Source organism: Candidatus Limnocylindria bacterium (assembly GCA_036523395.1).
GTDB lineage: Bacteria > Chloroflexota > Limnocylindria > P2-11E > P2-11E > CF-39.
Map to the genome: position 1 here is coordinate 1 of DATDEH010000074.1, position 53,799 is coordinate 53,799.

General features: G+C 68.2%; 56 protein-coding genes and 3 tRNA genes. 14 read left to right on the forward strand and 45 right to left on the reverse strand.

All coding sequences use genetic code 11. The features are described from left to right. Positions 1-416: 416 nt before the first annotated feature. Positions 417-677: a DUF4332 domain-containing protein gene (locus tag VI056_09880; GenBank protein HEY6203343.1), complete on the reverse strand. Its 261-nt coding sequence runs from the start codon at positions 675-677 to the stop codon at positions 417-419. Positions 678-1,200: 523 nt separating this feature from the next. On the opposite strand from VI056_09880, the gene VI056_09885 reads away from it, so the two are divergent. From VI056_09885 to VI056_09895, 3 genes are read left to right on the forward strand one after another with little or no spacing between them, the layout of a single operon-like run. After that, positions 1,201-2,073 carry an SMP-30/gluconolactonase/LRE family protein gene (locus VI056_09885; GenBank protein HEY6203344.1) on the forward strand — a complete coding sequence of 291 codons (873 nt, stop codon included), beginning with the start codon at positions 1,201-1,203 and terminating at the stop codon, positions 2,071-2,073. 58 nt (positions 2,074-2,131) lie between these two features. Beyond that, positions 2,132-3,880 carry a long-chain fatty acid--CoA ligase gene (locus tag VI056_09890; GenBank protein ID HEY6203345.1) on the forward strand — a complete coding sequence of 583 codons (1,749 nt, stop codon included), beginning with the start codon at positions 2,132-2,134 and terminating at the stop codon, positions 3,878-3,880. Further along, entirely contained in the window at positions 3,877-4,743 is an 867-nt protein-coding gene (locus tag VI056_09895) for a 3-hydroxyacyl-CoA dehydrogenase family protein (protein HEY6203346.1), read from the forward strand. Before VI056_09890 ends, VI056_09895 begins: the two co-directional genes overlap by 4 nt. A 7-nt stretch (positions 4,744-4,750) precedes the next feature. Here VI056_09895 and VI056_09900 read toward each other — a convergent pair whose 3' ends face one another. The 3 genes from VI056_09900 to VI056_09910 are packed head-to-tail and all read right to left on the reverse strand — an operon-like array spanning position 4,751 to position 6,931. Beyond that, positions 4,751-5,137, reverse strand: coding sequence for a DUF6285 domain-containing protein (locus tag VI056_09900; GenBank protein ID HEY6203347.1), 387 nt, complete (start codon positions 5,135-5,137; stop codon positions 4,751-4,753). Beyond that, positions 5,137-6,132 (reverse strand): phosphotransferase family protein, encoded by a 996-nt coding sequence (locus tag VI056_09905; protein HEY6203348.1) that lies wholly within the window; start codon positions 6,130-6,132, stop codon positions 5,137-5,139. Before VI056_09905 ends, VI056_09900 begins: the two co-directional genes overlap by 1 nt. A gap of 25 nt (positions 6,133-6,157) precedes the next feature. Then, positions 6,158-6,931 carry an SDR family oxidoreductase gene (locus VI056_09910; protein HEY6203349.1) on the reverse strand — a complete coding sequence of 258 codons (774 nt, stop codon included), beginning with the start codon at positions 6,929-6,931 and terminating at the stop codon, positions 6,158-6,160. A gap of 50 nt (positions 6,932-6,981) precedes the next feature. Here VI056_09910 and VI056_09915 point away from each other — a divergent pair, with 50 nt between their 5' ends. After that, complete coding sequence (locus tag VI056_09915) at positions 6,982-8,187, forward strand: acyl-CoA dehydrogenase family protein (protein ID HEY6203350.1); 1,206 nt, start codon at positions 6,982-6,984, stop codon at positions 8,185-8,187. Between the two features lie 32 nt (positions 8,188-8,219). Here the strand turns inward: VI056_09915 and VI056_09920 are convergent, their stop codons facing one another. The 13 genes from VI056_09920 to VI056_09980 form a co-directional block, all read right to left on the reverse strand. Continuing rightward, complete coding sequence (locus VI056_09920; GenBank protein ID HEY6203351.1) at positions 8,220-9,407, reverse strand: acetyl-CoA C-acyltransferase; 1,188 nt, start codon at positions 9,405-9,407, stop codon at positions 8,220-8,222. Next, positions 9,400-10,161, reverse strand: a complete 762-nt coding sequence (locus VI056_09925; GenBank protein HEY6203352.1) for an enoyl-CoA hydratase-related protein — start codon at positions 10,159-10,161, stop codon at positions 9,400-9,402. Before VI056_09925 ends, VI056_09920 begins: the two co-directional genes overlap by 8 nt. 28 nt (positions 10,162-10,189) lie before the next feature. Further along, positions 10,190-11,818, reverse strand: coding sequence for a long-chain fatty acid--CoA ligase (locus tag VI056_09930; protein ID HEY6203353.1), 1,629 nt, complete (start codon positions 11,816-11,818; stop codon positions 10,190-10,192). Between the two features lie 24 nt (positions 11,819-11,842). Next, positions 11,843-12,910 carry an acyl-CoA dehydrogenase family protein gene (locus VI056_09935; protein ID HEY6203354.1) on the reverse strand — a complete coding sequence of 356 codons (1,068 nt, stop codon included), beginning with the start codon at positions 12,908-12,910 and terminating at the stop codon, positions 11,843-11,845. Beyond that, positions 12,910-14,067: an acyl-CoA dehydrogenase family protein gene (locus VI056_09940; protein ID HEY6203355.1), complete on the reverse strand. Its 1,158-nt coding sequence runs from the start codon at positions 14,065-14,067 to the stop codon at positions 12,910-12,912. Before VI056_09940 ends, VI056_09935 begins: the two co-directional genes overlap by 1 nt. Then, a complete protein-coding gene (locus VI056_09945) occupies positions 14,067-14,504 on the reverse strand; it encodes a PaaI family thioesterase (protein HEY6203356.1) in 438 nt (145 codons plus the stop codon). Before VI056_09945 ends, VI056_09940 begins: the two co-directional genes overlap by 1 nt. Before the next feature lie 58 nt (positions 14,505-14,562). Next, entirely contained in the window at positions 14,563-15,528 is a 966-nt protein-coding gene (locus VI056_09950) for a TIGR03564 family F420-dependent LLM class oxidoreductase (protein ID HEY6203357.1), read from the reverse strand. Between the two features lie 117 nt (positions 15,529-15,645). Continuing rightward, positions 15,646-16,860, reverse strand: coding sequence for an ABC transporter substrate-binding protein (locus tag VI056_09955; protein ID HEY6203358.1), 1,215 nt, complete (start codon positions 16,858-16,860; stop codon positions 15,646-15,648). Positions 16,861-16,935: 75 nt separating this feature from the next. After that, positions 16,936-17,658 (reverse strand): ABC transporter ATP-binding protein, encoded by a 723-nt coding sequence (locus VI056_09960; GenBank protein ID HEY6203359.1) that lies wholly within the window; start codon positions 17,656-17,658, stop codon positions 16,936-16,938. Continuing rightward, complete coding sequence (locus VI056_09965) at positions 17,651-18,403, reverse strand: ABC transporter ATP-binding protein (GenBank protein HEY6203360.1); 753 nt, start codon at positions 18,401-18,403, stop codon at positions 17,651-17,653. Before VI056_09965 ends, VI056_09960 begins: the two co-directional genes overlap by 8 nt. A 32-nt stretch (positions 18,404-18,435) precedes the next feature. Then, positions 18,436-19,506, reverse strand: coding sequence for a branched-chain amino acid ABC transporter permease (locus tag VI056_09970; GenBank protein ID HEY6203361.1), 1,071 nt, complete (start codon positions 19,504-19,506; stop codon positions 18,436-18,438). An 11-nt stretch (positions 19,507-19,517) separates the two neighbouring features. Further along, complete coding sequence (locus VI056_09975) at positions 19,518-20,399, reverse strand: branched-chain amino acid ABC transporter permease (GenBank protein HEY6203362.1); 882 nt, start codon at positions 20,397-20,399, stop codon at positions 19,518-19,520. Further along, positions 20,396-21,028, reverse strand: a complete 633-nt coding sequence (locus VI056_09980; GenBank protein ID HEY6203363.1) for a TetR/AcrR family transcriptional regulator — start codon at positions 21,026-21,028, stop codon at positions 20,396-20,398. Before VI056_09980 ends, VI056_09975 begins: the two co-directional genes overlap by 4 nt. A gap of 92 nt (positions 21,029-21,120) precedes the next feature. Between VI056_09980 and VI056_09985 the strand changes: the two genes are divergently transcribed. Further along, positions 21,121-22,209: a zinc-binding dehydrogenase gene (locus VI056_09985; protein HEY6203364.1), complete on the forward strand. Its 1,089-nt coding sequence runs from the start codon at positions 21,121-21,123 to the stop codon at positions 22,207-22,209. 136 nt (positions 22,210-22,345) lie between these two features. Here VI056_09985 and VI056_09990 read toward each other — a convergent pair whose 3' ends face one another. After that, entirely contained in the window at positions 22,346-23,350 is a 1,005-nt protein-coding gene (locus tag VI056_09990; GenBank protein HEY6203365.1) for a PHP domain-containing protein, read from the reverse strand. A gap of 109 nt (positions 23,351-23,459) precedes the next feature. Here VI056_09990 and VI056_09995 point away from each other — a divergent pair, with 109 nt between their 5' ends. After that, positions 23,460-23,675, forward strand: a complete 216-nt coding sequence (locus VI056_09995) for a hypothetical protein (GenBank protein ID HEY6203366.1) — start codon at positions 23,460-23,462, stop codon at positions 23,673-23,675. Between the two features lie 161 nt (positions 23,676-23,836). Beyond that, positions 23,837-24,259 (forward strand): TfoX/Sxy family protein, encoded by a 423-nt coding sequence (locus tag VI056_10000; protein HEY6203367.1) that lies wholly within the window; start codon positions 23,837-23,839, stop codon positions 24,257-24,259. Positions 24,260-24,268: 9 nt separating this feature from the next. On the opposite strand, the gene VI056_10005 is transcribed toward VI056_10000, so the two are convergent. Continuing rightward, positions 24,269-24,342 (reverse strand) — tRNA-Val (locus tag VI056_10005). A 1-nt stretch (position 24,343) separates the two neighbouring features. Continuing rightward, a complete protein-coding gene (locus VI056_10010) occupies positions 24,344-24,847 on the reverse strand; it encodes a hypothetical protein (protein ID HEY6203368.1) in 504 nt (167 codons plus the stop codon). A 68-nt stretch (positions 24,848-24,915) separates the two neighbouring features. On the opposite strand from VI056_10010, the gene VI056_10015 reads away from it, so the two are divergent. Beyond that, positions 24,916-25,335 carry a CoA-binding protein gene (locus VI056_10015; GenBank protein HEY6203369.1) on the forward strand — a complete coding sequence of 140 codons (420 nt, stop codon included), beginning with the start codon at positions 24,916-24,918 and terminating at the stop codon, positions 25,333-25,335. Positions 25,336-25,339: 4 nt separating this feature from the next. On the opposite strand, the gene VI056_10020 is transcribed toward VI056_10015, so the two are convergent. Together VI056_10020 and VI056_10025 are read right to left on the reverse strand one after the other, a co-directional pair. Next, the gene (locus VI056_10020; protein HEY6203370.1) at positions 25,340-25,846 is read right to left on the reverse strand and encodes a hypothetical protein; all 507 of its coding nucleotides are present in this window, start codon (positions 25,844-25,846) and stop codon (positions 25,340-25,342) included. Between the two features lie 21 nt (positions 25,847-25,867). Further along, positions 25,868-26,173 (reverse strand): hypothetical protein, encoded by a 306-nt coding sequence (locus VI056_10025; protein HEY6203371.1) that lies wholly within the window; start codon positions 26,171-26,173, stop codon positions 25,868-25,870. Between the two features lie 850 nt (positions 26,174-27,023). Between VI056_10025 and VI056_10030 the strand changes: the two genes are divergently transcribed. Further along, a tRNA-Leu gene (locus VI056_10030) sits at positions 27,024-27,107 on the forward strand. A gap of 15 nt (positions 27,108-27,122) precedes the next feature. On the opposite strand, the gene VI056_10035 is transcribed toward VI056_10030, so the two are convergent. From VI056_10035 to uvrC, 23 genes are all read right to left on the reverse strand, one after another. Further along, positions 27,123-28,511, reverse strand: a complete 1,389-nt coding sequence (locus VI056_10035) for an MATE family efflux transporter (protein HEY6203372.1) — start codon at positions 28,509-28,511, stop codon at positions 27,123-27,125. Next, positions 28,508-29,551: a selenide, water dikinase SelD gene (gene selD, locus VI056_10040; GenBank protein ID HEY6203373.1), complete on the reverse strand. Its 1,044-nt coding sequence runs from the start codon at positions 29,549-29,551 to the stop codon at positions 28,508-28,510. The genes VI056_10035 and selD overlap by 4 nt, the downstream gene beginning before the upstream one ends. 34 nt (positions 29,552-29,585) lie before the next feature. After that, entirely contained in the window at positions 29,586-29,726 is a 141-nt protein-coding gene (locus VI056_10045; GenBank protein ID HEY6203374.1) for a hypothetical protein, read from the reverse strand. A gap of 41 nt (positions 29,727-29,767) precedes the next feature. Then, complete coding sequence (locus VI056_10050; protein HEY6203375.1) at positions 29,768-30,910, reverse strand: FAD-binding oxidoreductase; 1,143 nt, start codon at positions 30,908-30,910, stop codon at positions 29,768-29,770. An 18-nt stretch (positions 30,911-30,928) separates the two neighbouring features. Further along, positions 30,929-31,783: a M55 family metallopeptidase gene (locus tag VI056_10055; protein ID HEY6203376.1), complete on the reverse strand. Its 855-nt coding sequence runs from the start codon at positions 31,781-31,783 to the stop codon at positions 30,929-30,931. A gap of 31 nt (positions 31,784-31,814) precedes the next feature. After that, positions 31,815-31,898, reverse strand: a tRNA-Leu gene (locus VI056_10060). Between the two features lie 12 nt (positions 31,899-31,910). Then, positions 31,911-32,480: a hypothetical protein gene (locus VI056_10065; GenBank protein ID HEY6203377.1), complete on the reverse strand. Its 570-nt coding sequence runs from the start codon at positions 32,478-32,480 to the stop codon at positions 31,911-31,913. Between the two features lie 313 nt (positions 32,481-32,793). Next, positions 32,794-34,431, reverse strand: a complete 1,638-nt coding sequence (locus tag VI056_10070; GenBank protein ID HEY6203378.1) for a peptide ABC transporter substrate-binding protein — start codon at positions 34,429-34,431, stop codon at positions 32,794-32,796. After that, on the reverse strand, positions 34,432-34,653 hold the full coding sequence (gene secG / locus VI056_10075; protein HEY6203379.1) for a preprotein translocase subunit SecG: 222 nt from the start codon (positions 34,651-34,653) through the stop codon (positions 34,432-34,434). Positions 34,654-34,673: 20 nt separating this feature from the next. After that, entirely contained in the window at positions 34,674-36,086 is a 1,413-nt protein-coding gene (locus tag VI056_10080) for a hypothetical protein (protein HEY6203380.1), read from the reverse strand. Continuing rightward, positions 36,086-37,594: a 2,3-bisphosphoglycerate-independent phosphoglycerate mutase gene (gpmI, locus tag VI056_10085; GenBank protein ID HEY6203381.1), complete on the reverse strand. Its 1,509-nt coding sequence runs from the start codon at positions 37,592-37,594 to the stop codon at positions 36,086-36,088. The genes VI056_10080 and gpmI overlap by 1 nt, the downstream gene beginning before the upstream one ends. Further along, positions 37,591-38,346 carry a triose-phosphate isomerase gene (tpiA, locus tag VI056_10090; protein ID HEY6203382.1) on the reverse strand — a complete coding sequence of 252 codons (756 nt, stop codon included), beginning with the start codon at positions 38,344-38,346 and terminating at the stop codon, positions 37,591-37,593. The genes gpmI and tpiA overlap by 4 nt, the downstream gene beginning before the upstream one ends. Further along, entirely contained in the window at positions 38,343-39,074 is a 732-nt protein-coding gene (gene whiA / locus VI056_10095) for a DNA-binding protein WhiA (protein HEY6203383.1), read from the reverse strand. Before whiA ends, tpiA begins: the two co-directional genes overlap by 4 nt. Before the next feature lie 11 nt (positions 39,075-39,085). Further along, positions 39,086-39,964: an RNase adapter RapZ gene (gene rapZ, locus VI056_10100; protein ID HEY6203384.1), complete on the reverse strand. Its 879-nt coding sequence runs from the start codon at positions 39,962-39,964 to the stop codon at positions 39,086-39,088. 13 nt (positions 39,965-39,977) lie between these two features. Continuing rightward, entirely contained in the window at positions 39,978-40,364 is a 387-nt protein-coding gene (locus VI056_10105; protein HEY6203385.1) for a phage holin family protein, read from the reverse strand. Positions 40,365-40,387: 23 nt separating this feature from the next. Next, the gene (locus tag VI056_10110) at positions 40,388-41,209 is read right to left on the reverse strand and encodes an ABC transporter permease (protein HEY6203386.1); all 822 of its coding nucleotides are present in this window, start codon (positions 41,207-41,209) and stop codon (positions 40,388-40,390) included. After that, positions 41,209-42,048: an ABC transporter permease gene (locus VI056_10115; GenBank protein ID HEY6203387.1), complete on the reverse strand. Its 840-nt coding sequence runs from the start codon at positions 42,046-42,048 to the stop codon at positions 41,209-41,211. The genes VI056_10110 and VI056_10115 overlap by 1 nt, the downstream gene beginning before the upstream one ends. Continuing rightward, complete coding sequence (locus VI056_10120; protein ID HEY6203388.1) at positions 42,045-43,052, reverse strand: ABC transporter ATP-binding protein; 1,008 nt, start codon at positions 43,050-43,052, stop codon at positions 42,045-42,047. The genes VI056_10115 and VI056_10120 overlap by 4 nt, the downstream gene beginning before the upstream one ends. Positions 43,053-43,140: 88 nt before the next feature. Further along, on the reverse strand, positions 43,141-43,557 hold the full coding sequence (locus tag VI056_10125; protein ID HEY6203389.1) for a hypothetical protein: 417 nt from the start codon (positions 43,555-43,557) through the stop codon (positions 43,141-43,143). Continuing rightward, positions 43,557-44,936: a DUF4097 family beta strand repeat-containing protein gene (locus tag VI056_10130; GenBank protein ID HEY6203390.1), complete on the reverse strand. Its 1,380-nt coding sequence runs from the start codon at positions 44,934-44,936 to the stop codon at positions 43,557-43,559. The genes VI056_10125 and VI056_10130 overlap by 1 nt, the downstream gene beginning before the upstream one ends. Then, a complete protein-coding gene (locus VI056_10135; protein HEY6203391.1) occupies positions 44,933-45,316 on the reverse strand; it encodes a DUF2089 domain-containing protein in 384 nt (127 codons plus the stop codon). Before VI056_10135 ends, VI056_10130 begins: the two co-directional genes overlap by 4 nt. A gap of 127 nt (positions 45,317-45,443) precedes the next feature. Then, the gene (locus tag VI056_10140) at positions 45,444-45,890 is read right to left on the reverse strand and encodes a GNAT family N-acetyltransferase (GenBank protein HEY6203392.1); all 447 of its coding nucleotides are present in this window, start codon (positions 45,888-45,890) and stop codon (positions 45,444-45,446) included. Then, positions 45,890-47,764: an excinuclease ABC subunit UvrC gene (gene uvrC, locus VI056_10145; protein HEY6203393.1), complete on the reverse strand. Its 1,875-nt coding sequence runs from the start codon at positions 47,762-47,764 to the stop codon at positions 45,890-45,892. Before uvrC ends, VI056_10140 begins: the two co-directional genes overlap by 1 nt. A 44-nt stretch (positions 47,765-47,808) precedes the next feature. Here uvrC and VI056_10150 point away from each other — a divergent pair, with 44 nt between their 5' ends. The 5 genes from VI056_10150 to VI056_10170 are packed head-to-tail and all read left to right on the forward strand — an operon-like array spanning position 47,809 to position 53,662. Beyond that, positions 47,809-48,621 carry an IclR family transcriptional regulator gene (locus VI056_10150; protein HEY6203394.1) on the forward strand — a complete coding sequence of 271 codons (813 nt, stop codon included), beginning with the start codon at positions 47,809-47,811 and terminating at the stop codon, positions 48,619-48,621. Continuing rightward, the gene (locus VI056_10155; protein HEY6203395.1) at positions 48,618-50,045 is read left to right on the forward strand and encodes an FAD-linked oxidase C-terminal domain-containing protein; all 1,428 of its coding nucleotides are present in this window, start codon (positions 48,618-48,620) and stop codon (positions 50,043-50,045) included. The genes VI056_10150 and VI056_10155 overlap by 4 nt, the downstream gene beginning before the upstream one ends. Beyond that, positions 50,042-51,214 carry an FAD-binding protein gene (locus tag VI056_10160; protein ID HEY6203396.1) on the forward strand — a complete coding sequence of 391 codons (1,173 nt, stop codon included), beginning with the start codon at positions 50,042-50,044 and terminating at the stop codon, positions 51,212-51,214. The genes VI056_10155 and VI056_10160 overlap by 4 nt, the downstream gene beginning before the upstream one ends. Further along, positions 51,211-52,500, forward strand: a complete 1,290-nt coding sequence (locus VI056_10165) for a heterodisulfide reductase-related iron-sulfur binding cluster (GenBank protein HEY6203397.1) — start codon at positions 51,211-51,213, stop codon at positions 52,498-52,500. Before VI056_10160 ends, VI056_10165 begins: the two co-directional genes overlap by 4 nt. A gap of 52 nt (positions 52,501-52,552) precedes the next feature. Beyond that, a complete protein-coding gene (locus tag VI056_10170; protein ID HEY6203398.1) occupies positions 52,553-53,662 on the forward strand; it encodes a cation:proton antiporter in 1,110 nt (369 codons plus the stop codon). Positions 53,663-53,799 lie beyond the last annotated feature (137 nt).

A 53,799-nucleotide genomic window follows, 5' to 3' on the forward strand; every position in this document is an offset into this window, starting at 1 on the left:
TCCGAAACTGAACCGACGTCGCCCGTCAGACCGCTGATCAGATGAGTCAGTATTGCGCCGAAAACGCGCCTCAGATAAGCGGCCGAACGAAGAAGCGAGGCGGGCAGCAGGCCCAGCCTCACTCCCCGTCGGGTGGAATGGGCTTCGTCTCGCCTTCCAACTCGACATCGCGCAGAAATTGGTCGACATCGAGGTCTCCGAAGAAAACTCGGAGCTCATTGATGTTCTCGATGAGCGTCCAGCGCGAAACGTCACGCGCCGACTTCAGATCGGCCAGTCCATCTGGGCCAGCAGGAGCGGACCGGCACTCCGAGTCTGATCTCCTGGAATCGCCGGTCGCGGTCCTGCCGGCCGATCCGGTCTGTCCAACACAACGCCGCGCCCCGCTCGTCGGCCCCTCCTCGAGGCGCAGCCGGCTACTTGACTGGCTTCTTGGGAGCTTCCCCAACAGCCGTCGAGGAGTCTTTCCACCCCTTGGCCTGATCGATCCAGTCCTGAGCAATCTTCTCGGAGAGTCCGACAACCTTGCCGTGCCGTTCCTCGATCATCTTCACAAGCGAGTCAGCGCGACGCTTCGAAAGCTCCTTGATCGAGTCGACCCCGATCTTTTCCAGCATCTCGGTGTGCTTGGGCCCGATCCCCTTGAGCTTCCATAGATCGTTCTCCATGCCCGGCATAGCCACTCCTCCGCACTGTTTTCCGCCTGGCGCGGTCGCGCCAGACAATAACGCGGCGGTCGGATGGCTGTTGGCGCCGCTGTCGCAGCCGACACACGGTGCGGCGACGCCTCGTCGCGAGCTGAGGACGACCGATGCCGACGATCACGTCGACGGTGACGCTCACGAGCATCAGGTCTCGCCGGCTACACCCGGCGAAGTGTGAAGAACATACTCACGCCCAGCAATACCGCGCCGGCCGTGGGAATGGCACCGATCTCTGCACCGAACGATTCCGTGCTTGTGATCGGGCGGGTCTTCGTTGCGAGCGACAGCGACCTCGCGACCGCCGACGCGCTTTCGATACAGATTCAGGTCGCCTCACCCACGATTCGGCAACTCAGCCAGTAACCCTCGCTGCCGCGCATCGTCTGGATGACCGGATCGCTCATGGCGGCGGTTCCCGATGTCGTGTGCGCGGTGAAGTTTCGCAAGGCGACGAACCCGTGGGGCGTGCCCTTCCATCCCGAGGTAGCGTGCCTTCGTGACACGGACGCTCGAGGTCATCCTCGACGGCGGGAGGTTCTTCGAAGCACCCCGTTGGCACGACGGGCGGTGGTACGTAAGTGACTTCGGGCGCCATGTCGTCCAGGCCCTGGACGAACAGGGCGCGGCTGCCGTCGTCCTCGACGTACCGGAGCAGCCGTCGGGTCTGGGATGGCTTCCCGACGGTTCGCTTCTGGTCGTCTCGATGAAAGACCACTGCGTCATTCGGCGCTGGCACGATGGGCGCGTGACCACTCATGCCGACGTGTCGCGCCTCTGCGGTGGGTTCCTCAACGACATGGTCGTCGACAGCTCTGGCCGTGCGTACGTCGGGAACTTCGGCTTCGCCCTGGATCGGAAGTCCCGACCCGCGCCGACCGTGTTGGTCCGAGTTGACCTCGATGGCTCGTCGTCGGTGGTCGCTGATGATCTGCTTTTCCCGAACGGCATGGTCATCAACGCGGACGGAAGGACGCTCGCCGTCGGTGAGACGTTCAGGAATCGCTACACCGCGTTCACGATCGCGACGGATGGATCATTGACCGATCGCAGGTTATGGGCAGATCTCGCCTCCGCTGGGGACCCGCCGCCGATCCGCCCCGATGGGTGTGCTCTCGATGCAGAGGGCCACATCTGGTCCGCGGATGCGGGATCGGGTCGTTGTTACCGCATCGCGCCGGGCGGCGCGATCGTCGATCGCGTCGACCCGCCCGCCGGTCTGCGCTTCTTCGCGTGCATGCTCGGTAGCGCCGATGGCCGCACGCTACTGGGCTGCGCCGCCCGCGGCTACTACGAGGCGATCGAGTCGGAGAGTTGCGATGCGGTGCTCGCCATAACGAGGGTTGACGTGCCGCACAGCGGACTGCCGTAGCACAGCGCGCAGACATTTCATCGAGCGCGGACCTCGGTGGTACGGTAGCGACCGGCGGTTGAGGTTGAGCACCGGGATCGCGACCGAGCGGCCTTGGTTTCGGCACTACGACCCCGGCGTGCCGCGCACGCTCGTCTATCCCGCCGTTCCGCTCCAGCAGTTCCTCACCGACACCGCCGCGAACCACCCGCTCGCGGTCGCGACGATCTTCGGCGCCGTCGTAGCGCATCGGCTCGTCGAGGCATCGCTCACGTACGCGGAGCTCGATCGGCTCGCCGATCGTTTTGCCGCCGGGCTCCAAGCGCTCGGTGTTCGCAAGGGCGATCGTGTCGCGCTGCTCTTGCCCAACTGTCCGCAGTTCGTGATCGCCTTCTACGGCGCGTTGCGCGCGGGCGCGGTGGTGGTGCCGTGCAACCCGCTGTACACCGCACCCGAGCTACGCCGGCAGCTTGCCGACTCCGGGGCCGAGACGCTCGTCGCGCTCTCGCGACTCCACGCTGTCGCGCGGGCTGCGCGCGACGGGACGGGCGCCCGAAACGTGATCCTGACCAACATAAAGGAGCAGTTCCCGCCGCTCCTCCGAATACTGTTCACGGTCGCGCGCGAGCGCCGCGAGGGGCATCGCACGGCGATCGACCGCGCCGCGGGCGAGCACTCCTTCCAAGACCTCCTACGTGACGGTCCCGCCCTTCGGCCGGTGGAGGTCCGCCCCGAGGACACCGCGATCCTCCAGTACACGGGTGGCACGACCGGCGTGCCGAAGGGCGCCGTGCTGTCGCATCGCGCGCTCGTCGCGAACGTGCGGCAGTCGCGTTCGTGGAACCCGACGCTCGTGGAGGGGCGTGAGCGGGGGGTTGACGTCATGCCGCTCTTCCACGTCTACGGCCTCACCGTGATCATGGGCGTCTCGGTCGCGACCGGCACCGCGATGGTGCTGATCCCGCGCTTCGATCTCGAGCACGTGCTGCTCGCGATCCAAAGGCACCGCCCGCGTTCGTTCGCCGGCGCGCCGCGGATCTACGTCGCGGCCGCGAGCGCGCCCGACCTCGCTCGATACGATCTTCGCTCGGTGGAGGTGTTCGGGTCGGGGTCCGCGCCGCTCCCGGTTGAGGTGCAGACGAAGTTCGAGCAGCTGGCCGGCGGCGGACGGGTGCTCGAAGGCTACGGACTGACGGAGGCGGCACCCGTCACGCACACGACCCCACGCAAGGGGCAGCGCAAGCTCGGCTCGATCGGCGTGCCGATCCCCGACGTCGACGCGAAGATCGTCGACCTCGAGACGGGAATGCGAGATCTTCCGGTCGGAGAGGCAGGCGAGCTGGTGGTGCGTGGTCCGAACCTGATGGACGGCTACTACAGGCGACCGGATGAGACTGCGCTCGCCCTGCGCGACGGATGGCTCTACACGGGAGACGTCGCGCGCATGGACGAGGACGGCTACTTCTACATCGTCGACCGCAAGAAGGAGCTCATCATCGTCTCGGGATACAACGTCTATCCGCGGGAGGTCGAGGAGGCGCTCTACGCGCATCCGGCGGTGCTCGAGGCCGCCGCGATCGGCATCCCCCACCCCGAGCGCGGCGAGGTCGTGAAGGCCTTCATCGTGCTGCGCGCCGGGGCATCGGCGACGGCGGACGAGCTGCGCTCACACTGTGCGTCATCGCTCGCGCGCTTCAAAATCCCGGCCGAGATCGAATTCCGTTCCGACCTGCCGAAGAGCATGGTCGGCAAAGTGCTGCGGAGCGCCCTGGCCGAGGAGGAGCGCACGGCCCGCGTCGCGAGAGAAACGTCAGGGAGGCAGCGTTGACGATCGACGAGGTTGGACGGATCTGCGTGGTCGGGGCCGGCCTCATGGGACGCCAGATCGCGCTGAACGCGGCGCACCACGGATACGACGTGCGGCTCCACGACGCGAGCGCCGACCAGCTGCGGGCCGCGGAGCGCTGGACCGACGATTACATCGCATCGCGGATCGAGAAGGGCCGCTGGACGAAGGACGAGGCCGCCGCGACGCGGACGCGGCTCGCGTTCGCCGGAAGCCTCCCAGAGGCCGCGCTGGACGCGGACCTCGCTATCGAAGCGGTCGTCGAGGACGTCGCGGTGAAACGCACGGTCTTCGCCGAGCTCGACCGCCTCTGCCCGCCGCGAGCGATCCTCGCGACGAACTCCTCCACCTTCGTCTCGAGCCTGGTCGCGGACGCGACGAAGCGGCCGTCGCAGGTCGCGAACCTCCACTACTTCAATCCCGCGATGGTCATGGAGGTGGTCGAGATCGTGCAGGGTCCGCACACGTCGGCCGAGACGGCGACGCTGTTGGTGGAGTTCGCGAAGCGCGTGGGGAAGCGGCCGATCTTGATGAAGAAGGAGATCGAGGGGTTCATCGCGAATCGGCTGCTCCGGGCCCTCGGCCGCGAAGCGACCTTCCTTGTCGATGAGGGCTATGCGTCCTTCGAGGAGGTCGACCTCGCCGCGGAGAAGGCGCTCGGCCATCCGCTCGGACCGTTCCGCCTCATGGATCTCACCGGCATCGACCTCGCGTTCATGATCCGCTCGGCGATCTACGAGTCGTCGGGCCGCGAGGAGGATCGCCCGCCGCGCTGCATCGAGGAGCGCTACCGCGCGGGCCACTACGGCCGGAAGACCGGTCGTGGCTTCTACCGGTACGAGTGAACGACCCTCAGCGGTAGCGCTCGAGAAAGCGTGGACTCGCGACGCGCAGCTTGTCGGCGACCGTCGCCAGGAGATGCGCCAGCGTGCCCTCGGGAGCGTCGCCCGCGCGGATGCGCCGCACGAGCTCGCGGTTGAGGTCGACCGCCAGGCGACGCAGCTCAAGGGGGTCGTCCGGCAGCGGGTCCGTGCGGTCCAGCAGCCTCGTGAGAGAGCTGACCTCTCGCCGCACCAGCTGCGCCCCGATCGCGATCTCGCGCTCGAGTATGCCGAGACCGTTCGCGGCGACGAGGGTCCGGAACCGAAGCCGCGGATCGTCGATCTGCGGGAGCACCTCGGTCTCGATGAACTCGCGCACCGCCTCGGCAAGCTCCGCGGCGTGCGGGCGGTCCTGCATCAGCCGGCCCGCTCGAGGAGATGGAGCAGCTCGAACTCCATCTCGGCGGCGAGCCGCCCGAGCACGGCGAGCTCGACGCTCCGCTGCTGTCCCGAGAGGTGGCGGTGCGACTGGGTGAGCGCGCCGATCGCCCACTTCAGATTGCCCACGATCTCCCAGTAGTCGAGCGACGCGAGCGTGAGGTGCCGGCCGGTGAGCGTGTTGTAGCGCTCGAGATACGGCTCGACCTCGCCGATGCCGCCCAGGCGCAGGTGATCGATGCCGAAGCGCCACGCCCGCACCAGCGGCCAGGCGACGTCTTCCGCCGGGTCGCCGCGGTGCCCGAACTCCCAATCGAGCACGTGGCCGAGGCCCGCCTGGGTGACCGCGAGGTTGCCCACGCGCAGGTCACCATGGAGGACGACTGTTTCGCTCCGCGCCGGCGCCCGTCGTCCCGCCCACGCGAGCCCGAGCTCGATCGCCGGGTGCGCATCCCCGAGGCGGTCGACCTCCTTCGTGAGCCGGCCGACGACGTCACGTGCTCCGACGGCGCCAAGAAAAGGCACGCGGTCGGCCGGGATCGCGTGGATCTTCGCGAGCTCTTCGGCCATCTGCGCCGGCAGCGCCGCGCGCGCACCGACCAGCTCGGGCCGCTGCACGATCCGCCGCCCGATCGTCTCGCCCGACACGCGCTCGCTGACGAACGCGGCCCGACCCGCGATCTCCCCGAGATAGCCGTACGGCTTCGGGACCCGCACGCCGGACGCGAACGCGACCTCGAGCAGGCGGTGCTCGTCCTCGAGCGTCAGCGTCTCCTGATGGATGACGCCGCCGCCGGCGCGCCGCACCAGGAGCTCGCGCATCCCCTGCGGCGTGCGCAGGTCGAGGGCCCAGGCCTCCTTCGATGCTCCGCCCGCGAGGAGGGCGAGACGCTCGACCCAGATGTCCGCGCCGAAGAGCGGCACAAGACGCTCGCGCAGCTCGTGCGAAAGGGCTGCGTCGACGTCGGGCGTCAATCGACGAGGGCCCGATAGGCCACGCTCATGAGGCCGTGTGCCCGCCGTCCACCGGGAGGATCTGCCCGGTGATGTAATCGGAGGCACGCGACGCGAGGTAGACGATCGTCCCCTTGAGGTCCTCGTCGCCGCCGATGCGGCCGAGCGGGATGTTGCGGGCGAGCCGGTCGCCCCAGCGCTCGACGATCGCGCTCGACATGCGGCTCGGGAACCACCCCGGAGCGATCGCGTTCACGTTGATCTTGTGGCGGCCCCACTTCACCGCGAGGTCGCGTGTGAAGTTGACGAGCCCGCCCTTGCTCGTGTTGTACGCGATCGAATCGAGCACCTCGGGCATCGCGCCGCCCAGTCCTGCGACGGAGGCGATGTTGATGATCTTGCCGCCGCCCTGCGCGATCATGACGTTCCCGGCGGCCTGCGAGCAGAGGAAGGCGCCGGTCAGGTTCACGTCGAGCACGCGCCGCCAATCCTCGACGGCCATGGTCGCGACCGGCGCGACCCAGGCGCGGCCGGCGTTGTTCACAAGGATGTCGATCCGGCCGAGCTCTGCCTTCACACGCTCGACCATCGCGCGCACGTCGTCGGCGCTGGTGACGTCGCAGCGGAGGCCAAGTGCGCGGACGCCGAGCCCCGAGAGCTCCGTGGCGGTCACCGCGCAGCGCTCGACATTGCGCGCGCAGAGCACCACGTCCGCACCCATCTCGGCGAGCGCTGTTGCCATCTGCCGCCCCAGCCCGCTGCCTCCGCCGGTGACGATGGCGACCTTCCCGCTGAGGTCGAAGAGCTCTTTGGTGTGCATCCGCTCCCCCTCGTTCGTTGCGTCGATCACGCCGGTTGTACATTCCGCCGGTGCCGGCCTTCGCGCCGTCCCCCGACGTGCAGCAGCGCCGCGAGCGCCTCGCGGCCTTCATGGAGGCACAGGTCTACCCCAATGAGCGCGCCCTCGCAGCGGAGGATGACGCGGCGGAAGCGCTCATGCGCGAGCTCCAGGGCAAGGCGAAAGCCGCGGGTCTGTGGGCGATGTTCATCGGCCCGGAGGCCGGCGGGACGGGCACGGGATTCCTCCCCTACGTCTACCTCAACGAGGTCATCGGCCGCAGCCTCGTGGCGCCGCGCGTCTTCGGCTGCCAGGCACCGGACACCGGCAACGCCGAGATCCTCCACGCCTTCGGGACGCCCGAGCAGAAGGCGCGCTGGCTGCGCCCGCTCGTCGCCGGTGAGATCCGCTCGTTCTTCGCGATGACCGAGCCCGAGGTCTCCGGGTCCGATCCGCGCGGCCTGCGTGCGCGAGCCCAGCGCGATGGCGATGCGTGGGTGATCGACGCACACAAGTGGTTCAGCTCGGGCGCGGAGGGCGCGGCGTTCGCGATCGTGATGGCGGTCACCGATCCCGACGCACCGCCGCACGAGCGCCTCAGCCAGATCATCGTGCCGGCGGACACGCCCGGCCTCGAGATCGTGCGGGCGACCCCGACCCTCGGTCACCGAGGCCGCGGCTACAACACCCACTGCGAGGTGCGGTTCACGAACGTCCGCGTGCCGATCTCGAACACGCTCGGCCGACCCGGGGACGGCTTCCGCATCGCGCAGAAGCGCCTCGGCCCCGGCCGCATCCATCACGTGATGCGCTGGCTCGGGCAGATGCAGCGCGCCTTCGATCTCATGTGCGACCGCGCGCTCGCGCGCGAGGTGTTTGGAAGCGCGCTGGCCGAGAAGCAAACGGTCCAGAACTGGATCGCCGACTCCGCCGCCGAGATACAGGCCTGCCGCCTCCTGACGCTCCAGGCGGCGCACCGTCTCGACGCCGGCGACGAGGCCCGGGTCGAGATCTCGCTCGTGAAGTTCTATGCCGCGCGCGCGTTGCACGACGTGATCGACCGCGCGATCCAGGTCCACGGTGCGCTCGGCCTCACCGACCAGACGCCGCTCGGTGCGATGTACCTCGTCGCACGCACCATGCGCCTGGTCGACGGACCGGACGAGGTCCATCGCATGGTCGTGAGCCGCGAGGTGCTGAAGGCGTATCGGGCCAGCCGGCGTTGGGAGTTCATGTAGCCGCGAGCTATGCGGGGCGGACGGCATCGGGGCTAGTTCAAGGCCTCGACGAGCCCGGCGGCCCCCATCCCGCCTCCGACGCACATCGTGACGAGCCCGAAGCGCGCCTTCCGGCGACGCAGCTCGTACAGCACTGTCCCGACCATGCGCGCGCCGCTCATCCCATAAGGGTGACCGATCGAGATCGCGCCGCCGTTCGGATTGAGCAGCTCGGGATCGATGCCGAGGCGATCGCGGCAGTAGACCGCCTGAGAGGCGAACGCCTCGTTCAGCTCCACCAGGTCGATGTCCTTCAAGGGGATCCCGACCTGCCGGAGGAGCTTCGGCACGGCGAACACCGGCCCGATGCCCATCTCGTCGGGCTCGCACGCCGCGACGGTGAAGCCGCGGAAGACGCCGAGCGGCCGCACGCCCAACGCGTTCGCGCGCTCGGCGGACATGAGGAGCGCCACCGACGCGCCGTCGGACAGCTGACTCGCGTTGCCGGCCGTGACCGTACCGCCCTCCTTGAACGCCGGCGGGAGCTTTGAGAGTCCCTCGAGCGTGGTGTCGGGCCGATTGCACTCGTCGCGATCGACGGTGACCTCCCGCGTGGATGTCGCGCCCGTGACCTTGTCCGTCGTCTGCATCCTCACGGTGATGGGCAGGATCTCCTCCGCGAACTTCCCCTCGCGCTGGCCCGCGGCGGTCCGCTGCTGCGAGAGGAGCGCGAACGCATCCTGGCGTTCGCGCGAGACGCCGTAGCGCTCGGCGACGACCTCAGCGGTCTGGCCCATCGGCATGTAGATGTCCTTCTTGTGATCGAGGAGCCAGGGGTTCTGGAGGTCCTTCTTGTTGTAGTCGTTCTGGAGCATGGTGATCGACTCGAGCCCCCCGGCGATCGCGACGTCGTAGCTGCCGCCCTCGATCATCCGCGCGGCGATGGCGATCGAGTTGAGCCCCGACGCGCAGAATCGGCTGACGGTCGATCCCGGCACCGACGTCGGGAGGCCGGACATGATCGCGACGGTCCTTCCGACGTTCTGGCCCTGCGGTCCCTCCGGGAAACCCGCGCCGAGGATGACGTCATCGACCTGCGCCGGGTCGATCTCGGGCACACGACGCAGCAGCTCCCGAACGCAGCGCACCGCGATGTCGTCGGGCCGGGCGAGGTTGAACGAGCCGCGGAACGACTTGGCGAGACCACTCCGCACGCTCGCGACGATCACCGCTTCACGCATCGGCGTGCCCACCTGCCGGCGGCGCCCAGCGCGCCGCGCGCTTCTCGAGGAACGCGGCGATGCCCTCGCGCGCATCTGGATGCGCGAGCAGACGCGCGAGCGCGGCGGTCTCGGTCCGGAGGCCGCCCTGGAGCGAAGCGTCGCTCGTCTCACGCAGGAGGGTCTTGATCACCGCGAGCGAGTGCGGCGACTGCGCCGCGAGGGTGCGCGCGATCGCCGCGGCCCGGTCGAAGACCTCCGCCGGCGCGACCGCCTCCTCAACGAGTCCCCACTCCGCGGCGCGGAGTCCGGAGATCGGCTCCCCGCCGAAGATCATGAGCCGCGCGCGCCCGGGTCCGACGACCCGAGGCAGGCGCTGTGTGCCGCCGCCGCCAGGCAGGATGCCGATGCGGACCTCGGGCAGACCGATCTGCGCGTCCTCGGCCGCGATCCGTATGTCGCACGCGAGCGCGACCTCCAGCCCGCCGCCCATGCAGAAGCCGTGGATCGCGACGATGAGCGGCTTCGGGAACGCCTCGATGCGGTCGGCCAGACGCTGGATACCCTCCCCGCGCGTGTCGGCATTCGGTTCGAGAAGCGCCGGAAACTCCGAGATGTCCGCTCCGGCGCTGAAGCCACGCGGCCCCGCGCCGCGCAGCAGGGCGACACGGGTCGCCGCATCGGTGGCGAGCGCATCAAGGGTCGACTCGAGCGCGGCCACGACCGCCCGGCTCATCGCATTCACCGGCGGGCGATCGATCGTGATCGTCGTCACGCCACCCGACGGCTCGACGCGAACGAGCTCAGGAGGCAGGCGTCACCTCACGGGCCGTCGCGAAGCGTTCGCGCAGCGCCGTCTTGCGGAACTTGCCCGCCGCGGTCTTTGGGATCTCGGTCACGAACTCGAACGCATCGGGCAGCCACCACTTCGCGAAGCTGGGCGCGAGGTAGTCCCGGAGCTCATCCGCGGTCGCCGTCTGCCCGGGCCGCAGCAGGACGACCGCGAGAGGACGCTCCTGCCAGCGCGCATGCGGGACCGCGATGACCGCGGCCTCGGCGACCGCGGGGTGACCCATGAGCGTGTTCTCGAGCGCGACCGAGCTGATCCACTCGCCGCCGGACTTGATCAGGTCCTTGGAGCGGTCCTGGATCTCGACGTAGCCGCGCGCATCGATGGTGACGATGTCGCCGGTGCGGAACCAGCCGTCCTTCGTGAAACGGTCCGCCGACTCCGGACTCTTGTAGTACGCGCGCGCGACCCACGGACCGCGCACCTGGAGCTCGCCCATCGACTTTCCGTCCCAGGGCACATCGTTCCCGGCGTCGTTCTGCGCGCGGATCTCCACCAGCGGCACCGGATATCCCTGCTTCGCACGGTAGGCGAAGCGCGTCTCGGTGTCCGACTGCTCGAGATCGCTCATGAGGCTGGACACCACGCCGAGCGGCGTGGTCTCGGTCATGCCCCAGGCGTGGAGGACACGTAGACCGTGCCGCTCTTCGAAGCCACGGATCATCGACTTCGGCGCCGCCGAGCCACCGACGACGAGGACGCGGAGGCGCGACAGGTCGTACTCCTTCGGCCGCTCGTCGAGCCTGCGCAGCAGTCCGAGCCAGATCGTCGGCACGCCCGCGGTGTAGGTGACGTGCTCCTTAGCGAACAACTCGCAAAGGCTCTCCGCATCGAGGTGCGGCCCGGGGTGGACCTGCGTGGCTCCGATCATCGTGCAGGTGAACGGCAGGCCCCAGGCGTTCACGTGGAACATCGGCACGACCGGCAGGACAACGTCGGACTCCAGAACGCCGACCGAGCCGGACGCCTGTCCGAGACTGTGCAGCACCAGCGCGCGGTGCGAATAGACGACGCCCTTCGGACGGCCGGTCGTCCCGGACGTGTAGCACATCGCGGCGGCCTCGCGCTCGTCGAGCTCCGGATACGCGAACGCGTTTGCGTCCGCTCCCGCGAGGAGCGCCTCGTAGCCGATCGTCCCCGCGGGCGCCTTTGCCCCGTGCTCGATCACGACGATGTGCTCGATCTTCACGTCGGCACGGAACTTCTCGAGTACCGGCAACAGCGTGTCGTCGATGATGAGCACGCGGTCCTCGGCGTCGTTCACGATGTAGGTGAGGTCGCTCGGATGCAGGCGCGGGTTGATCGTGTGGAGGACGGTGCCGGCGAGCGGTATTCCGAAATACGCCTCGAGGTGCTCGTACTGATTCCAGCACAGCGTCGCGACGCGGTCTCCGCGCCGCATGCCGAGCTGCTGGAGCGCGACCGCCAGCTTCTTCGCGCGGGGCACGAAGTCTGCGTACGTATACCGGTGCAGGGTCTTGTCCGGTCTGCGCGTGACGATCGCTTTGTGCCCAAAGAGCGTCTCCGCACGCCGGAGGATGAACTCGATCGTCAGCGGGTACTCCATCATCAGTCCGTCCACGTTGATGCCACCCCTCTCATTTCGTCATGCGCCACTGAGGACCGACTCTGCGATCTCCGCGCGGTGGGCCGCGCCGGAGCGGTCGAACGACTCGATCCAAAGCGCCCGCTTGTAATAGCGGTGCAGCGGATGGTCCCACGTGAAACCCATGCCGCCGTGCACCTGGATCGCGCGCTCGCATGCCGTGACCGCGGCCTCGGCCGCGTACGCCTTCGCCGCGATCGCGGCGCGCTCGGCCTCGCCGTCACCCTCGGCGATGCACCAGGCCGCCCAGTACGCGAGCGAGCGCGCGAGCTCCGTCTCGACATACGTGTCCGCGAGCTTGTGCGACACCGCCTGGTACGCCCCGATGGGCCGGCCGAATTGCTCGCGGCTCTTCGCGTGGTCGACGCCGAGCTCGAGCGCACGGCTGGCGATGCCGACCGCCTCGAGGGCGAGCGCGGCGAGGGCGCGCCGCCGAGTGGCGGCAACGATCTTCGCCGCGGCGGGCGGAGCCGCGAGGAGGTGTGCGGCATCGTCGTCGAAGGTGACGTGGCCGAGCCGCCGCGTCGCGTCGACCGTGTCGAGGACGCGGACGTGCGGCCGGGCGTCATGGCGCTCCGCGAGGCACAGCCCGATGCCGTCGGGCCGGCGCGCTTGGACCACGAACGCGTCGACCCAGCCGGCATCTGGAACGAGATCAGCCTCGCCACGCAGGAGCCAGCGATCGCCCGCCCCACGCGCTTCCACCGTCCCTGACGCGATCGTCGCAGTGAGCGCGCCGGACGCGACCTTGGCCAACAGGTCGGGCGCGCATCCGAGGGCCGGCAGCGCGAGCGCGACGGTCGAGAAGTACGGACCCGCGTAAAGCACGCGACCGAGCTCCTCGAACACGATCGCCTCTTCGACGAAGCCGAGGCCGGCGCCACCCTGCGCCTCGGGGATCGAGGCGCCGGTCCACCCAAGACGAGCGAGCTCGAGCCAGGACGCGCGGTCCCAGCCGTCTTTGGACGTCGCGATCTCCGCCAGGCGCGCGGCGGGGAAACGCTTGTCGAGGAAGGAGCGGGCCTGCGCGCGGAGCTGCTCCTGCTCCGGCGAGAAGCTGAAGTCCATCAGCGGCTCCGTGGCAGGCCGAGCACGCGCTCGGCGATGATGTTCCTGAGGATCTCCGACGTGCCGGCTTCGATGGTGTTGCCGCGGCTCCGGAGCTGCTGATGGCGCCAATAGGCCGCCGCCCCGTCGCCGTCCGCCACCTGCGCCTCCCGTCCGATGATCTCGATGGCGAGCTTGGTGAGGCGCTGGTTCGCTTCGGACCAGCGGAGCTTCGCGACGGACCCCTCGGGGCCGGGCACGCCGGTGCGCTCGAGGCGCGCCAGTGCGCGGTAGTTGGTGTATCTGAGGGCCTGGAGATCGATCCACTCGCGCGCGACGCGGTCGCGCACCAGCGCGTCGGCCCCCGCGCGCTCGCGAGCCAGAGCGACGAGCTTGCGGACGGCGACATCGAGGGCGCCGGCGAGGGCGAAGCCGAACGTGCCGCGTTCATGCGAGAGGGTCGTCATCGCCACACGCCAGCCGTCACCGACGTCGCCGAGCAGGTTCTCCTTCGGCACCGCGACATCCGTGAAGAAGATCTCATTGAATTCCGCTTCGCCGGTGATCTGGCGGAGTGGCCTGACCTCGACACCGGGACTCTTCATGTCGACGATGAGATACGTGAGGCCCTCGTGCTTGTCGCCCGCCGCGGCGCTCCGGCCGAGCAGGATGCACCGGTCGGCGATATGCGCGTACGACGACCACACCTTCTGACCGTTCACCACGAAGCGATCGCCCACAAGCTCCACGCGCGTGCGCACCGACGCGAGATCGGAGCCCGAGCCGGGCTCGGAGAAGCCTTGGCACCAGATCTCCTCTGCCGACAGGATCTTCGCCAGGTAACGCGCCTTCTGATCCGGCCGGCCGTGCGCGATGATCGTCGGGCCGGCCATGCCGAGCCCGATCACACCGAGGTGCTGCGGCGCTTCGGCGCGCGCGAGCTCCTCGAGATAGACAGCCTGGTAGCGCCACGGCCGTCCCGCGCCGCCGTACTCCTTGGGCCAGGTGAGCCCGGCGTACCCGCACTCGGCCAGGCGCTTGCTCCAGTCGCGTCCGAGCGCGAGGGCTGGGCCGCTCCAGCCGCGGAAGCCGCGCAGCCCGGCGGGCACGTTCGCCTCCAGCCAGGCGCGCAGCGCCGCGCGGAACGCCGCCTCTTCTGGTCCGTCTCGGAGATCCATCAGCGCCCCTCGCTCGACTCGCCGCGCAGCGTCATGCAGGTGCTCATCGCGCGCGCGACGAGCCGCTCGTCCGGGTCGGTCACGTCGCACTCCACGAATCCGATCGTCCGCCCCGTCTTCACCATGCGTGCCGTCGCGACGAGGCGGCCGCTCCAGAACGGCCGGAGAAAGTTGATCTTCAGCTCGAGCGTGGTGAAGCTCTCTCCCTCACCGAGGGTCGAGGCGTACGCCGTGCCCATCGCTGCATCGGCGACATCGCAGATGATCCCGCCGTGGAGCGTACCCATGGGATTGGCGTGCTGCGGCCCGGCATCGAGCTCGAAGATCGCCTTCCCCGTTTCGATCGAGGTCGGTCGAAAGCCGATGAGTCTGCCCACCGGAGCGCCCGGGCCATCCCCACGCACCATCGCGTTGAAGCGATCGATCAGCCTGGCCACGACACCTCCCAGCCGCCCCGATGGAGGCACGCGAGCCGTGCGGCGGTCGCGGAGCGTATCAAAGGGATCGTCCGGTCGAAAGCGGCGGGCGCGCCGAGAGCTGCGCCCCGATGCTCACCAGCGCGCCAAGAGCTGAATCGAGTCGGGCGTCGTGCTCCCCGAGCGCATACGGCGAGGCGATGAAGTCGGTCGCGCCCGCCTCGGCCAGCCGCTCCAGGTGCTCGCCGATCGCGTCCTGGTCGCCGACGATGGCGACATCCGCGGGGCCGGCGGCGCCCTCACGGTCGAGCATCGCGCGATACGCCGGCAGCGATGCGTAGGTCTTGAACACCTTGCCTGCCAGCTCGCGCGCGGCGGCCGCGTCGTCCGTGAGCGCGAGCGGCAGCCCTACGACGATCCGCGGCGTGGGCCGGCCGGCCTGCGCTGCCGCTTCGCGGATGCGCGGAACGATGTGTTCGCGCAGTGTGCGTGCGCCCACCATCCAGGTCACCGTGCCGGACGCGACCGAACCCGCGAGCGCGAGCATCTTCGGACCGAGACCAGCCAGCAGCACCGGCACCGGCAACCCATCCGTCGAGGTGACGCGAGCGCGGACCGTGAACATCTTCCCGGTGTGATCGACCTCCCCGGTGAGGAGCAGCGGGACGAGTACGGAGAGGTACTCGACGGTGTGGGCGTAGGCATGCTCGTACGAGAGACCCCAGGTCCCTTCGACGACCACACGATGTGACGGCCCGACGCCGAGCGTGAAGCGACCGCGCGCCGCGGCCTGCGTCGACGCCGCCTGCTGGGCCATCGCGTACGGGTGGCGTGGGTAGGTCGGCGTGATGGAGGTCCCCAGCTCGATGTGAGTCGTCACGCGAGCCGCGAGCGCGACGACGGTCATCGCGTCATGTCCAAAGATGTTGTTGAACCAGACCGACGCCAGGCCGCGGTCCTCCGCAAGGCGGGCGCGCTCGACCAGCTCATCGAGCGTCGCCGGCCGGCGGTCCCGCTGCGCGCCGTCGAAGAGCCCGATGCGCATCAGCCCGGACCTCGCGTGAGAGCCGAGCGCGATGCTGTCCGGGCGAGCGGGGTCGACGTCAACTCGACGCGTCTCGACCCCGCCCACCATTCGTGTAGCACGACGTTGCGCGTGTTTCTACTTGAGCGTGATGTAGCCAGTCACGGTGACGAACTTGCCATCCTTCGCCGCCTGGAAATAGGCGGCCTTGACGCCCGCGTGATCCGTGGGGCTGTAGCTGAGACTTGGCACGAGTGAGCCCGTGAAGTCCTTCATCTGGTCGAGGTTCGTCATGAAGCCCTCGCGGGTCAGCTCCTTGCCCGCGCGCTTCAGCGCCTCGATGAACACCTGTCCGTATGTATATCCGGCCTCGGTGAACCCACCGATCTGCTCCTTCGGAGCGTACTTCGCCATGAACGCCTGGTACTCGACGATCTTCGGGTTGCTGGTGTCGTCGAACGCGGGGAGGTAGGCCTCGATCAACATGCCGTTGATCGCGGTGCCGGCAAGCTGGAAGATCGACGGATCGTTGATGACCGAGGATGAAAGCAACTTCGGCGCGTAGCCGATCTTGCCCATCTCGGCGATGATCGAGCCGCCCGGCTTCGGAACGGCGTAGAGGATCACCGTATCTGCGCCGGTCGTCTGCAATTTGAGCGCCTGCGCGCTGAAGTTGGTGTCGGCCGTTTCGTAGGACACACCGGTCGCGGCCGCAAGTCCGCGCTTCTTGAGCTCCGCCTGGACGGCGTCGAGCCCCTCTTTGCCGAAGGCATCGTTCTGGTAGAAGACCGCGATCTTCTTCGTGCCCATCGTGTCGAGCGCGTACTGCGTCGCGAGCGTCGCTTCCGTCGTGTAGTTGAGCTGGACGGCATAGATGTTCTTCTTAAGCGGGACGGCGAGTGCGGTCGTGCCGGTCGCCGGCCATACGTGCGGGACGTTATTCGCCACGAGGTAGTCCATGACCGCCGCGTTGTGGGCCGTCCCAAGGCCGCCGCAAAGCGCGAAGACCTTGTCCTCTTCCACGAGCTTCTTCACCGCGGCCACCGTCTTGGCCGGCTGGTAGCTGTCGTTCTCGTAGATGAAGCGGATCTTGCGGCCGTTGATGCCGCCCTGGTCATTGATCATCTTGAAGTACGCGTCGAGCGTGCGGTCGATCGCGCCGTACGCACCCGCCGGTCCATCCTGCGGACCCCAGCTGCCGACAAGGACCTCAGTGTCGGTGACGCCGACGACGACCGGTTTGGCCGTGGCGGTCGCCGCCGCGGTCGCGGCGGTCGTCGCGCTGGGTGCGGGGGTCGCCGACCCGCAAGCCATCACGAGCAGCGCGACGAGCAAAGGGACGACCTGCGCCACCCGTGGCAGAAATCGATGTTGTGTCCTCGTAAGTTGCCCTGTCAAAGCTCCCTCTCCTTCTGGCCTTAGCCGGCCCTATTGCCCGAGATATGCGCTTCGCACCTCCTCCCGCTGCCGGAGCGCCGCGCTCCGATCGCTGAGGATCACCCGCCCGATCTCTAAGACGTACGCGCGGTCAGCGATGTCGAGCGCCATGTGTGCGTTCTGTTCGACCAGAAGCACGGTCGTACCCGTGGCGCGGATCTCGCTGATGACGCGGAAGATCTCCTTCACCAACATCGGTGCGAGGCCAAGGGAAGGCTCGTCGAGCAGGAGCAGTCGTGGCCGGGCCATGAGGGCCCGTCCGATGGCGAGCATCTGCTGCTCGCCGCCGCTGAGAGTTCCGGCCCGTTGCTGCAGCCGCTCGCGCAGGCGCGGGAAATACTCGAACACCCGCGGATCCTGGCCCGCGGCGCCGAGATCGCGGCGCGCGTACCCACCGAGCAACAGATTCTCGCGCACGGTGAGCTCCGCGAAGATCTGCCGTCCCTCGGGCACCTGAACGATCCCCATGCGCACCAGGCGGTCGGGGGTCATTCCGTCGACGCGCCGACCGTCGAACTCGACCGAGCCGCGCGTGGGCCGGAGGAGACCGGAGATCACCCGCAGTGTCGTCGTCTTCCCCGCGCCATTCGCTCCGAGCAACGCGATGACGCTCCCCTCGGCGACCTCGAGACTGACGCTGTGCAGCGCGCAGACGCGCCCGTAGTAGGCCTCGATCTCGTGCACCACAAGGAGCGGACGAGCCGCGCTAAGCATCGGAGACCCCAGGCTCAGGTTCGCCGAGGTAGGCCTCGATGACCAGCGGGTCACGACGGACGTCGGCCGGCGATCCAGTGGCGATGCGTCGGCCGAAGTCCAGCACGTAGAGCCGATCGCAGAGACCCATGACGAAAGACATGTCGTGCTCCACGACGAGCACGCTTAGCTCGAACCGATCGCGCAGACGGCGGATCAGGCCCGCGAGCCCCTGGCTCTCCTGGCGGTCGGCGCCGGCGGTCGGCTCATCGAGCAGCAGAAGGGCTGGCTTCGAAACGAGGGCGCGGCCGAGCTCGACCAGCTTCTGGACGCGGAAGGGCAGCGTCGAGACCACGCGGTCGCGATAGGCAGTGAGGACCAGAAGTTCGAGCATCTCATCGGCGCGAGCCGTCGCCCGGGCTTCGTCCGCGCCGACGCCCGGCAGGCGCAAGCCATCACGGATCACGCCGCTACGGATCACGACATGCTGTCCGACCAGCAGGTTCTCTAAGGTCGTCATGCTCCGACAGAGCTCGACGTTCTGGAACGAGCGCGCGATGCCGAAGCGGATGATCTCGTGCGACCGAGCGCGGGTGATGTCGCGGTCCTTGAAACGGATGGTCCCGGCATCGGGGTCATAGAACCGGCTGATGCAGTTGAAGACGGTGGTCTTCCCGGCGCCGTTCGGTCCGATCAGGCCCACGATCTCGCCAGCGTTGACCGTGAGGTCGAGGCCGCCGAGGGCAACCAGGCCTCCGAAGCTCATCGTTAGCCCCCTGATCTCGAGGAGCGGTCCGCTCACCTGACGCCGCTCCCCTCGCCCAGCTCGACGATCTGGTCCACCCGCGACGCGCGGTCCCGCGGGCGCGCCGCCCACCGCAGCCGCACGGAGCGCGCGACCCCGGCCAATCCGTGCGGCAGGAATGCGATCGTGAGGATGAGGATCGCGCCCAGCACGACGATGTAGAGATTCTTGAAATCGTGCACCACGGGCAGTCGCGTAAGGGCGTTCTGCAGGAACGTGAGCAGCAGGGCCCCGGAGAGCGCGCCACCCACGGAGCCGAGGCCGCCGAGCACGATCATCGTCAGGAAATCGACCGAGAGGAGCACGGTGAAGTCCTCGGGACTGATGCCGTGCAGGAGATGAGCGTACAGGCCGCCCGCGATCCCCGCGTACAGCGCGCTGAGCGCAAAGGCGGTGGTCTTGTAGCGCACGAGGTCCACACCCATCGCGCGCGCGGCGATCTCACTGTCGCGTATGGCCACGAACGCACGGCCGGTGTGGCTCGTGACGACGTTCCTTGCGAAGATCGTCAACACGATGAGCACGGCCGCGGCCAGGTAGTAATAGTCCTGATCGGTGCGGAACACGATCGTGAACGCGCCCAGCGGGAGCGACGCGAGCGGCAGACCGTGCAGTCCCGATGAGCCGCCGGTCCAAGAGCCCTGCCACACCGCGAGCTGCGGGATCGCGAGGCCGAAGCCAAGCGTCGCGACCGCGAGGTAAGGACCGGATAGGCGCAGGGCGGGCAGGCCCAGCAGGAACCCGATCGCCGCAGAAACGGATCCCGCGAGGAGCACCGCCACGACGAATGGGAGACCCAGGCGGAGGGTGAGCAGGGCGGAGGCGTAGGCGCCGATCGCGAAGAAACCGGCGTGCCCGAGTGAGATCTGGCCGGTGTGCCCGATCAAGATTCCCAGGCCGATGGCGACGACGGCGTAGATGAGCGCGAGCGAGACGAGATAAAGGACATAGCCCGGGGCGACGCCGGGGATGACGCCGAGAACCGCGGGGAGGACAAGGACGGCGGCGAGGCCCAGAGCGTACGGCGCCGCGGCCCGCCCGCGCGTTCGCAGCCAGCGCACCATCACGCCGGCCCCTAGACCTTCTTGGTCTCGTGCCGGCCCAGCAAGCCCCCGGGCCGCCCCACCAGCACGAGCACGATGAGGGCGAACGCGATGGTGTTGCGGAGCTCGGCGACTTCGAACCCCGCGACGCTGTCGATGATCCCGAGCAGCAGTCCACCGAGGACGGCGCCGGGCAGGCTGGTAAGTCCACCGACCACAGCCGCGGCAAATGCCTTGAGCGCGACGTCGCCCATCATGCCGGGGTCGAGGTAGTTGATCGGCGCGATCAGCATGCCGGTCACCGCGCCCATCGCGGTACCCATTCCCCAACCAAGGGCATTCATGCGACCGATGCTGATGCCCATCAGTTGTGCGGCCACACGATTCTCCGCGACGGCCCGCATGGCGATCCCCGTTCGGGTGAAGCGGAAGAACGCAAAGAGGACCGTCATCAGAACAAGCGTCACGAGGAAGATCAGTGCGTTCAGCTGGCTCACGACGACCGTCCCAAGATGGAAGGGCGGGCCGACCACCGGGTCGGGGAAGGTCCGTATCTCGTAGCCCCAGATCCAACCCGCAGCACCGAGCAGGATGAGGCTCAGGCCGACCGTGACGATCACCGGGTTCAACACGGTGGTCGTGCTGATGTGGCGCAGCACGACGCGCTCGATCAGCGCGCCGAACAGTCCAGCGAAGAGCATGGTGAGGACGAACGCGACGGCGAACGGGAGCTGGAACGCGGTCAGGAGTGTGAACGCTACGAATGTGGAGAACATCGCTGTCTCGCCCTGAGCAAAGGTGATGACCTGTGTCGTTTTGAATATCAGGACGATGCCGAACGCGGTCAGCGCGTACAGGCTGCCGAGCGCGAGCCCGTTGACGAGCAGTTGTCCCCATGGCAGATCGAGCGTCACACCACCCTCAGCATCCGAATGGCGCGTTCGGCGAAGTCGTCGGCGATCGCGGTCTCCGTGAGCCGCCCTCTCGGCCGGTACCAGCGATGGACCCACGTGCACATGCCGACGAGAGCAAGGGCGGCAAGCTTCGGGTCGGTCTCGACGAACGAGCCGTCGCGCATGCCGTCCCCGATGACGCCCTCGAACAGGTCACGCATTGTTCGCTGCTCGGCGTGCACCTGCCGCAGTGCCGCGGGTGGCAGCACGTGCTCCTCACGGAGGTACACGCGAACAGAGTCGAGATTTCGTAGAACGCCGAGGACGTACGCGCGCACCATGGCGCGCAGCTGATCGGTGCACGTGCCGGTCCCGTGCGCGACGGCTCGTATCTCACCCAGGACCTGGTCTGCTTGCCCCTCGAACAGTCGAACGAGGAGTTCCTCTTTTGAGGAAACGTAGTAATAGAGGCTGCCCTTGTAGAGGCCCACGGCATCCGCGATGTTCTGCATCGAGGCGGCGTGGTAACCCTTCTGGCGGAAGATGCGGAGCGCCGCCGCGCGGATGGATTTCTCGCGCTCGGCGGACCGGCGTTGCCGTCGCCGCCCGAGGCTGGGCGCCCCGCGCACGCTTCCCACCAGCCGTGCCACGGGCGGGGACGATATACCAAACGACCGTTCGGTAGAACGGCGCCCGGGATGCCAGTGCGCGCTCGCCACCGCAGCGGGCGTAGCCTCTCGCGGTGAGCGATCGCGGGGCGGTGCTGAACGCGGCCGGCGAGGGTGTCGCGCTTGAACAGATCGTCTTCGACGATCTTGGGGATGACGAGATCCTCGTGCGCCTGGCCGCAAGCGGTGTGTGCCACACCGATCTCCATGTGAAGAACATGAACGGCTGGGGCATGGCCTTCCCGATCCTCCTCGGCCACGAGGGCGCCGGCATCGTCGAGCGCGTCGGCCGCACGGCGACCTCCGTCCGGCCTGACGATCGGGTCGTCATTTCGTGGCGGGTCCCATGCGGCGAGTGCGCGATCTGCAGGCGCGGTGATCCGGTCCTATGCCAGACGCAGAGGGTCGCCCAGCCTCGCGTCCGCCGCGCGCGCGACGGTCAGCCTCTTTCGCGGGTCCTCTCGACAGGCACCTTCGCGACCCGCACGGTCGTTCATGCGGCCCAGGTCATCGCGGTGCCCGAAGGGATCCCGCTGGAGAAGGCCTGTCTCATCGCCTGCGGGGTCGTGACCGGAGTGGGCGCCGCACTGAACACCGCGAAGGTCCGGAGAGGGTCACGCGTCGCGGTCATCGGCTGCGGCGCGGTGGGCCTGTCCGTCGTGCAAGGCGCGCGTATCGCCGGCGCCGATCGGATCGTCGCCGTCGACCTCGCACCACAGAAGCTCGAGTGGGCTCGCCACTTCGGTGCTACGGACACGGTCGATGCGCGGAGCGGCGATCCCGTCGAAGCCGCTCGCGCGGCTGCCGGCGGGCCGCTCGATTACGCGTTCGAGGTAGTGGGCCTTCCGGCGACGGTCGTGCAGGCAGTCGGCATGGTCGGCTACGGCGGAACGGTGGTGATCGTTGGCGTCCCACCGACGGATTCGACGGTCACGCTGCCGCTCGCGCGCGGCGGTCTCTTCAACAAGAAGGTCACCCTCACTTCGTGCAGCGGCGGCGACATGGTCCCGTCCGAGTTCTTCCCGCGGCTCATGCGCTGGTATCTGGACGGCACGCTGCGGCTCGATGAAATGGTCACGCGCGAGATCGGAATTGATGAGGTGGAAGATGCCTTCGCCGCGATGACCAGCGGTACCGTGATCCGGTCGGTGATCCGCCTCTAGCGTGGCCCGCGGACGCCAGATACCACTCGCGCGTTTCCGAACAATTCCGTGAATCGCGCCTCGAGCGATTCTTTAGACCATTGCTCTGCCAACTGAGCTACCTCGTCGAGACCGGATTTTTGCTCGGAGTGCGACGCTAACGGTTCGTCCACCCCAGCAACTTGTCGGTTGACCACGAGTTCACGACGCGGTCGATGGTCACCCCGGTCTCGACCGCTTTGTCGGCGCCGTAGGTCTGCCACTCCAGCTGACCGGGCGCGTGCGCATCCGTATTGATCGCGAACTGGCAGCCGACCTCGACGGCCAGCTTGAGCAGGTCGTTCGGCGGGTCCAGGCGCTCCGGTCGCGAGTTGATCTCGACCGCGGTGTCGAACCGCTCGCACGCGCGGAACACGACCTCGGCGTCGAACTCTGACTGCGGCCGGCCGCGGCCAACCACATAGCGGCCGGTGCAGTGGCCAAGCACATCGGTGTGCGGGTTGGCGATGGCCGCGATGATCCGTCGCGTCATCGCCGTCTTCTCCATGCGAAGCTTGGAGTGGACCGATGCGACGACGACGTCGAGCTGCTCGAGGACGTCGTCGTCCTGGTCGAGCGCGCCGTCCTCGAGGATGTCGACCTCGATCCCCGTGAGGATCCGGAACGGCGTAAGGTCGTGGTTCAGCGCCGCGACGATGTCCAGCTGCCGCAGCAGGCGCTCGCGTGAGAGACCGTTGGCGACGGTGAGCCGTGGTGAGTGGTCGGTGAGCGCGATGTACTCGTGCCCGAGGTCGCGGGCGGCGCGCGCCATCACGTCGATCTCGGCGCCGCCGTCGCTCCACAGCGAGTGCACGTGGAGATCACCTTTCAGCTGGGCGGCGATTTCGTTGCCCTTGCCTACGGTGAGGGCGGTCTCCCTCTCGAGCCTATCGAGGTACGAGGAGGAGCCGGAGGTGGCGACCTCGATGATGATCGCCGCCGTCTTCGGGCCGATCCCGTCAAGCTCCTCGAGTGTGCGAGCGGCGATGCGAGCGAGGAGCTCGTGAGGCGCCAGGGTCTTCGCGACCTCGGCCGCTCGAAGGTAGGCGCGGACCCGATAGGGCTTTTCCCGTGCCCGGTCGAGCAGGTAGGCGATGCGCTCCAACGCCTCTGCAGGCTCCATCCAGGCAACGCTACCCGCCGCCGGAACGACCACGCGCCGTAGATCGTCTCGCGATCCTCGCCCCTCCTGCCTCCATCCGGCATCGTCGTTCGTTGTAGAGGACAGGGAAGTGAAGGAGAGCGTCGTACCGGTGCCGGCGTCCGCACTGCGCACGGCCGAGTGGGATTTCGCGTACCGCGCCCACGGTGAAGCGCTGCGCACCCAGGGTCCGATTCAGGTTCATACCGTTCGTCGGGATCGAGCCCGCGCCCGATCGCGACACCACGCAGCCATCACCGTCTGCGAGCTCGATCATTGCGAGCTCGATCACGTTGACGAGCGCTGATTGCACCTCCGAGGGCCTGGGCCTTCAATCTGCACCGGCTGCTCGACGGCCATGGTTATCGCGAGCTCGAGCTGCACATCCAGCAGCGTCAGCAGGGCACCTTTCCAGGTCAACTAGCGACCTCGGCGGGACGTAGACCATTTAGCTAGAGTCCGACCCACGTGAAAGCCTGGAAGAAGACATCACCTGAGCTGCTCGCCGCGTTTGACAAGGCAGTGCCGGCCTCGCCGAGAGTCACCCGCCGGCCCATGTTCGGCTACGCGAGCGCGTTCGTGAACGGGAACATGTTCGCCGGTACATTCCAGGACTCGATCGTGGTGCGCCTCGCCGAGACCGATCGGGCCGCGCTGCTGAAGCTGAAGGGCGCCGCTCCGTTCGAGCCGATGGGTCACCCGATGAAGGAGTACGTCGTCGTACCTGCCTCGATCGTGTCGAAGCCAAAGGAGCTCGGCGCGTGGATCGAGCGCGCGCACCGCCACGGACTGACGCTGCCCGCCAAGACCACCGCGAAGAAGACCGCCGCCTCGAAAAAGACCGTCGCAGCGACGAAGACAACAGCCAGGAAGACAGCGGAGAAGCGCTAAGGATCTCGGTGGGCGACCTCGGGCTCGAACCGAGGACCTTCTGCGTGTAAAGCAGACGCTCTAACCAGCTGAGCTAGTCGCCCGTCATGAGTATGAAGGCGCATGACGCTCCACCGCGAGCCACGGCATCGGCGGCAGCGGGAAAAGCCGCACGTTGCGACCGGCGAGCACGAGCGCGTCGGCGATGCCCTCGAGCCGGCCGAGCTGCGTCGCGAAGAAGTCCATCCGCTCGGCGTCGCGCTCGCCGAGCGGCCACTCCGCACCGCCGCGCCGCGCGATCATCTGCCACAGCTGGAAGTAGTCGCGCGTGATGTCGTCGGCGCGCTCGGCGAGCTGCACCTGGTAGCGGCAGCGCGACAGGCGAAGGCTCGCCGTCTCGAACGACGACAAGCGGCCGAGCGCGGCGAGGAAGTCGGCGCGCAGGCGGATCGACTCCTCACTGCCGGGAAGTGCGCGCGAACGGCGGTACGTGCGCGCCCGCAGCTTCGCTTGCACGGACAGCTCGCGGTGCCGCTCGTCGAGTCGCTTGTGGAAGCGCTCGCCGCCGACCGCGATCGTGGACCAGATGACGGGTGCGCGTGGTGGCATGTCGCTCGCGATTATCCTGCCGGCGATGCAGTGTTCAAGACTTCCGCGCGAACGGGTAGCGTGAGATAATGAACGACGCCGCCCTCATCAACGAGCTCCTCGCGGGCGAGCGCACGATCGCCGTCGTCGGCTATTCCACCGATCCCACACGGCCGAGCAACTCCGTGTCTCGCTACCTGCGCGGCAAGGGCTTCCGGATCGTTCCGGTGAATCCAAGGCTGCGCGGCGCGATCGTCGACGGCGAGCAGTCATACGACCATCTCGTCGATATCCCGGCCACGACACGCATCGATTTCGTCGACGTGTTCCGGCGAGGCGAGTTCCTGGACGCGGTCGTCGACGACGCGGTCGCCGCGAAGATGCCGGCCATCTGGTTCCAACTCGATCTCGGCAACATCGACGCGGCGCGACGGGCGGAAGCCGCGGGACTCGGCGTGGTCTGGGATCGCTGCACGGCCATCGAGCACCGACGCCTCCGCGCCGGCTAGCGCCTCACATGCGGCTGCGCGGCGTGAGGCTGATCTCCTTCGATACGTCCTCCCCCGCGGCGACGCGTGACCAGAACGGATCGAGCTCGACGCGCGAGTTCGCCTGGCGCAGCAGCGTGATCAAAGGCACGAAGCTCCGAAGGCGATACGGCTTCGTGTTCACCTTGACGGTGGAGTCGCGGCCACGCGCGACGAAGAACGGCGCGGATACGCCGGAGTGCGCGCCCGGGTAGCGCTTCGCATCGATGCGCTGCAGCGAGCCGATGGGGACACGCTCCTGGTGTAAGCCGAAATTCGTGCGGAACACGACCGCATCCCCCTCGAGCGCGAGCGTCGTGAAGTACGCCTGGTTCACCACGATGAGGATGTTCACCGCCAGCAGCAGCAACCCGATCACGATCATCACCGGGTCGCCGCTGCTCGCGCCGAACACGAGCACCGCGAGCGCGGCGAGCGGGAAGAACGTGAACGAGGGCCACAGGAGCGCCAGGTCGGGACGGACCTGAGTCATGTTGCGAGTCTAGGTCGGGCGTCACACCACATCGATGGCCAAGCGGCGCTCGACCTCGTCGAGCGCGGCGCGAACGCGCGGGTCGTCATCGTCGGCGAGACGTGCGTTGTAGAAATCCCGCAACCGCCGCAGACCGTCGCGGATCGCGAGCGGCACGTAGCCGAGGTCGGCCGTCTGGCTCGCGATCCGGTACTCGAGCTCCGCGGCTCGGTAGCAGTTGCGGCACACGAAGACCGGGCGCTCGACACCGTTATCGAGCACGCGCGTCGGGTGTGCGTCCGCGCTGATGTCTTCCGCGCGGCAGCGCGGACACCGGTGGAGGGCCATCCTGCCGATTCTCGGCCTTGTCGCACGAAATAGCAGGCCGTTTGACGCTTTTGTGTGACAACACAGACGGGCGCTTGCGCGTAGATGTATCCGCATGGGAAAGGGTCGGGCCAAGGGGCTGACGGCGGCGACGGATCCGCGTGTAGCACGCAGGGCGGAAGGGCATCGGGGAAAACTGTATGTCCGACCGCACTCCATTGGAGAAACTCGGGTGGAGTGTTCGCACCGCGACGACGCTGCCCCTGGCCTGGTCAGACCCGATGGCATACGTCGTTGGGCTCACCGCAACCGATGGTTGCCTCACTCACGGTCGACGCCGCTCGATCAACTTCAAGTCAGAAGACTTCGAGCTCGTGTCACGTTACTTGGCCCTGCTTGGACGGACGAACAGGATCGGCGTGGAGCTGACCCGCGAAGGCAACTTCGTTTACCACACGCAGTTCGGCGATGCACGCCTGACGTCCCCGACTCGAATGTGTCCCACCTCGTCCGAGGACTGCTCGACGGTGATGGATCGATCCTGAATTACATGTACGAGGGAACGGGTAAGGCAAGGGGCACGTATGAGGCACTCCGAACAGTCTTCAACTCGGCGAGTCGCGCACACATCGAATGGCTCCGCGCACGTCTACGGTCGCAACTAGAGATCTGGGGATCGATCGGCACGCACCAGCCGAGCAACCGGATCCATCCGATGCATCGGCTCGCGTACGCGAACCACGAGTCGTCTCGACTCCTGCCATGGCTGTATTCGGGACTCGATGTTCCGTGCCTCCAGCGAAAACGAGTCATCTGGGACTCCTACGCAGCGCGCCATGAACTCGACCCGTCGTAAACTGAAGTCTCACCCGCCCAGGTGGTGTAATTGGCAGCCACGCGAGTTCGAGGGGCTCGTGTCCGAAAGGACGTGCGGGTTCAAGTCCCGCCCTGGGCACCGACGCCGTCCCGATCAGACCCTCACCCTCGCCCACGCCCCGCTCCGGAATCGGATCGCGAGCAGGGCCGCACGGACGAAGTAGTCGATCGTGACACCGAGCCAGATCCCGGTGAGACCGAGCCCGAAGACGAACGCGAACATGTATGCAAGCGGGAGCCGGACGAGGAACCAGTTCACGAGTGACACGACGAGCGGGTAGCGCGTGTCGCCGGCACCGCGTAAGGCGCCACCGAGCGCGAAGATCACGGCCTGCGCGGGCTGACCCACGCCGACGACCGCGAGCGCACCGACTCCCGCGATCACGACGGCACTGGAGATCGTGAAGATGCCGAGCAGGAGACCCGGGAGAACGACGAACGCGATCCCCGCGGCGGTCGCCCAGACCAGCGCCATACCCGTGGCCGCCCAGCCAGCGCGGCGCGCACGGTCCGGATCGCGCATCCCGAGGGCCTGCCCGACCAGCGCGCTCGCGGCCGCGGAGAACCCGATGCACGGGAAGAAGGAGAACGTCTCGATCTGCCCGATGATCTGATGCGCCGCGACATCGACCGTGGTCAGGCGGAACACGAGCCCCGACAGGAACAGGATCCCGAAGCTGAACGTCGCGCTCTCGAGGCCTGACGGCAGGCTGATCGCGAAGAGCGTGCGCGTCGTCTGCCGGGTGATGTGCCAGGGTCCGCCGGCGACGCTCAGCCCGGCGCGACCGCGCCAGAGCAGCACGAGCATCGCGCACAGCCCCAGCACCCAGCTGACCGACGAGGCATAGGCCGAGCCCATCGGTCCGATCTTCAGCACATCGATGAAAAGGTACGCGAGGGCGACGCTGATCACGACGCTTGCGCCCGACAGGAACATCGGCGTGCGGGTATCGCCGGCCGCGCGCATCGCGGACGTACCGATGAGCCACACCGTCACCGCGCCATTCGCGGCGCCGACGACCGCGAGGAACGGCGCACCGATCGCGACGATCTCCTCGTCCGCTCCGAGAAGGCGGAGAAGCGGCGCCGAGAACAGCACGAAGAACACGCCGAACGCAACGCCAGCGATCGCACCGAGCAACAGCGACTGCCGCGTCGCGTCCTCGGCTTCCGCGACGCGCCCCTCGCCCATGCGGCGGCTCACGACCGCGATCGTGCCGATCGCGAGCGAGCGCCAGACCGGGAACATCAGGAAGAGGAAGCTGGACGCTGCCCCAACGCCGGCCGTGGCCGCGGCTCCGAGATGCCCGACGAACGCGAAGACGACTGCCGTACCGGCCGCGCTGACCGACTGCTCGATGATGCCGGGCCACGCGAGCTCGAGCGCGGCGCGACTCGGGGAGAGCCGCGCGAGCTCCGCGGCTCTCGCGCTTGGTGCTGGTGCCTCTTCTACCTCGACCGAATCGGCCTGCTGGATGCTCACGCCGTGACGATGACGCCCTGACCTTCGGTCACCTCTCCGATGCGCGTCGCGCTCACGCCGTGCTTCGCTCGCGCGCTCTCCCACGCATCCGCATGCGCGGCCGGCACTCCGACGAGCAGCCCACCCGACGTCTGCGGGTCGAGCAGTAGCGTGCGAAGCACGTCCTCAACACCGTCGAACCGAACGCGCCCGCCCTCAAGGAAGTGCGCCATGTTGCGCTCGAGACCGCCGAAGCTCGCGCCGTGCGCGTGCTCGCGCGCAGCGGGAAGCAGCGGCACGAGACTCCCGCGGATCCGCACGCGGACCTTCGACTGTTCCGCCATCTCGTGCGCGTGACCGGCCAGCGCGAAGCCCGTCACGTCGGTCGCCGCGTGGACGCCGGCCTCGACCGCCGCGCGAGCGGCGCCGCGGTTCAGTGTCACCATCGACGCGACAACTGATGCGAGATCCTCCGGCGGGAGCGCGCCATTCTTGTGCGCCGTCGTGAGCACGCCGGTGCCGATCGGCTTGGTGAGCCAGAGCGCGTCGCCGGGACGAAGGGCGTTCTTGCGCAGGATGTGATCCGGGTGAACGCGACCGGTCACCGCAAGACCGTACTTCGGCTCGCGGTCGATCACGGTGTGACCGCCGGCCACGACACCGCCCGCCTCGCGGACCTTGTCGACGCCTCCTCGGAACAGCGTCTCGAGCTGCTCGAGCGACACATCCTCGGGCCACGCGGCGATCTGCAGCGCGAAGAGCACCTCACCACCCATCGCGAACACGTCGGACATCGCGTTCGCCGCTCCGATCGCACCTGACGCGTAGGCGTCGTCGACGATCGGAGGGAAGAAATCGAGCGTCTCGACGATGGCCGTGTCTGGCGCGACGAGATACACCGCCGCGTCGTCGCTCGGCGCGAGGCCGACGAGCAACCCCGCGGGGCTCGACTGTTGCTGCAAAGGACGCAGGACCTGCGCCAGTGGGCCGGGGCCCAGCTTCGCGCCTCAGCCGGCGCAGGTCGCGAGCGTCGTCAGGCGGACCTCTTCGCGCGTGAACACTCGGTCAGTCTAGTAATCGGGCAGCTTTCGCTGGTCAGGGCAACGGAAGAGGACTGCGGATGGTCGTGTACCAGACACCGACCGCGAGCACGATGAGCAGGGCGGCGAGCGCGAGGTACTGCAGGGAGCGTCCGCGGCCAATGACGACGAGAAGCAGGAGTACGACAGCGCCCACGACGAGCGCGAGGTCGAGCGCGAGAAAGAGAGTCTGCGCGTTCAGATGACGTTGTGCTCCTTGATGAGGTCGCCGCGGCGGAACCGATCGTACGCGAGCGGCGTGAGGTCAAGGGAGCTCTTGCCGTCGACGATCAGCTCCGCGATCGCCTCACCGGTCGCCGGCGCGTGCATGATTCCATGCCCTGAGAAGCCGGCCGCGCAAAGGAATCCCGCGAGCCCCGGCGCGACGCCGATGATCGGATGCTTGTCGGGCGTGTCCTCATAGAAGCCGGCCCACCCGGTCTTCACCTTCGCGCGCTCGAGGATCGGCAGCCGGTAGAGCGCGCGCTCCACAAGGGTCGGCAGGAAGTCCCAGTTCACACTGGCGTCGAACCCCGGACCGTCTGTCGGATCGGCCATGCCCATGAGCACCCCGCCAGATTCGCGATGAAAGTAGAGCCCGCTCGCGAACTCGACAGTGAGCGGGAAGTCGCGGTCGAGACCCGGCACCGGATCGGTCACGAAGATCTGACGCCGCAGCGGCCGGATCGGAAGATCGATCCCCGCGAGCTGACCGACCTCCGCGCCCCAGGCGCCCGCCGCGTTGACGACCGCCGCGCACGCGATCTCGCCCTTCGCGGTGCGGACGGCGGTCACGCGATCGCCCTCGCGCGTGATCGCCGTGACGGCCTCATGTTCGCGGAACGCCACGCCCTTTTCCCGCGCCCGCGCGACGTAGCCATTGAGGAGGCTCGTTGGATCGCAGTAGCCGTCGCGCATGCACAGCGTCGCGAAGCGAAGGTCATCGACGCGAAGCTCCGGGAAGACCTGATGGACGCCGGCACCGTCGAGTCGTTCGACGGGTACGCCGAGGCGCTTCCACATCGCGAGCGACTCCTCGAACGGTGCGACATCGCGCTCCTCCGTGATCAGGAATAGATACCCGACCTGGCGGAGGTGCGGGTCAACGCCCATCTCTTCTTCGAAGTGTTCGATCCGCGGCAGCGACCGGAGCGACAGCCGCACGTTGATCTCCGTCGAGAACTGCAGGCGCACGCCGCCGGCGTTGCGTGTCGTCGAGCCGCCACCCAGCTGGTCGCGCTCGAGCACGACCACGTCGCGCACGCCACGCGCCGCGAGGTGGTACGCGATGGAAGCGCCGATGATGCCGCCCCCGACGATGACGACGTCTGCCCGCTCCACGCTGGGCGCGAGGGCCTCCTACGACTGCTCCGGCGGAACTGCCGCCGGAGCGATGCGGACCATCGCGAGCATGGCTTTGTACAGCTCGAGGTAGTCGCGCGAGGCGTACGCGACGGCGCGGGCGCCGCTGCGTCGCGTCGCCGGGATGAGCTCCGCCATGTCGGCCATCGCCGACGTGAGAAAGACGAGCTCGATCTCGTTCGAGCCCTTCGCCACGAGTGGCTTGAGCGTCGACGCGAGGCCGATCGCGCGCGCCGCGCCCTCGCGCAGCGCCTCCTGCACGCGACTCGGATGGATCATCTTCGCCGAGAAACGGCCGGTGGCGTCCTTCGTCTTCACGGTCACGACGTCGGAAACAAGCGCGCGACCCTCGCGGCACGTCGCGTCATCGCCCGCGACGAGCGAGACCGTCGTTCCGAAATGGCCGGCGAGGTATGCGTTGAGCGTGGTCTCGCCGACCGGCTTCCCGTTGAGGCGGCACTCGAAGATCGCGCGACTGGCGTATGTGTGATCGAGCACCGCCTTGGGATGTCCCGCGCGCCCGTGATACCCGACGAAGAAGCAGGTGTCGTATCCGCCGTCGATCCCTTGGCCCATGCTCCACGGCTTCGCGGTGCCGGTGACGAGCTCCGCGCGCGGGTCGAGATCGTCGGCGAAGATGTTGTGCATCGCACCGTGCGAGTCGTTCACCAGGATGCGGCGCGCGCCGGCGCTCGCCGCGCCATCGATGCACGCATTCGCCTCGTCGGCCATCCACTTACGCGCCCGCTCGTACTCGACGCCCTGCATCATCACGTGGGAATACGCGGCAACGCCGCCGAGTCCTTCCATGTCGATAGAGATCCACACACTCGTGGCGGCGCGCTTCGGCACGACGGCGATGGTAGGAGGTCGAAACCGACTGTGCCGACGGCGGGACTCGAACCCGCACCCGCTTACGCGGACCGCCTCCTGAAGACGGCGCCTCAGCCAATTGGGCTACGTCGGCGAAGATTCAATTCTACGGCGGCGTCGCGTTTCGGGGCACGCTGATCGAATGGCGGGTGGCGTATCCCGCCCACTTGCGCCACTTGCGTTCCAGCCGTGGAACGTCCTGGTCCGCATACATCGCCGGAAGCAAGACGCGCGAAGCCTGGTTCCCGTACTTCAACCGATAGAACGGATTCTTGTGACCCTCTCGCTCGAACTCCTCTATGTACCCGGAGAGGCGTAGGGCGCAATAGAGCCGTGCTTGGATCCACTCGACGTGTCTGCGGCTGGCGGAGCTGAAGAACGTCCATAGCCGCTCGTATCGGTAGCTTCGGTACGTGCTGACCGTCGGGTGGTGGATCAGGGTGTAGATCGTCCCGTCGCCGTCGATGAGGCCGCGCGCGAGCGGCATCAGATGCTCGTCCGGCACGTCGATCCCGCCTAGTACGAGACTCTTTCGCGGCATGAGCCCGATCGTCAGCAGCCAACGGTAGAGGACGACGTGGCTGAACTGCCCTCGAAACGCCCAGCCTCCGAAGTCGCTCTCAAAGCGGCGATACCGGATGTTCGGCCTGTCGACGAGGCCGAGGAGAGTGCGCATGAGGTCTTCGTCTTTGAGATGAAGGCGATGTGGCGGCCGTCTCCGTACAGGCAGCCGTCGGTCGCGATCAGGCCGACCGCGTACGCCAGTCGAGCCGTCCACTCGATCGCCCCGGGAGTGGTGCCTCGAGGTCGGTACTGAAGGCCGCGATGCGCCGCTGCCGCGCGTGCTACACGCCCGTCAGTCGTCGCTGTGAGGCCCCTGCTCCATCCCTTTCCGATCCACGTATCTACGCACAGATCGGCACGCTTGTGTTGTCACACAAATGTGTCGGCAGGCTGCTATTTCGTGTGACAAGGCATGTCGGCGGCGGCTAGCGGCGCGCCGTCCTCACATACCAGTCTTCGGCGTTCCAGAAACGCTCGCGCGGATCGCTGATGGGCGCGATCTTCAGGCCCTGCACCTGACGGTTCTGCGCGTAGAGGTAGTCGCTGAAGTACAGGAACACCACTGGCACGTCGTTCGCGATCGCCTGGAAGACCGGCGCGTAGAGCTCGCGCCGCTTCGCCTGATCGGTCGTGCGTCGCGCAGCTTCGAGGCTGCGGTCATTGCTCAGGGTCGAGTAACCCGAGAAGTTGTGCCCCGGGTCCTTGATCTCGGTCGAATGGAAGAACGAATACGGGTCGGGGTCACCGCTCACGCTGATCCCGATCAGCAGCGCGTCGTAGGTTCGTTCGCGCGCCGCCGTTTCCAGGAGCTCGGTGAATGGCATCGCCTTGAGCTCCACGCGCATGCCGATCGCGGACAGATCGTCGGAGATCTGTAGCGCGGCAGCCACGCGCGCCGGCTCGTTCGACGTCGTGATGGCGAAGGCGAGCTTCACCCCACCGCGGTCGCGAACGCCATCGCCGTCGTGATCCTTCCAATCCGCGGCATCGAGCAGAGCTTTCGCGTCCTCATAGGACCGCACGTAGCGCGTGACGTCCTTTATGTACGCCCACGAGGACTGCGGAACGAATTCGTCTGCGACGGCACCACGGCCGTCGGCCGCGAGCTGGAGCACGCGGCCGCGGTCGATCGCGGTCGCGATCGCTTGTCGCACCGCCCGGTCGCGGAACGTCGCCTTGTCCGGCCGCAGGTTCAGGAACAATGCGGTGAAGTCGTTGGTGCCGAAGCTGTAGAGGTTCGCGTTCTTTAGACCCCGGGCACGCTCCGCGTCTCCGGTGGACAGGCCGCCGACCCCATCGATCTCGCCGCGACCGAGCGCGGTGAGCGCTTCCGACGCGTCCGGATACGAGCGGAGCACGAGACGGTCGAGGTAGGGCCGCGTGCGATCCGGGGCGGTGCGATAGAAGGAGTCGTTGCGCGCGAGGACGGTCTGCCGCGCATCAGCCTCGATCACACGAAAGGGCCCGCTGCCGACCGGATGCTGGTTGAACGCGACGCGCGGCAGCCCCGAGTACTCGACCTTCGCGAGCAGGTGCGACGGCAGCAGCGGGACCGTCGTGCTCGCCGCGAACGGTCCGTACGCGTCCGGCAACGTGAACCGCACGACGCGATCGGTGACGCGGTCGACCCTTACGCCCCGGAACGCGTCGCTATACGGACCGACATAGGCCTTGTCCTGGAGCAGCGCGATCGTGTACACGACGTCGTCCGAGAGCACCGGCTTGCCGTCGTGCCACTTCGCGTCGTCTCGGATCTGGAAGGTCCAGACCTTTCCATCGTCGCTCGTCGTGAAGGACGCCGCGAGATCCGTTCGGATCGAACCGTCGCTCTGGTATCGGGTCAATCCGCTGAAGACGAGTCGGACGACGTCGTCGTCAACGGGAGTTGCGGCGAGGACGGGGTTCAGGAACTGCGCGGCGCTCGTCACGCCTTCGACGTACGTGCCCCCGTATGCGGGCACGATCGTCTTCGTCTCGGCCCGGTCGATCGCCACGGCAGCGCCACTGACGACGACCAAGAGCCCGATGAGAGCGACGACGATGAACTTGTCGCGGGCCCTCATTTAGGCGCTGGCTGAACGAGCGCCCAAGAGCGAAATGACCACGTAGACGACGATGAGGACGATCGTCAGCCTGAACAGCGTGCGCTCGAGCCCACGGCGGCTCCGGTATGCGGTCGACTCACCACCGAAGGTCGAGGACAGCCCGGTGCCGCGAGCCTGAAGCAGGATCGAGGCGCCGACGGCCACGGCAATGACGATCTGGGCGACCTGAAGAAGATCCACGGGGTCACTCCATTCTAGGACTAGCGGCGCGTGTACACGTAGAGCTGCTGGCACCACACGAACGCCCGGCAGAGCCCAAGAGTGCGCGTCGGCATCTGGTAGCGCTCTAACACCGCAGCCACGAGATCAGCATTCCAGCGTTGACGCGCGTAGCCGGGACCGACATCGAGCCCCTCGAGGTCGACTTCGGTCACGATCGCGTCGAACCGACCCCCGCGTACCGCTGCGAGCAACGCGGCCCCCTCGATCCGTCCGCTCCCGTAGAGCCGGGACCAAAGGAAGAGATCGTCGACCATCGGCTCACGCCCCGTCGCCACCAGGAGGCCGCTGTCTTCGACCAAGACGGTCCCGGGCACGTTGTCGCGCACGAAGGCGATGCGTTCCGGACTCCCCCATTTGCCAGTCGGCTGAAGAAGACTGGGAAAGCCCGCGAATGGATTGAGCAGGACGACCGCGAGCGTTAGCTGCCCGAGAGACGCCAGCGGGTACACAGGTCGGAGTGCGAGCCGCGGGGCGAGACTGGCTGCGGTCAGAGCGAGCGCCGCTGAGAGGTCAAGGAAGTAGTTGATCGTCGCTCCCTCGCGACCTCCGAGCAACAACACACCGACCGCGCCAGCGAGATATGCGGCAATCACAGCGTCGCGCGCGCGTGTCGCCACTGCGGTCCCGATCGGGACCGCCAACACCAGGGCGGCGACGAACAGGAGCCCGACCAGCAGTTCGAAGCGCCAGGGCAGCGCGTTCCAGTCAATAACGTGCAGACGCATTGCTTCGTCCGGCGGATACGTGAAGACGAATACGACCACGGCGGTAACCGCCCCGGCACCGAGCGCGCGGAGCGCGGCGAGCGGATCGCGCCTGGCCACGTACGCGAAGAGCGCAAGGCCGGGGACGAGCGCCGTCGGTTTCGCAAGCGCGGCGGCTCCTATGAGAGCGCCGGCGAGCACGTGATTCGGTCGGTCGCGTGCAAGAACGATCACCGCGCCGACGGTGAACGCCAGAGCGACGGGATCGGGCTTCAGCGCCGCGCCCCACTGCATCACGGGAACGGAGGCGATCCATCCGAATGCGAGCGTCGCGGCGACCAGCAAGCCGGCGGGGCGGGCGCGCCAGGCGATCGCGCCGGCGACGAACAGTGTTGCGACCACGCTAAGCACGCGGCCCGTCACGAAGGGATCGTCGCCGATACCCGCGAGATGAAAGAAGAGGGGCGGGTAGTTGGCCGCCGTAAAGATCGGATCCGCATCGAGCGAGAACAGGGGGTTGCTGTACTCGACATGCGCGCGCGCCAGGATCGCGGCGTGTGCGACGGCACCTTCGCCGTAGAGAACGGGGCCGCGCAGCGTGACCGCCCAGATCCAGCTCCCTATCACGATCAGTGCGAGCGCGGTCGCAACCGCCCCATAGATCCACCACGCGACACGCGTCCGCATCAGCGCGGCTGCAGCAGGGAGCGCCCGGTCATGCGATCGGGAACGGGCAGCCCGAGAAGGGTGATCAGCGTCGGCGCGATATCGCGCAGGCCGCCGTCTCGCAACGAGAATCGTGCGGCGTCGCGGGCGACGAAGACGACGGGCACCGGATTCATCGAATGCTGCGTGTTCCGCCCGCCGTCGGGGAACAACAGCTCCTCCGCATTCCCGTGATCGGCGGTGACGATGACGCAGCCGCCCGCGGCGAGCGCCGCGTCCACCACGCGCCCGACCGCGGCATCCGTCGCCGCCATCGCCGCGACCGTGGCGTCGAGGTCCCCGGTATGCCCGACCATGTCGGGATTCGCGAAGTTCACGACCGCGAAGTCATACGTGCGGCTCTGGATGGCCTTGACGAGCGTGTCGGCGACGCCCGCGGCGCTCATCTCAGGGTGCAGGTCGTAGGTCGCGACTTTGGACGAGGGGACGAGGATCCGGTCCTCACCAGGGAACGGCGGCTCGTGGCCGCCGTTGAAGAAATACGTCACGTGCGCGTACTTCTCCGTCTCGGCGGTATGGAACTGCTTCAGGCCGGCCTCGGACAGCAGCTCTGCCATCGGCACGACATCGGCGGGTGCGAACGCGACCCTCACGTCCGGGATGCCGACCTTGTATTCGGTGAGCGTCACGAAGGTCAGGTCATGGGGGACGCGCCTCCGCGGAAAGGCGTCGAAGTCCGCCTGCATGAGCGCCCACGTGAGCTGCCGCGCGCGATCGGGTCGGAAGTTGAAGAAGACGACGGCGTCGCGGTCCTGCATCGGCGCACCCTCGCGCACGACGTGGGGTTTCATGAGCTCATCGCTGCACGCGCTGTCCTTGTAGCAGAGCTCCACCGCGGCCGTCGCGGTCTCGCATCGTGGTCCGGCCGCGTCGACGATCGCGTCGTAGGCAAGCTCGGTGCGATCCCAACGCTTGTCGCGGTCCATCGCGAAGTAGCGGCCGTGCACCGTCGCGATCGGCGCCGAGACCTGCGGCAGGAGCTCGAGCGCGCTGCGCGGGGGCATGTCGCGGCCGTCAAGGAAGGCGTGCACGACGACGCGCGCCACGCGCTCGCGCTTCGCGAGCTCGATGAGCGCGGCGAGATGCTTCATGTCCGCATGCACCCCACCCGTGGAGATGAGCCCCATCAGGTGGAGCGTGCCCCGCTCGCGCACCGCGGCGCATGCCGCTCGCAGGACGGCGTTCTCAAAGAACGTGCCGTCGTCGATCGCGTCGTTGATGCGAACGAGCTCCTGGTACTGGATGTAGCCCGCGCCCATCGTCAGATGACCGACCTCGCTGTTGCCCATCACGCCGTCAGGCAGCCCGACGGCACGGCCGCTCGCCTCGAGCTTCGCGTGCGGGTAGCGCGCGAACAGCGCATCGAGGCGTGGCGTCTTGGCGCGCGTGACGGCGTTACCGGGGCCGTCCGGCGCGATCCCCCACCCATCGAGCACGCACAGCACGACCGGCCGGTACGCCGCCGTCACGCGAAGGCCCGCACGATCGCTCCGAACTCCTCGGCTTTCAGCGACGCGCCGCCCACGAGCGCGCCGTCGATCCCGTCCGCAGCCGCGAACTCGCCGACGCCGGCCGCGGTGACGCTGCCTCCATACAGGATCGGCGTGCGGTCGCCGGGGAGACCCGCGGCCTCGAGCGTGCGGCGGATGACACGTGCCGCAGCCGCCGCGTGCGCGCCGGTCGCGGGACGTCCGGTTCCGATGGCCCAGATCGGCTCGTATGCGATCACGAGCTGCACGGCGCGCTCGCGATCGGCCCGGAGCGGCGCGACATCCGCCGCGACCTGACGAGCGACCACGGCCTCGGCGTCGCCTACGAGATGTTGAGCCTCGCTCTCGCCGACGCAGAGCACGACGCGCAGCCCCGCGGCGATCGCGCGCGCGAGCTTTCGCGCGACGCGCGTGTCGTCGTCACCGAGATCGCGGCGCACCTCGGAGTGGCCGACGATCGTTCCCGCGACCAGCCCCGCGAGCATCGACGCCGCGATCTGCCCGGTGTACGCGCCCTTGTCCTCCCAGTGCACGTCCTGCGCGTAGACGAGGACATGCGTCCCGCGCACGGCGTCGGCCACTGCCGCAAGCGCGATCGCGGGCGGCGCGACTGCGACACCAACATCGCCCGCAGGCGCGGCGGACACGACCGCGCGCGCGAGCGCGACAGCGTCGGCGATCGTCGGTGGGTTCATCTTCCAGTTGCCCACCACCAGGCGCGCCCTCGTCATCGCAGAGCCTCGTCAATAACGCGGCGAAGACGCTGCCGCACCACCCACTTCGTGGTGTCGAGCCGCGCGGCGAGCTCCGCAAGCGTGGCCTCAGGCGCCCGAAGCCGCGCGGCTGCGGCGGCGCGCACCTCGACGGGCAGCCGCGCGAGCCGACCCGAGCGCGCCAACACGCGCACGGCCTCGATCTGATCGCGCGCCGCGGCGACCGCGCGCGCGAGATTCGCCGCGTCCGCGTTGACGCTCGCGTTCGTCCGGCCGCGCATCTCGCGCGAGACGCGCCGTGTCTCGAAGCGCAGCAGCGTCTCGCCCGCCCCCGCGTGACGCAAGAACGATGCGATCGCGTCGCCGTCGCGCAGCATCAGTACCGGCCGGCCGCGCCGTACGCGCGCGCGTGGAGCGAACCCTTCGCGCCTCAGCACGGCGCGCGCTCGCGTCGCCTCGCCACGCGGCGGCCGGACCTCGAGCAGGTAACCGGACGGTCCGGCCGAGACGGAGCCGCCGGCGAGGAACAGGCCACGCAAATAGGTGCGCCGGCAGCACTCACGCCGCAGTGAGGCACGACCGGCGACGAGCTCGGCCGCGTGAGCGACACGCCGGGCGGGAGCGCCGAGATGCTCGGCACGCGGGAGAAGCGCAGCCAGCACGCGACGATCACAGTCGCGCGGGAGCACGCGCGCCAGCTCGGCCTTCACCTCTTCGGACAGCGGCGAACGCTGCGCCCTGGTCACGCCGCGTCGGCTCAGGTGACCACCTCCGGGCGCCCGACGTCGCGGTGCTCGACGGTGATCTCGCCCGGCCAGAAGTCCTTCAACCGTTTCGCCACTTCGTCCGCGATCACGACAGAGCGATGCCAGCCGCCGGTACAGCCGAAAGCCACACCGAGACGTGCCTTCTTCTCGTCCTCGTACCGCGGCAGTGCGAATCGCAGCAGCGGCATGAGATACGACAGGAACTCTTGCGTCGCCGGGTGGCCCAACACGAAGTCGCGCACCGCGGAGTCCCGACCGGTCTTCGGCCGCAGCTCCGGTATGTAGAACGGGTTCTCCATGAAGCGCACGTCGAATACAAGATCGGCCGCGGGGGGAACGCCGTTCTTGTATCCGAAGCTCGTCACGTGGACGAGCATCCCGGTGGTCGCGCCGCCATAAAGCGAGTGGAGCGTGTCGCGAAGGTCTTTGACTGTCAGATACGTGGTGTCGATGACCTTGTCGGCCCGAGCACGCAGCGCGACGAGGACGCGCCGTTCTTCGTCGATCGAAGGCTGCACTCCTCCCGCGGTCTCCAGCGGATGGCGGTGGCGGGTCTCGCTGTACCGGCGCAGCAGCACATCGTCGGACGCGTCGAAGAAGAGGATGTGCGGACGATCGCCCGCGGCGGCGAGCTCGTCGAGGGCGGCGCTCGCCTCGGCGAACAGCGCGCCGCTGCGAGCGTCGATCACGAACGCGACGCGTGGATGCCCGCCGCGCCGGCACACGTCGATCGTCGTCTTCATCAGCGCCGGCGGGAGGTTATCGAGCGTGTAGTAGTCGAGGTCCTCGAAGACCTTCACCGCCTGCGATTTGCCCGAACCGGAGAGGCCAGTCACGACGACGAAATCGGGCGCACCCTTCGTCGCCATCACGCGCAGGGCGTCAGTCGGGCAGGACCATCGAGAGGCCCCAGCTGACGATCGAGATGACGATCGCGGCGACGAGCGCGACGAGGAAGCCGTTGACGACGAAACCCAGGAACGGGATCGCCGAGACCAGCAGCAGCATCAGCGCGTTGATCACCAAAATGAAGAGGCCGAGCGTCATACACGTGATCGGCAGCGAGACCATGACGAGGATCGGCTTCACGATCGCGTTCACGATCCCGAGCGCGAGGCCGGTGAGGATGAGCGAGAGGTAGCGACCGAGATCGCCCATCCCGTAGTCGACCTGGCCCCACTTGATGGAGTCGGGCGAGTAAAGGTTCACGACGTACGCAGCGACGACGATCGCCAGGGCGTTGATCAGCGCCCGCCACACGATGCCCATCGGCCCTAGCCTAGCGGGACGCGCTAGTACTGTCCGAGCGTGCCCCGGATGCGCATCGTGCGCTCGGCCCGCGCGAACGCCCACCTACCGACCGGGAACACAAGGAGCGTCGTGGCGATCAGGCCGACGTACTCGAGCGTCGGGTCAAAGAGGGGTCGCGCACCGAGCGCGTGCTGGCGCAGTAGATCCATCGCGTACGTCGTGGGAAGCAGCAGCGCGAGGGGCTGAAGCACCAGCGGCAGGAATGTGATCGGAAAAGACACGCCCGACGCGATCCCATACAGGAAGTTCGTGCAGTCGACGAAGAAGTTCGCCTCGCGGATGACGAGCACGATCCCGGCGAGGAGGTACGCGACACCGAGCATCGCGACGACCGCGACGAGGAGCGCCGGAAGGGCATAGACGATGTTGAGGCTGAAATGCAGGCCGAAGAAGGCGATGCCGACGGCGAAGAGCATGAGCTGTCCGACCATGAACTGGGCGATGCCAAAGATGGCCCGCCCGATGAGGATGGTGTCGTGCCGCGTCGGTGTCAGCCATGTCGGCTCGAGGGTCCCGAGGTCCATCTCCCAGCGAAGCGACATCGCCATCGCCCAGAACGTCGTCGACACGAGCCCGGCGATCACGCCACCCATGAAGATGAAGCCCGACAGGTTGTCCGTCCCGATCGCGGACTCGAGCCCGATGACGCGCCCGCCGACCGCGAAGGCAGCGCCGAAGAGGAACGCGGGGATCACTCCCTGATAGAGGGGAATGAACAAGGTCGCGAACATCGACCACTTGTAGCGCGAGAAATTGCGGATGTCCTTGCGCGCGATCGCGAGCGCCGCGCGGAGCTCGTCCATCAGTACCGGCCGAGCATTCCGCTACGGCGAGCGCCGCGTTCCAGCGCGCGGAACGTCACGATCGCCAGCATGGCGAAAGCTGCCGTGAGGCCGAACGTGATCGCGAGATCGCCCGCGACATCGCCGAGCCCCAGACCGCGCAGAAGCACCGCGCGGATGTCCTGGACGATGTACGTGGGCGGCAGGACCCACGCGACGGCCTGCGCCCAGCCTGGAAGCATCAGTACGGGGAACGTGATGCCACAGGCGAGAACGAAGATGCCACGCACGAGCTGCACGATCGGCCCGATCTCGCCGAAGCGCAGGACACCCGCCGCAAAGAGCGTGCCGATGGCATACAGCGCCGGCAGCGCGAACGCGATCACGGCCATCGTGCGCAGCACGCCATCGAGCGGAAGCGCGACGCCGAACAGGATCCACATAGCGGCGCCCATGACCACGAACGTCAGCCCCAGGGTCGGCAGCGCCGCGGCGGGCGGCCCGAACAGCGCGACGAGCCGTGACGTCGGCGTGAGGAACATCGCCTCGAGCGTTCCGCGCATCTGCTCCGTTCGCAGCGCGGTACCGGGACCCCACAGGATCGTCGACAGCCACATGTACATGGCAAAGCCGACGAAGACGAAGCCGGCGACCTCCACCGTTCCAGACCGTTCGGCGAACGCGGCGATGGCCTTCGGATCGGAGCCCGAGTATGCCTGTCCCATGAGCACGTAGGACGCGGGTAGCAGCACCGGCCAGAAGATGAGGCCGAGCCACATCGTCGGATAGCGCCGGACGGTGCGCAGCTCCTTTCGCACCGCCGCGACGAACGCGCGGAGGTCGGCGGCGATGAGCGTCACTCGCGCAGCGCGCGACCGGTCAGCGAGAGGAACACGTCCTCGAGCGTCACGGGCACCACTTCGACGTGGCGCACGGTCGCGCCGGAGGCCTGCGCGGCATCGAACGCGGCCGGCACGAGCTCGCGGGCGGACCGGCAATGCACGGTCACCGCGAGCGTCCCATCGGTGCGCTCGTGGCGCGCGACGGTCCCGACGCGCGCGAGCCGCTCGAGAAGTGCGGCGCCGTCGCCCGCGAGTCCGATGTCGAGCCGGACGATCTCCTCGGCGCGGATCGTCCGCTTCAGCGCGGCCGGCGAGTCGAGCGCGACGATCCTGCCGTGATCGATGATCGCGACGCGGTCGCAGAGCTGGTCCGCTTCCTCCATGTAGTGCGTGGTCAGCAAGACGGTGCGGCCCTGTGCGCGAAGGTCGCGCACGCGGTCGCGCAAGTCGCGCGCCGACTGCGGATCGAGGCCGACGGTGGGCTCGTCGAGGATGACGAGCGGCGGATCTGGCAGCAGAGCCCGCGCGAGAGCCAGCCGCTGACGCATCCCCGTCGAATAGCGCTCGACGTAATCGTCCGCGCGGTCGCTGAGCTTCACGGCGGCGAGCGCCCTGTCGATGCGCTCCTTCATCCCCTTCGGCGGCACGTGATAGAGCGCGGCGAAATACTCGAGGTTCTCGCGGGCCGTGAGCTTCCAGTACAGGCTGCGCTCGCCGGAGAGCATCGCGCCGAGCTTCGCTCGCACCTCGCGCGGACGGCGCGCGACATCGATGCCGAGCACCTCGATGGCGCCACTGGTCGGCTCGAGGAGCGTCGAAAGCATCTTCATCGTCGTCGTCTTGCCGGCGCCGTTCGGACCGAGCAGTCCGAAGATCTCGCCGGTCTCCACTCTCAGGTCGATGCCATCGACAGCCCTGATGCGCGTGCGCTGATCCGGTCGGCCACGCAGCCTGTGCCAGACCGTATGGCGACCCTTCTCGAATTCCTTGACCAGCCCCGTCGCGACGACGGCGGCGATCACTCGACCTGATCAATCTCTCGGCTGTGCCGAGAGACACGCTCAAGGCTGGTGGTCTCGCTCCTCGCGGGTGAACCGCTCGTCGCTCGTCTCATTCAACAAAGATCTCGACCCGGTCTTCGTCGTCTGCGATGTCCACGAACTTGCCCGGGTATTCGATCGAGCGAAGGAGCTCATCGAGGTCGATGCCGAATTTCGACAGGTGGCCGCGGACCAGCCCGCTCGAGGCGAGCTTCATCTTTCCCACTCGCGCGATCGCGAGAGGGATGGCGACGTTGACCTTCTGCTGCCCGTTCTCGGTGACGCGGATGCGCAGGATGCGCCCGCGGGCGCCGGGCGGGATCGGCGGCTCGGGTGCGAGCGGTGGCGTGGGCGGGGTGGGCGGCGTCGGCCCGCGCGGCCGTTCGTCGATGTCACCCAGTGCGCGCAGGAGGCGGAAGGCCTGCTCGACGTCGACCTTGCCCTCGGCCAGCAGCTTCAGGACCTGCCTGCCCTCGTCGCTCGGCATCAGCGCCCCCGGCGAGCGGCATCGAGCGCGGCCGCGGCGTCGTCCACGCCAAGCTCGCCACGCGCGAGACGCTCGAGCACCGAGCGGACCTCCTCACGCGACGACATGTCCATGGGCTGCGTCCGCTCGACGTCGGCCGCCCTGGCCTCGTCGGGCGTGAATTCTTCCGTCTGCGCTTCGTCGGGTGTCGACGCGCTCGTCCCGCGCACAGTGAGATCACCACTGACGGTCTTGACGCCGACGTGGCCGTGGCCACCGCCGACCACCACGCCGTACTCCTTGCGACCGCGCCGCACGATGCGCGCGGGAAGCTCGCACTCGACATCGCCGCTCGCGGTGCGGTACTCGATCGTCACGTCCGCTTCTGCGAGCGCCAGCTCCACGTCCCCACTGATCGTCTTGAAGCGGTGTTCTTTCCGAGGATCGAGGCGGCCTTCGATCTGGACGTCCCCGCTCACAGTGTGCAGCTGGGTCGAGCGCAGTCGTGAGCCGTTGATCGTGACGTCGCCGCTCACGGCGTTCCCCTCGAGGTGCCCGACGTAGCGCCGGCAGTCGACGTCGCCACTCACCGACTTCAACCGCATCGGTCCCTGCACGTCCTCGAGCCGCACGTCCCCCGACACGGTCTGGATCTCGATCGGCCCATGAACGCCCTCGACGGACAGCTCACCGCTCACGGTCTGCGCGTCGACCGCGCATTCCGCCGGCACCGTGATGTCGAAGTCGACACGGAAGCGCTTGCCACGGAAGAGGTCGAGCCAGCCGCGCTCCTGCTCGTACAGGTGCGGCTCCACGAGAAGCTCGTCACCGTGTTTCTCCATACGCACCTCGAGGTTCTGCAGCAGCCTCTTCGCGCGGTCCTCGCTGCTTGCGCTCACGCGCTTGCGCGCGACGACCCGGATCTCGCCCGGCGCGCCCGCCGCGGTGACCGAGGTCTCCCCGGAGACGTTCCGTACCTTCAGGTGCGGCGTCTGCTTGAAGGTGAAGCGCTCCTCGATCGACTCGGAGTAGCTCTCGCCGCCCACATCGCCGACAAAATCCCCGACGAACGCGCGCGCGAACTTGCCGGCGTCGAACTCGCGGCCGTCGATCTTGAACGCAGCGCTGCCCGATCCGAATTCGATCCTGTGTGAACGGTGCTCCGCGCGGCGTGACGCGTGATCGGCGTGGCGCGCCTCCCGTTCCGCATCGCGCTCGGCGCGACGCGCCTCGCGTTCCGCGCGGCGCTCCTCGCGCCCTTCCCGCGACGCCCAGGGCCCGCGATCCGGATCTTCGTCCTTCTCCGCGTCCTTTGCGGCATCCTTCGCGGCATCCTGGGCGGCCTTCTCGGCCGCTTTTGCGGCGTCGCGCTCCTCGTCGTCGTGGCGGTGTTCGCTCACGAGGTCGGCTCGCCTTCGAGCAGATTGGCAGCGTCCTCGGCGGCGATGCGCCCCTCCGCGAGCTCCCGCAGGATCTCCTTGCGCCGCTCGCTCTCGCGGTCCGGCTCGGCCTGCGACGGGAAGCCGAGCGCGCGGATCATCGCGTCGAGGCGCGAGCGCACCGTCGGGTACGAGATGCCGAGCTCGCGCTCGATGTCCTTGAAGTTGCCGCGGGCGCGTATGAACGTCTCGAGGAATTCGAGCTGGTCCGGGGAGAGCGCGTGGAAGCGGCCAAGTGAGAACGAGCCTTCCATGCGCGTGCCGCAGCTGTCGCACTCGAGGCGCACGACCTTTAGCTGTTCCGAGCAGATGGGGCACTTCGCGACCACTGGATTCGCCATGCATCGAAGATGCGTCTCGACCTAAAGGAAAGTCAAGCGTTCCTCACGGTTCTGTAGCCGAGATATCGAAACGATGAGGTGACGGAACGCGTCGCGGATCACACAACTGCGCGCAGGCGCCGGACCGTCACACGAACAGGTGGTAATGCTGGAACTCGTCGTCCCGCCGCCAGCCGCACGACTCGTACAGCGCCTGCGCCGTGCTGTTCGTCACCGCCGTTGCCAGGACCAGCCCTTTCGCCTCGGTCTCGACTGCCCACTGCCTCGCGCGATCAAGCAGCCGCCTGCCGACACCCCCGCGCCGGACACCTGGCCCGACGAACAGATCGTTCAGGATCCAAAGGCCCTTCAGCGACACCGAGGAGAACGACGGGTACAGCTGCGTGAACCCGAGCGCTTCTCCGTGATCGTCGCCCACTGCCAGGAAGATCACCGACTCACCGCGTCGCAGGCGCTCGTCGAGAAATGCGCGCGCCGCGACGACATCGGAGCGCTGCCCGTAGAACTGCCGATACGCGTCGAACAGCGTCGCGGCATCGTCCAGGTCCGAAAGGGTCGCGCGCTTGATGAGCATCAGGACGACAGCGCCTGTTTGATCCGCTCCGCGAGCGCCGGTCCCACGCCACCGACCGCTGCGAGCTCCTCGACCGGCGCCTCCTGCATCGCTCTCACGGATCCGAATTTCCGGAGCAGCGCGCGCTTGCGTGCCGGTCCGACACCGGCGACGTCGTCCAGGATCGATCGGATCGCTCGGCGCGCACGTACCTGCTGGTGGTACGTGACGGCGAAACGGTGCGCTTCGTCGCGTATCCGCTGGACCAGGTACAGGCCCTGAGCATTGCGCGGCAGGACGATCGGATCGGGCCGGTTCGGTACGAACAGCTCCTCGCGCTCCTTGGCCAGTGCGGCGATCGGGATCTGCAGCCGGCCCGCGTCCGCGAGTGCGTCGAGGCCCGCGGAGAGCTGTCCCTTGCCACCGTCGAGGATCACGAGGTCGGGCAGAGGCCACGACGACTGCGCCTCCGGTGACGCACTCCGCGCGAAGCGCCGCTTCAGCGTGTCGCGCATGTTCGTGAAGTCGTCGTTGCGGTCGGTGATGCGCGCGCGGAAGCGGCGGTACTGCGATCTTGCCGGGCGGCCATCCTCGAACACGACCATCGAGCTCACCACGCTGGTGCCCTGCACGTGGCTCACGTCGTAGCACTCGATCCGCTTCGGCGGCCCCTCGAGACCGATGGCCTCCTGAAGCTCTCGTAGCGCGACCTCGGTCTTGCCACGGTCGGCGAGCCACCGCACGCGTTCCTGTTCGAGCGCGTCCGTCGCGTTGCGCTCCGCGAGCTCCGCAAGGTGTCGTTTCTTGCCGCGCTGCGGCACGAGGAGTCGCGCCGGACCTCCGCGCCGCTCCGTCAGGAACGTTTCCAGCGAAGCGGATTCGGGCAGCGCCATCGGCGTCACGATCTCCGGCGGCAGCGTCGTCGCGGCGCTGTAGTGCTGGCGCAGGAACGAGGCGACCACCTCTGGCGGGCCGGCGCCCTCCGAGCCCTCCAGCGCGAAGTGATCGCGTCCGACGATCGTGCCGTCGCGCACGCGGAAGAGTTGCACGACCGCGTCCCCCTCGGCCAATGCCGCGGCGAGCACGTCGAAGTCGTCACCCTTGTACGCGTGCACCTCCTGCCGATCGAGGGTGCGATCGATCGCGGTGAGGCGGTCGCGAAGCGCAGCTGCGCGCTCGAACTCGAGCACCTCGGCCGCCGACTCCATCTCCTTGCGCGTCGCGCGCGCGAGCGTCTCGTAGCGACCTTCCAGGAAGAGAACGCTCTTGTCGATCGTGGCGCGGTACTCGTCCTTCGTCGTGTTGCCGACGCACGGCGCGGTGCAGCGCTTGAGGTGGAAGAGCAGACATGGTCGCCCGCCGGGGAGCGCGCTCGGCGGTACGGTCCGGCCGCGACCCTCGTCCCCCGCGAGGATCGTGAGCTTGCAGGTGCGATACGGGAACAGCTTCTGGAGCAGATCGAGCGACTGATCGACCGACTTCGCGTTCGCGAACGGTCCGAAGTAGCGCGCGGTGCGGTCGCCGAGCGAACGCGTGCGCAGGATGCGCGGGAAGTCCTCGCCGAGCGTGATCTTCACGTATGGATAGGACTTGTCGTCCTTGAGGCGGATGTTGTACCGAGGCTTGTGCTGCTTGATGAGGTTCGCCTCGAGGAGGTACGCCTCGGAGATCGACCCCGTCACCGCGAACTCGACCCGTTCCGAACGCTCGACCATGCGGACGTGGCGCACGTCGAGGCTGGGGCCGAAATACGCGCGGACCCGGTCCCGGAGGACATCGGCCTTGCCCACGTAGAGGACGCGACCGCGGCTGTCCTTGAACAGGTAGACGCCCGGCGCGTCCGGGAAGGACGCGACCTGGGCCTCGAGGCTCTCGCGCCGCTCGTCCTTGTTCATGCTCGGGAGTCCAACGGCTATCCTTTCACGCGGCGGAGGGAACTTTGCGCGAAGCGAAAGACACCGGCGCGGCCCCGAAGCGTGCTCGGCGATCGGTCCAGTCGGTCGACCGGGCGCTCGACCTGCTCGAGGCGCTGGCGGCGGCCGAGGGCGAGGTCTCGATCACCGCCCTCGCTGCGCGCACCACCCTCCATGTGTCCACGGTCCATCGTCTCCTATCCACGCTGCTACGTCGCGGGTATGTTCGCCAGAACCCTGAAACGAGCCGCTACTACGCCGGCGCGAAGCTGGCGACGCTGTCCGAGGGCCGGTCGCGCTTCGGCGAACTCCGCCTCCGCGTTCGGCCGGTGCTGCGGGCGATCACCGAAGCCACTCGTGAGACCGCCAACCTCGTCGTCCTCGACGATCTGGCCGCCGTGTACATCGAGACGATCCCGAGTCCGCAGGTGGTGCGGCTCTTCACGCAGGCCGGCAACCGCGTGCCGCTCCACGCTACCGGTGCGGGCAAGGCGATCCTCGCCGCGCTTCCGGCCGCGCGACGCGACGGCGTCCTCGATCGGCTCGAGCTCCGGCCGTACACGCCGCACACGATCGTCGACCCGGCCACGCTGCGTCGCGCGCTCGAGGAGATCCGCGAACGCGGTTACGCCATCGACGACGAGGAGTACGACGACGGCGTCCGGTGCGTCGCGGTGCCGGTCATGGGCGCGCCCAGCGAGCTCATCGGCGCCCTCTCGATCTCAGCGCCGGCGAATCGGCTCACGCGGCAGCGCTGCACGGAGCTCGTTCCGTTGCTGCGGCGCTCGGCGTCGGAGCTCGCCGCGGCCCTCCGCGAGAAGACCGAGCCGTCGGCGTGACCATACGCGCGGGGTTGCGCGGCGCGCCGCTCATCTCGGCGCTGACGGATCTTCTCGGGAGGGACAAGGTCCTGGGCACGCGCGAGGACCTCCTCATCTACGAGTACGACGGCGCGGTCGACACCGCGACACCCGACGCGGTCGTGCTCCCGAACGACACGTCCGACGTCGCGAAGCTTTCGCGCTTCTGCCATCAGAACGACGTGCCCATAGTTCCCCGCGGCGCGGGCACCGGTCTGTCCGGTGGCGCGATCGCCGTCGAGGGCGGCGTCGTCGTGTCCTTCGCGCGGATGTCGCGGATCCTCGAGATCGACGTGCCCAACATGCGCGCGGTCGTGCAGCCCGGTCTCGTCAATCTGCACCTGTCGACTGCGGCGGCGCCGCACGGCCTGTACTTCGTTCCCGATCCATCGAGCCAGAAGGCGTGCACGATCGGCGGGAACGTGGCGGAGAACTCCGGTGGTCCGCACACGCTGGCGTACGGCGTCACGACGAATCACGTGACCGGCATGGAGATCGTCCTCTCCGACGGGACCGTCGTGCGGCTCGGAGGGAAGGCCGTCGAGTACGACGGCTACGACCTCATCGGCGCGTTCGTCGGCTCGGAGGGAACGCTCGGCATCGTCACGGAGATCACCGTGCGCCTCACGCCGCTGCCCGAGGACAAGCGCACCATCCTGGCGGCGTTCCCGACGATCGACGGCGCGTCCGAGACGGTGTCCGCGATCATCGGCGCCGGCATCGTGCCCAGCGCGATCGAGCTCATGGACCAGCTCGCGACCGAAGCGGTCGAAGCTGCGGTCGGCGCGGGCTACCCGCTCGACGCGGGCGGCATCCTGCTCATGGAGGTCGATGGCCTCCGCGACGGTCTCGATGACGCGGCGACGCGCATCGAGGAGATCTGCCGCGCCAACGGGGCGACGACGCTCCGGCGCGCGGCGACGACGCTCGAGCGCGATCGGCTGTGGGCCGGACGCAAGGGCGCGTTCGCCGCGATGGGGCGCCTCGCGCCCGCGTACTACGTGCAGGACGGCGTGATCCCTCGAACGCGACTGCCCGAGGTGCTCCGCACCGTCCGGGAGGTCGCCGAGCGACACGGCGTGCGTATCGCGAACGTCTTTCACGCCGGCGATGGCAACCTCCACCCGCTCATCCTCTTCGCGAATATGAGCGAGCTCGAAGGCGTGAAGCAGGCGGGTCTTGAGATCCTCGAGGCCTGCGTCGCGGCCGGCGGCTCGATCACCGGCGAACACGGCGTGGGCATGGAGAAGAACTGCTTCATGCCACTGCAGTTCACCGCGGAGGATCTCGCGACGATGGGACGCGTGAAGACCGCGTTCGATCCGCATGGTCTTTCGAATCCGGGAAAGATCTTCCCTACTCCGGGCCGGTGTCGCGAGTTCCAGCTCGGCGCGACTCGGTGAACGCGACGACCACCGAGCGCATCCGTCCCACTGACGCCGCTGCGTGCGCACGGGCTATCGCCGACGCCGCGGCGGCGTCACGCAGCATCCGCATCCGTGGCGCCGGCACGAAGGACTACATCGGCGAAATGCTTCCGACCGACGCCGTGCTCGACACGACCGCCCTCGCCGGCGTCGTCGCGCACGTTCCCGCGGATCTCACCGTCACCGTGGCCTCGGGCACCCGCCTCGCCGACCTGCGGACAGCGCTCGCCCGCGCGGGACAGTTCCTTCCGCTCGATCCCCCGCACGCGGACGCGGCGACGATCGGCGGGATCATCGCGGCGAACAGCACCGGTTTCTGGCGGTCGCGCTACGGGGGCGTTCGTGACCTGCTCATCGGGACGACCGCAGTGCTCGGCGACGGCACGATCGCGCGGTCAGGTGGCCGTGTCGTGAAGAACGCCGCGGGGTACGACCTCAACAAGCTTTTCGTCGGCTCCCTGGGCACACTCGGCGTCCTCGTCGAATGCACCTTCAAAGTCCTTCCCGCGCCGCCGGTCAGCGCGGGCGCGCATGCCCAGTTCGCGGACAGCGCGGGTGCGTTCGCGGCAGCGGATGCGATCGCTCGTACGTCGGCGCGCCCGGCTGCGCTCGCGATCTCAGGCGGACCGGGCGGAGCGTGGGAGCTTCTCCTCCAGGCCGACGGCGACGCCGCGCCCGTCGCGCGCACGCTCGATCTCCTCTCACAGTCGGCACGCGCACAGGGCACGAGCGCGCAGCGCCACGACGGAGTTCCGGGTGTGCTGGCGACGCTCAACGAGATCTCCGGCAACGCCGACGGCATGGTCGTGCGTGCCGCGCTGCCGCTTGCCGCGCAACCCGCATTCGCGACCACCGCGGCCCGACTGGAAGGCTTCGCGCAGCTGGTGGCCGACGCGGCGAGCGGGATCGTTCGCGTCGTCGTGCGCGGCGACGACAGAGTCACGCTCGACGCGGCCGACGCGCTGATCGCAGCGGCGCGCGTGGTCGGAGGCTCCGCGCGGGTCGAGCGGCGACCAGATTCCGTGCGGGGTCGCCTGCGTGCGTGGGGCGACGCCGAGCCGGCGGGACTCTTCCTGATGCGACGCCTCAAGGAGGCATTCGACCCGCGCGGCGTCCTCGAGCCCGGAAGATCCGCAGCGGGATGACCGGCTACCCGAACGCCGACGCGCCGTCGCCCGAGCTGCTGCAGCGCTGCGTGCACTGCGGGTTCTGCCTGCCGACCTGTCCCACATACGCGGTGCTGGGCGTCGAGATGGACTCGCCGCGTGGACGTATCCGGCTGATGGAAACCGTTTGGCAGGGCCGCGTCGACGTCAAGAGCGATCCGTTCGAGCGCCACATGTACGGGTGTCTCGACTGCCGCGCCTGCGAGACCGCATGTCCTTCCGGCGTGGAGTTCGGGAAGCTCATGGAGGGCGCGCGCTCGCAGATCGAGGCCGCTCGGCCGCGCTCGACCACCGAACGTCTGGTCCGCATGATCGCGTTCCGTTTCCTCCTGCCGCGCCCCGCGGTGCTCGGGACCTTCGCCCACTTCTCGGTGCTTTCGAAACGCCTCGGCGCCGCGGCGGTCCTTCGTGCGGTCGGTTCTCGAGTCGGGCTCGCACGGCGACTCGCGGAACTGCTCGATCTCGTACCTGATCGCGCGTCGTCGCGCTCGTTGCCCGCCACATATCCAGTGCGTGGCGCGCGACGAGGGAGCGTGGCGCTCTTCACGGGCTGCGTCATGCGCGCGGCCTTCGCCGACACGAACGCCGCGACCGCACGCGTGCTCGCACGCAATGGATTCGAGGTGATCATCCCCGGGGACCAGACGTGCTGCGGCGCGCTCCACGCGCATGCAGGCGAGCGTGTGGACGCACGGGCCCTCGCGCGACGAAACATCGCGTCGCTCGAAGGACTCGCCGTGGACGCTTTCATCGTGAACGCCGCGGGCTGCGGCGCCGCATTAAAGGAGTACGGCTGGCTCCTGAAGGACGACCCCGCCTGGTCCGATCGCGCGAGCCGTTTCGCGTCACGCGTGAAGGACGCGAGCGAGTTCCTCGGAGACGCAGGCCTGACCGCTTCACCAGGTCCGCTCCGCCTGCGCGTCGCGTACGACGACCCGTGCCACCTCCTGCACGGGCAACAGATAAGGGACCAGCCCCGGGCGATGCTCGCCGCGATCCCCGAACTGAGAGTTCTGCCGCTCACCGAGGCCGACTGGTGCTGTGGGAGCGCCGGCACGTACAACGTCACACAACCGGAGCTCTCGGCGAAGCTCCTCGAGCGCAAGGTCGGCCACATCACAAGCAGCGGCGCGGAGCTGGTCGTGACCGCGAATCCCGGCTGCCAGATGCAGATCGCCGCGGGCCTGCGCGCGGGACATGTCCCGGTTACCGTCATCCATCTCATGGACCTTCTCGATCGCGCGTATTCGGACGCGGAGCGTTGACCTGCCGCTGACAGACGCGAACGCGCTCCTACTCCAGATCGCGGTCATCTTCGTGGCGGCGAAGGTGTCGTCGGAGCTCGCGATCCGCCTCGGCGGCGTCGCCCTCGTGGGCGAGATCATCGCCGGGGCCGTGCTCGGGCCGCACGGATTCGGGATCATCCAGGAGAACCAGCTGGTCGAGGGTCTGGCCGAGCTTGGCGTCGTCGTTCTGCTCTTCAGCGTCGGCCTGGAGACCGAGTGGCACCAGCTGCGCGACGTCGGCATGCGCGGCATCGTCGTCGGGAGCGTCGGCATCGTCCTGCCGTTCATCGGCGGCGCGGCGATCGCTCTCCTCAGCGGCCACCAGACGATCACCGCGCTCTTCGTCGGGACCGCGCTCGTGGCAACGAGCGTCGGCATCACCGCACGCGTGCTGGAGGAGCAGGGACTTCTGAAGCAGCGCGAGTCGTTGATCATCCTCGCCGCGGCCGTTGCGGACGATGTCCTGGGTCTCCTCGTGCTCGCGATCGTCACCTCGGTCGGAGCCGGCGCCCTCGACGCGACGCGCGTGCTGATCCTCCTGGTCGAGACCGCGGTGTTCATCGCCATCCCGCTGACGATCGGACGAATCGGCTATCGCGAGCACGGCCATCGTTCGCAGCTGCTCAAGATCCCGCACGGCGCGCTCTCCGTCGCACTCATCATCTGCCTGGTGTTCGCCGTCCTCGCCGGCTCGATCGGGCTGGCGGCGATCGTGGGTGCCTATCTCGCCGGTCTCATCGTCGCCGAGCTGTCCGATGAGCTGGAGCTGAAACGCGACCTCTCGCCGATCCGAGCGCTCCTCGTCCCGTTCTTCTTCGTGCTGACCGGAGCCCGGTTCGACATCGCTACCATGCTGCGGCCGGAGTCCCTGGCAATCGGCGTGGCGATCACTCTCATGGCGATCGTGACCAAGCTGATCGGCTGCGGCCTCGCGATGTGGGGCACAAGCCTTCGCTCGGCTGTACGCGTCGGCGTGGGGATGGTGCCCCGGGGCGAGGTCGGCCTAGTCGTCGCTTCGATCGGGCTCGCGGCGGGCGTGATCGATGGACCGCTCTATGGCGCAGTCCTCATGATGGTGGCCGTGACGACGCTCGCCGCCCCGCTGCTACTGGGCCCGGCGTTCAGGTTCCGGGCGCGATGACGGCGTCGAAGACCGAGTTCCGCCGCAAGCTCGATCGCGCCCTCGACTCTGACAAGCTGCGGGTCGCGCTCCACCGCGCCCTCCCGGCTCTCGGTCTGCGCCGTGAAGACCGGATGCGCGAGATCGACTGGCCGAAG

Excerpts from the sequence above, each read along its gene's own strand:
- VI056_10065 (HEY6203377.1), bottom strand. The coding sequence starts at position 32,480 with ATGCGCACTCTCCTCGGCCTCGTCGACAGGCCGAACATCCGGTATCGC.
- VI056_09990 (HEY6203365.1), bottom strand. The coding sequence starts at position 23,350 with ATGGAGCCTGCAGAGGCGTTGGAGCGCATCGCCTACCTGCTCGACCGG.
- VI056_10010 (HEY6203368.1), bottom strand. The coding sequence starts at position 24,847 with ATGCCACCACGCGCACCCGTCATCTGGTCCACGATCGCGGTCGGCGGC.
- VI056_09960 (HEY6203359.1), bottom strand. The coding sequence starts at position 17,658 with ATGCTTAGCGCGGCTCGTCCGCTCCTTGTGGTGCACGAGATCGAGGCC.
- VI056_10015 (HEY6203369.1), top strand. The coding sequence starts at position 24,916 with ATGAACGACGCCGCCCTCATCAACGAGCTCCTCGCGGGCGAGCGCACG.
- VI056_10165 (HEY6203397.1), top strand. The coding sequence starts at position 51,211 with ATGACCGGCTACCCGAACGCCGACGCGCCGTCGCCCGAGCTGCTGCAG.
- VI056_09910 (HEY6203349.1), bottom strand. The coding sequence starts at position 6,931 with ATGCACACCAAAGAGCTCTTCGACCTCAGCGGGAAGGTCGCCATCGTC.
- VI056_10020 (HEY6203370.1), bottom strand. The coding sequence starts at position 25,846 with ATGACTCAGGTCCGTCCCGACCTGGCGCTCCTGTGGCCCTCGTTCACG.
- VI056_10080 (HEY6203380.1), bottom strand. The coding sequence starts at position 36,086 with ATGCGGACGCGTGTCGCGTGGTGGATCTATGGGGCGGTTGCGACCGCG.
- VI056_10110 (HEY6203386.1), bottom strand. The coding sequence starts at position 41,209 with ATGGACGAGCTCCGCGCGGCGCTCGCGATCGCGCGCAAGGACATCCGC.
- tpiA (HEY6203382.1), bottom strand. The coding sequence starts at position 38,346 with ATGACGAGGGCGCGCCTGGTGGTGGGCAACTGGAAGATGAACCCACCG.
- VI056_10025 (HEY6203371.1), bottom strand. The coding sequence starts at position 26,173 with ATGGCCCTCCACCGGTGTCCGCGCTGCCGCGCGGAAGACATCAGCGCG.
- VI056_10070 (HEY6203378.1), bottom strand. The coding sequence starts at position 34,431 with ATGAGGGCCCGCGACAAGTTCATCGTCGTCGCTCTCATCGGGCTCTTG.
- rapZ (HEY6203384.1), bottom strand. The coding sequence starts at position 39,964 with ATGGCGACGAAGGGTGCGCCCGATTTCGTCGTCGTGACTGGCCTCTCC.
- VI056_09935 (HEY6203354.1), bottom strand. The coding sequence starts at position 12,910 with ATGGACTTCAGCTTCTCGCCGGAGCAGGAGCAGCTCCGCGCGCAGGCC.
- VI056_09965 (HEY6203360.1), bottom strand. The coding sequence starts at position 18,403 with ATGAGCTTCGGAGGCCTGGTTGCCCTCGGCGGCCTCGACCTCACGGTC.
- VI056_09900 (HEY6203347.1), bottom strand. The coding sequence starts at position 5,137 with ATGCAGGACCGCCCGCACGCCGCGGAGCTTGCCGAGGCGGTGCGCGAG.
- VI056_10125 (HEY6203389.1), bottom strand. The coding sequence starts at position 43,557 with ATGCCGAGCGACGAGGGCAGGCAGGTCCTGAAGCTGCTGGCCGAGGGC.
- VI056_09940 (HEY6203355.1), bottom strand. The coding sequence starts at position 14,067 with ATGGATCTCCGAGACGGACCAGAAGAGGCGGCGTTCCGCGCGGCGCTG.
- VI056_10140 (HEY6203392.1), bottom strand. The coding sequence starts at position 45,890 with ATGCTCATCAAGCGCGCGACCCTTTCGGACCTGGACGATGCCGCGACG.
- VI056_09950 (HEY6203357.1), bottom strand. The coding sequence starts at position 15,528 with ATGCGCATCGGGCTCTTCGACGGCGCGCAGCGGGACCGCCGGCCGGCG.
- VI056_10105 (HEY6203385.1), bottom strand. The coding sequence starts at position 40,364 with ATGGGCATCGTGTGGCGGGCGCTGATCAACGCCCTGGCGATCGTCGTC.
- VI056_09880 (HEY6203343.1), bottom strand. The coding sequence starts at position 677 with ATGCCGGGCATGGAGAACGATCTATGGAAGCTCAAGGGGATCGGGCCC.
- VI056_10135 (HEY6203391.1), bottom strand. The coding sequence starts at position 45,316 with ATGGCGAATCCAGTGGTCGCGAAGTGCCCCATCTGCTCGGAACAGCTA.
- VI056_09920 (HEY6203351.1), bottom strand. The coding sequence starts at position 9,407 with ATGCGTGAAGCGGTGATCGTCGCGAGCGTGCGGAGTGGTCTCGCCAAG.
- VI056_09970 (HEY6203361.1), bottom strand. The coding sequence starts at position 19,506 with ATGGTGCGCTGGCTGCGAACGCGCGGGCGGGCCGCGGCGCCGTACGCT.
- uvrC (HEY6203393.1), bottom strand. The coding sequence starts at position 47,764 with ATGAACAAGGACGAGCGGCGCGAGAGCCTCGAGGCCCAGGTCGCGTCC.